Raw genomic sequence first — 57,671 nt, 5'->3', positions numbered from 1 at the left:
TGGTTTTTGTTTTTTATGCAATTATTTGCACTTAAAAAAACACATAGTGAAATTTTTATATTAATATTTTATAAGAAATTTATTGATAATTTTTGTCTATTAATACATTGTAAAATGTAATAAATATCATGTTTTATATAACCTTTGTGGTTGTAAATTTGTATTCAGAAAAACATTAATAACATTAAATAAAAACAATCATGGCATTAGTTGGAAAACAATTCCCAAACATTACAGTAGACGCCATCTCTTTTATGGGAGATAACTTAAAAATCAACGTTTTAGAAGAAGCTAAAAACAACAAGAAAAAAGTAATTTTATTCTGGTATCCAAAAGATTTTACATTCGTTTGTCCTACAGAATTACATGCTTTTCAAGCAGCGCTTCAAGAATTTGAAAAAAGAAACACAACTGTTATTGGTGCTTCATGCGATACTAACGAAGTACACTTTGCTTGGTTAAACACAGCTAAAGACAATGGTGGAATTGAAGGTGTAACCTACCCTATTTTGGCAGATACAACACGTAATCTTTCTGCGGCTTTAGATATTCTTGATGCAGAATGGGTTTACAATGAAGAAATCAACGACGAAATCTTAGAAGGTTCTAATGTAACTTTCAGAGCAACTTACTTAATTGACGAAGACGGAAAAATCTTCCACGAAAGTGTGAACGATATGCCATTAGGAAGAAACGTAAACGAGTACTTGAGATTAATCGATGCTTACACTCACGTTCAAACAAAAGGTGAAGTTTGTCCTGCAAACTGGGAAGAAGGAAAAGACGCAATGAGCGCTGATAGAAATTCTACTGCAGCTTATTTAGCAACTCACTAAATTAATAAATTCCAATATTTTAAAATTCCAAATTCCAATCATAAAAAATTGGAATTTGGGTTTTGAGATTTGAAAATTCAAAAACTTATGTTTACAGAAATAGAACAAGATAATTTAGCTGAAGTAGTTGCTTCAAATGATGTGGTGGTTGTGCAATATGCTGCTAGTTGGTGTGGTAATTGCCGTATCATGAAACCAAAATTCAAACTATTGGCTTCTCAAAACGAAAGCGTTCCATTCTTAATTGTAGATGCGGAAAAATTTCCAGAGTCAAGAAAAATGGCTAAAGTGGATAATCTTCCAACCTTTGCAACCTTTAAAAATGGAGTTTTAGTAAACCAAAGCCAAACAACTAAACTAGAAGTATTGACCGAATTGGTTAATGAAGTAGTTTAATTTTGATTGTTACATTTTTAGATATATCTATCTTTCTAACAATCTAAAAATCTAAAAATCCAAAAATCTAAAAAATGAAATTACCTGTTATAAAACACTTAACGCAATTTATAGAAGACAACGATCAAGACTATTTGGTTGAAACGATTGAAGTTTTAGAAAATCTTTGTGAAGTGCCAAGTTTGAAAGACGAAGAATTGGAAGTCATCGGCGAGTTAATTTCTAATATGTATGGTGCCATCGAAGTTCATAAAATGATCAAAGAAGGCAAAGACAAGAAAGAAGCACTAAACGACTTCATGAAACGTGTACTCGGCTCAATCGATAAATAAAAGACAAACTCTCAAGAAATTGGGAGTTTTTTTTGTTTGTGATTTGTTGGAATTTGATATATTTGATTAAAATAAGCTAAAAGTAGCGCTAATCATACCCAATTTGGGTGTATAGGCGCTATAACGTAGCGACTATATACAAGTTATGTGTAACCTTAAACAATCTCGTTAATTTAGAACATATGAGAAAAATGAAATTATTAGCTTTTTTATTGCTTATCTCCATGATTTATGCATGTGGTGGATCTGAGAGTTATCAAGGAAAGTGGAAAGCATTAGATACTAAAGGAAATAAATTTGAAATTACCTTTACCGAAAATAAATTATTAATAAAGGATAGTTTAGGAGAATTGTCAACCTATAACTATGTTCAACATTCTGCTGGACATATAGGTTCTTCAAATAATTTCACAGATTCATTTGAAATTCAATTAAATAATGGACTAGATTACCAGATTTTTTTTCCAATGGATGACCAAAATGTTGGTGTAATAAAACATAATGGAGAGAATATTTATAGCATTAGCAAGAAAGAATATCTATCTATTGATAAGATCATATTGAGTAATTAAGGCTCCACATAACACATGTTTGCCGCTATTGCTGGGCTTGCGCTTGCTATTTTGTCTTCGTGGAAAATAATCTGGTGGCTACAATTCTATCTTTCTAAGAAAAGTCGTAGTTTTGTTTTGGTCAGTGATTGCAGCAGCAACAGACGGCAAGCATGGGAACGTTAGCTGTCACTTTACTCGACCGTACCAAATAAAATAAATAGAATAATATATGGGAATATTTGATAAACTTTTTGGAAATACATCTAAAAAATCTGATCCAGATAACTCACGTCTTTTGGAATTACTAGAAATTTATGAAAAGCAAAATGGCAAAGGGGATTCTTATAAAAATGTCATTTTAGAACTAATGAATGGTAATTCATTTTTACTTTTGCCATCAGAAAATGATGAAGAATTTACAGAAAACTGGTCAACTACCAAAAATAATACAACTCTGAAACTTTCTTCCGTTTTTAATTTGGACGGTCTAAAAGTTCTTGGTGCGTTTAGCGACGAAAAATCATTATTAAGTTGGTCAAATAAACCAACCGAATATACTGCATTATCTTCAAAAGTAGTATTGGAACTTTGTGAAAAAGAACTTATCGAAAGAATTGTTATAAACTCTGATTTACCGACAATGTTTGTTTTAGAAAGAAATAGAGAAAACATAAAAACACTGACAATTGAAGAAGAAACGACTGTACAAGTAGGCACGCCAAACAAATCATTAGAAAATAGAATCATTCAAAAACTCATTCAAAATTTCCAAAGAGTTGAAGTTATCAGTGAAGTATATCAATATGGTCAAACCAAGAACAATGAATTCAGTCTAGTTTTAGGTTTTAAGCTGTCAACAGATTCTGATAATGCAAAAACAGCTACAATTAACGCTGTCCAAAATGCTTTACAAGGAGAGAAAATTAATCAACTATTAGACTTATTTTTCATAGAAGATGATAGTTGGTATCAAACGATTAAAAATGTAGAAAACTCATTTGTATATAAAAAATAAAAGCGAACAGCTAACAGCAGTTTGCAGAAATGGCGGGTTTTGTACTTAATTTAAAGTTGGTTTTGTAGTTGCAAAGTCATTGTTTAACCGAAAGTTTAGGCTTCCTTAATCCGCCACTTCCGCAAGCTGCGAAACGTTAGCGGTCAGCATAGAGCAAAATCGTAAAATATAAACTTTAAAACTTAAAAATATGAAGACAAAAATTACTTTATTTTTCTTGATCTATTTGACAGTTTGTAATTATACTTATAGTCAAACATCAGAACATTTAGTTTTCAAAGGCGTACCAATAGATGGAACACTAAAAGAGTATGTTTCAAAAATGGTTCAAGACGGCTTTACAAATTTGGGAACCGAAAATGGAACAGCAATACTAAATGGAGAATTTGCAGGTTATAAAGACTGCAACGTTGGAGTTGCTACATTGAAACAGAAAGATTTGGTTTACAAAATAGCAGTTGTATTTCCAGAAAAAGACACTTGGTCAACTCTCTCAGGAAATTACTTTGATTTAAAAGACATGTTAACCGAAAAATATGGTAATCCTACAGAAATCGTTGAAAAATTTGATGGTGATAAATATTCGCAACCAAAGGACGATGATGACAAAATGTACAAAGTTAAATTTGACAATTGCAAATATTTTTCTGTTTGGAAAACTGATAAAGGAGATATTCAATTATCTATCGAACATGAAAGTGTAAGTCGCTGTTATGTGGTTTTAGCTTATTTTGATAAAATTAATGGAGATATTATTAGAACTAAAGCAAAACGTGACTTGTAAATATAATGCCGAACCGCTAACCGCCGTTTTGCGCTATTGCTGGGCTTGCGCTTGCTATTTAGTCTTCGTGGAAAATAATCTGGTGACTACAATTCTGTCTTTCAAAGAAATTCAGTAGATTTGTTTGGTCAGTGTTCGCAGCAGCAACAGACGCAAAGCGGCATTACGTTAGCAGTAATTCCAAACACATCCTAAAATGATTCACGAAAGTTATTATTGGCGAAATGAATTAATTCAAATTTCCGAAAAAATAAATAAAAAAATTAAAATTCAAAAAAATTGGTCTGATTCAAAATTTGCAAAATTTGAGAAAAATATAATGCTTGGGTTTTATATAATTCGCAAACTTATGGAAGCCAACAAGCTTACTAATAAAATTGGTTCAACTAAATTCACATTGAAAATGTACCAAAATAATGGTACAAAAGTAACCCGAATTAATAACCATCGATTCGATGAAAATTATAATTTTGAAAACTTTAAAATCATAAAACGTGATTTAAAGTTTTTAATTAATCAGTTTGTTCATAGTTACGTTTTTGTTCCTGTGATTTCTGTCGTAGATGAAAAGACTTTGAAATTAATGGAAAATAAAGAGCTTACAGAAGATGAATTAGCAGAAATTTATGAAGATGGAGAAAGAGAAGTAACAGGTATATTGGTTAATACTGACACAAACAAAAACGAAAATCTTTTCGAAATAGACATTAATAGTATAATAGAAATATTTAAAATTGTTGGTAAGTGTAATGTGACTCGAATAGAAATGAAATACAATACCAAGAAAGAAGATTATGACATAATTCAATTTGATGGTGATAACCAAATTTCAGATGAAACAAAAGTGTTTATAGAGAAATTAGAGAAAAAATAACTACCGCTAACAGGCGTTAACAGCAAAATAATCAACATTTACTTATGAGACAAAGGAAACTTGAATCGGACTTTCAACTAAATGAAATATTTGAAATCGAAACTGAATCTCATCTTTCAGATGACGAAAGCTCTGATTTATTCGTTGAAAGATTGTATGATATTGGATGGATAATTATGCTTTTCAATAGTTTAGAAGGTTCTGTAAATTATGCAGTTGACAAAGCACTAGATCCTCATGAGAGACGGAGTGAAATTAATCATCTTCTTATTTGCGAAATGAATTATAGCTCTAAAGTATCGTTTATAATTAGACATTATGGTATGCTAATATACAATGATGAGAAATATAAAGATTTTATACCTGAACTTGAAATTTTAGAAAAAAAATTACGTGATGCTGGAACAACAAGAAATATTTATGCTCATGCCAATTATGGAATGACAGTCAATGAAAATTACATTCGAGTTAAGACAAAAGCAAAAAGGAATGGAGTCTTTTATGATTATATGCGTTTCGAAAAAGAGGATATTAAAGAAGATCAAAATCTAATATTAAATGCTAGAAATCTTTTAGAAGATTTTGATCAAAAGTTTTGGGACAAAATATTCTGCTGTTAACCAAAGTTTATGCCTATTGCTGGGCTTGCGCTTGCTATTTTGTTCTTCGTGGAAAATAATCTGGTAGCTACAACTTTATCTTTCAATTTAATTCCGTAGTTTTGTTTTGGTCGGTGTTCGCAGTAGCAACAGAGCAAAAGCCGAAAAACGTTAGCAGAAATGCCCAAAAATCGAAAAAGAAACTATACATTGTCAATTAGAAAACACTAAGAATCATATAGTAACGATAAATTTAGCAATTAAAATCTAACAACATTAAATAAATATGAAAAGAAAAGTATTTATCTTTTTTATATGGTTTATTATTAATCCAATTTACGGACAGATAAATTTTGATGAAAAAGTCAACATTTATAACCTTGATTCGTTAAGTAATAATGTTATTTATGACGATTTTGATAATGATAATGATATTGACTTAATAAAATATGTTACTTATAACGAAAGAAATGTTTTGCTTCAAAAAAATGAAAACGGCGATTTTAATGCAACATTACCAAAATTTATAACGAACGGCGTAAGTCCAATTATCTCCTTAGATATAAATAATGATAGTTATCCAGATTTAATTACTTATCATTCATTTAACACAATTGGTGTTTTACATAATTTACACAATGATACATTTGGTAATGAACAAACATTGATAAATTTTTCTGGATCGTATTCAATATCACCAATTAAATTCGATTACAACAGCGATGGATTTATTGACTTAATCGTAAGGGATAATCAGAATAACGCCTACGTGCTGTTAAACAATCAGAATGGTGGGTTTTTATCTCAACAATTTTTATTTGCATTGGGTAGTCCTTTTACCTCCATTTACAAAATTGATGATTTTGATTATGATGGGGATTTTGACCTATATACATTGGGTAATCCAAACTTGAAAATTTACATAAACAATAATGGAAACTTCGTTAATCCACCTGCACTGAATATAGATGCTGAGCCTTTTAAGGAATTTGGAATACTAGATGTAAACGGAAACGGATATAAAGATATCTTATATTGGAAAAATGATGCGCTTTGGGTTAAATATTTTGGCTTAAATACCATTACTAATCAAATAGTGGTTTTAAATGACCTGCCTGTTGTACAAAATATCCCATTTTACACTAATTCCAACAATAGTCGCTCTGTATATATAAAAGGTATAAGTCCAAGTGTCTACGATGTATATGTTGCTTTAGAATCAACACAAAATCAATCCAATATTCATAAATTCACTATTAATAATGGAGTATTTAGTTCGGCAGAAATTGTATTACCTAACTTTAACATCAATACATTTACCTTAAATAATTATATCTTTTCAGACCTTAACAATAGTGGAAACGTTGATTTCTTATTTTCTTCAAATTATAATTCCCAAAACATGCTCCTTGTAAATTATGATATTGATAATTTATCTGATAAGACAATCTGTTACCAACAAACTATTAACACAAATAATTTTACTGTAACCGATATGAATGGCGATGGTGAAGAGGATGTTTGTATCGGGCAACAAAACGGATTAGGTTATTACAAAAAGATGGTTAATAATCAACATGGTGCTATAAAAAATTTAATAGGTGTAATGTCGAACCCAAACGCAGCTACGTTCACTTTGAATTCTATCATGGATTTTGATAATGATGGATTGGGTGATGTAATTGATTATAGCGATTCTGGTATGTACGCTAAAGTTTTTAAGAATTTAGGAAACGATAATTTTTTATATGTCCAAAATGTCTCAATCCCAATTTTAACAACAGGAATTTTTTTTGTAGATATTGATAATGACGGTTTTAAGGATTTGCTTTTTCAAAAAAATCCTTATACCACTGGCAATGAACTCATGTGGTCAAAAAATTACAATGGTAGTAATTTTGGAAGCGTTCAACCAATATCTTTTAATTATCCAAATACTGTTGAAACAACTTCTCTGGCTTTTGGTGATATTAATAATAACGGTGCTTCTGATATACTAATGCTAAGTAATTATTATTCTAATAATTCCTACCATTATGAAATAATTTTAATTGAAAATCAAAATGGTATTTTTTCTGCTACAAGTATAGCAACTTTAATAGATCATTATAGTGGTGGAAATATTAAAATAAAAGATATAGATCAAGATGGTGATTTAGATTTTTTTGTTTTCGACATCAACGTAAAACCTTTCTTATTCTATCGAAATGATGGCCAAAATATTTTTTACAAAATTAGTATTGAGAATATAAACATTCATGATATAGAGTTTGACGATAATGATGGAGATGGAAAATATGAAATCTATGCAACAAATTATAACTCAAATTCCTACTCAAGTGATATTTTTTATTATATAACATCCGATTTTATAAATTTCTCAAAATTTGAAATCGACTCTTTCGAATCATATCATCAATCAAGAATAGATCTATTATTATTCGATTACAATGGGGATAATAAAAAAGATTTATTTGTTAATAATCCAAATTTTGTAAGTGGTTTGGTATCCGTTTATATTAATTCTTCAAATTCGCTTTCTATAAATGAGACTACTAATAATTTGAATCTAAAAATGTTTCCTAATCCATTTACAAATACTATTAATTGGAATGGTGAAAATAATATAGATTATAAATTGCAATTATTTACATTAAATGGCAAATTGATACACGAAGAGAAAACTACAAATAACAAGATAGATTTTTCATTTTTAGAAGGTGGAATCTATCTATTAGTTATAGAAAATATAGAATTGCACTCTAAAAATACATACCGAATAATTAAAAAATAAACTTCGTTATTTACCGATTTTACATCAATAAAGCACTAAGCGATTAATTAAAAAATAGCTAATTAAAAACATCTGCTAATCACAGCTAGCAACTATTTCTCGTCTATTGCTAATGGAAACCATAATTTTCATAACTTCGTTTTTCGGTAATAGAAAAAACAAACGTTTCAAAAGTCGCAACAGCTTGCTAGCTATATTTCGTTGACTGTAAGCTTAAATTCTGAGTAAAAAATGAAATCCATCTTTTATATAATATTTTTTATTCTTTTTGTTAGTTGCGAAAAGAAAAATGAGTTGAAAAAAACACCCAATATTGATTCAACTGATAAAAAATTTGAAGAAATTAACTTAATAGATACTTTAAAATCTGAGGGATTTAGCTCTGACTTAAATGATACATTTAAAGATTTTAAAATATACGAAATTAACGATACAATAAAAGTAGAATTCAATGGAGATAATGTAAAAGATTTTCTATATTTTTTAAATAGTGGAGATGAAAAAAATATCATTATTTTAGATGGTAAAACTAAACTGAAAACTAAAATTGGTGATGACCAATCGTTTGATAAAATTTCAAAGAATTTTAATTGGGCAGATTATTGGGGCGTAACTAACGATAAACAAACTTTTGAAGTATTAGTAAACGAAAGCGAAGTTATTGGTGATACAATTATAAAATTAGAAAATAAATCAATTTTTATAAGAAAAGAAGAAGTTGGCGGAGGAGTTATTACGTTTAAAAATGGAAAATATATTTGGATTCACCAATCTGATTAAAAGCCTACAGTTAACACATGTTTGCCAAAACTTCTGGACTTACACTTGCTATTTAATTTTCATGGAAAATAATCTGGTTACTACGATTCTATCTTTCAATTTAATTCTGTAGGTTTGTTTTGGTCGGTGTTGGCAGAAGCAACAGACGAAAAGCGATATAACGTTGGTGGCAATTTTAACACACCGCAATTGTAACAAACTATTTTTTTTTAAGACCAATTAAGAAAAAGAAAATATGGAACCAAACAGAAGACTTTGGCTGAAAAAAATTGGTATAGGAGTAGCGGGTATTGGACTTTCAAACTTCAATACATTTGCTTCTCCTCTTGTATCAGAAAATTTAATTAATAGTTTTGAGGATGATAGCAGCTTAATTTTTTTACGCTCAAACGAAAATCCTTATGGTCCATCTCCATTAGCAAGGAAAGCATTTGCTGATAATGTGAATATTAGTAACCGCTATAATTGGGATTTGGCGACTCAACTGATTGCTGACCTTGCAAAAAAAAATAGTGTTAATGACGAAAACATATTCTTGGGAGCTGGTTCAACTGAAATTTTAGACTTGGTTGCAAAATTGGTTTCACAAGACAAAGGACACGAACCGAAGGTGACTGGCAGCGCAAATTATGTAATTGCAGACCCAAGCTATGATTATTGGACAGTTACATTAGATTATTTAGGTTTAACGAAAATTAAAGTACCACTTACAACCGACAAGAAAATTAATTTGCAAGCTATGCAGGAAGCTGTAAACCAAGACACAAAATTGGTTTATATCTGTAATCCAAATAATCCAACAGGAACAATTTGTGAAAGAGAAGCATTGGTAGAATGTGTAACCAAGATTTCACAAAATACAATTGTGTTAATTGATGAGGCCTATTTAGACTTTACTAAACAGCAATCCCTTAGTAATATCGTAAATGACCACAAAAATATTATTATCGTCAAAACATTTTCCAAAATCTATGGTCTGGCTGGAGCACGAATTGGGTATGCAATTGCAAACAAAACAATAATTGATAATTTGGCAAATTCGCAATCCAATACAAATAATAACGTTAGTGTAGTATCAAAACTTGCTGCTATAGCTTCGTTGAAAGATGATAAATTTGTTTCAAATTGCTACTTGCTAAATGAAAATGCAAGACAATATACCATCAACGAACTCCAAAAATTAAATTGTGAGTGCATTTCTTCTAATACAAATTTCATCTATTTTTCACTTGAAAAATACAACAAGGACTATTTTAAGCAATTAGAAAACAATAATATTGAAGGAGGAAGAATATATGAAGAGCAAGGTAAATGGACAAGAATTACAGTGGGTAAAATGGACGAAATGAAAAAATTTATTAAAGCTTTAGAATAAATAAAAAACAGTACACAGCGAACGTTTTAGTTATTACTGAGCTTGCGCTTGCTATTTTTATCTTCAAGGAAAAATAATCTAGTGTCTACAACTCTATCTCTCTAAGAAAAGTCGTAGTTTTGTTTTGGTTCATACGTGAAGTTAAGAAACGTTGGTCGCAACTTAAAAACATCCCATAAAAATGACAAACCTTTTTAGAAAAATTGCTCTAATCCTACTTGTATTTATAAGTTGTCTAAGTTATGCTCAAAATAAGGAAGTAGATTCCTTGATTCAGAAACTTGACAACAAAGATGCTTATATTGTTTTGACGAAAACAACTTCGCCGAGGCTAAAAGGAAATACAGCAAACAGAATTATTGAAATAGGAAAAATGGCTTCACCAGAATTAATTAAAATTCTTGACAGTCAAAGCCAAGGAGTTGTTGCTCATTTCATACTTTCTAAAATTTGGCAAGAAGTATGGGAGGAAGAAATTTGCTGTAATATTAGAAGTGTTGGAGAAATTGAGATTTTGACAATTAATGGACTTGAAATTAGAGTTGAAAATAATGTTTTGTACTCGACACAAGAGAGTCTAAAAAGAAAAAAGGAAATTTGGAAGAAGTTATGTCAAGTATAAAAAACTGCTCGTAAGAACGTTTTTTTACTACTGCAACGCTTAGAACTTATTTGAACTCTTAGTCTTTTATCTTTTTACCTTTTCATCACATTCTGTTTTCAAAAGTTTTCGATATATTTGCTTTAGTCTGTGACAAAAACAGCAACAGACTCAAAGTGATACAATGTTTGCAATAAAAGTTGTAATGCTCTCAAAAAAACAATTTTGAATTTATTGATAAAATGAAACTTGAACCAATAACACTAAATATTGATAAATCGTTAAAAATTTATTCTTCAGATAATTGCCAAGTCTTAATAGATTCTTATGATGAATATTATCCTAAAATTGGTTACAATTTACCTTGGATAGGCTACTTCATAGTAAAAGATGATGAAATTGTTGGTTCATGTGGTTATACAGGAAAACCTATAGATGGAAAAGTTGAAATAGCTTATTGGACATTTAAAGAATATGAAGGTCAAGGAATTGCCTCATTTGCCTGTAATGAACTTATTTCAATTTCTCGAAAAACTGATCCAACAATTAAAATTACTGCGAAAACTGAACCAAGAAATAATGCGTCTACAAAAATTTTAGTCAACAACGGATTTACATTTTCTGAAGTTGTTCAAGACGAAGAAATTGGAGATGCTTGGCTTTGGAGCTTAAAAGAATAAAAATAAGCCAATCACTAAGGATGGTTTGCTATTTTCATCTTCGTGGAAAATAATTTGATTGTTACCACTCTATCTTTATAAGAAAAACATTAGTTTTGTTTTGGTCAGTAATAGGCCTAAAGCTAGGGAACGTTGGCGCAAATTATAGATATGAGTAGAAATTGAAAATTAATATATGGAAAAAATATTCGGCTGGTTTTTAATTGTTTTTAGTTCAGTAATGTTATTGTTTCTTTCATTCACCATAATTGCAATAACTCTTGGAGTATTATTTATGAATTACAATATTCCAATTTCTACTAAAAATATATTGTTCAATATATTGGGACTTTCTATTGGTTATTTTCTTTTAATATCCTTTTTAAGAAAAGGCCTTAAAAAAATTAAAAAAGAGAAGATTTCCGAAAAACAAACAGAATAAAATTAATAACTTGCGCTAACACGTGTTTTTCGTTATTACTTTGCTTACGCTTGCTATTTTCATCTTCGTGGAAAATAATGTGGTGACATCAACTCTTCTTTTCAAAGAAATATTGTAGTTTTGTTTAGGTAAGTAATTGCAGTAGCAACTGTTGCAAGCCGCAACGTTAGCAGTAATAATACTCAACCTGCATAAATATGAGAATATCTTTCTTCTTATTAATAATTTCATTTTCCATCAAACTTAATGGACAAGTCAATAATAAGTCTGTTGATACAATTAATATCTACACAGAAAAATATTATAAACTGAATGATTCATTATCAAAACCAATTGATGTTTCACTTGAAAAATTAATAAAAAATCCTAAAAAGTACAATAGAAAATATATAAGATTTCTGGATTTCTTCATATTGATTTACCATATAGTTTATTGTATAAATCGAAAGAAAGCTATACTAATGGTGAAAATTCTAATGCTGTTATTTTTTTGCTTCATAAAGAAGATTGTTATGTAATAAGTCAAAAACATAATGATTTAACAGTCATTGTTTCAGGAGTTTTTAATGTTTATAAAAAGCAGAAATCAATATATAGTATTCAAAAAGTTGACACTGTGGAATAAATTACTACTGCTAACAAATGTTTGTTGCTATTGTTTGTCTTACACTTACTATTTTAATCATCATGGAAAATAAACTGGCGAATACAACTCTACTTTTCTAAGAAATATTGTAGGTTTGTTTAGGTTAGTGCTTGCAATCACCAAGGAAAAAATCATGAATAAAAGAAACAATTTTTAAATTTTACCGAAAGAAATCAGAAATGAAGCTTACTAAAAATGATTTTTTATTTTATTTGGGTTTAATATTTGCAATTTGGTTTGCCTGGACAGGAATGGTTTGGACCTATAATGCTGCACTTTTTATTGCATATCCAATTGGAATAATAAGTTTGATTATTTGGACGGTAATTAGAAATGAAAACAGAAAACGAACCAAGTTTATACCAATTATTCTAACAATCGGATTGATACTTTCATTGTCAGTTTTATTATGCTTACTAATATGGGATTAAACTGCCAGCTATTATCAAAGAACTATGCTTAAAAATCAAATAAAAAACTAGAAATGAAAAACTACAAACTTATTTTTTTAACTGCATTTGCTATAGTAAGTCTAGTGAGTTGTAAAGATTCCCAAAAGAACTCTTCTAATAATAGTAAAACAGATTCCACAACCAATCCAACAGAAACAAAAAAATCAACTTCTATTAAGCAAAAAATAACGCCTTGTCTTTGGGTTGATAAAGATGCAAAAGCAGTTGTAGAGTATTACCTTTCTATTTTCAAAGAGGGTAAAATGAAAGAATACCACCAATATAAAAATCCAACGGAAGCTAAAGATCAAGGTGGTCAAGATAGCTTCGAAACAGCGGTTATGGAAATTGGTGATATAGAATTTAGCATTTTAGCTGCTGGACCTTATTTCAAATTTAATGAATCTATTTCGTTTGTTATCAATTGCAAAGACCAAGCAGAAGTAGATTATTATTGGGAAGCTTTGACTGCAAATGGTGGTCAAGAAGGTTCTTGTGGTTGGTGTAAAGACAAATATGGCTTGTCGTGGCAGGTTGTTCCTGTTGAATATTTTGACCTTATCAACAGCGAAGATTCTAAAGTTAGAGAAAAGGCAATGAAAAACACTATGAAACAGAAAAAGTTAATCCTTTCTGAACTTAAATAGACAAGTGTTATAGGTGTTTTTTATTAAAATCAAAAATACTTCTTTCTCAACCAAAACGCCACATTCACCAAAATAATTAATGCTGGAACTTCAACTAAAGGTCCAATAACGCCTGCAAAAGCCTGTCCGCTATTGATTCCGAAAACACCTATGGAAACAGCAATTGCTAACTCAAAATTATTTCCTGAAGCTGTAAACGATAATGCAACAGCATCACGATAATTGGCACCAATTTTCTTGGAAACAAAAAAAATCAAGAAAAACATAATAGCAAAGAAAATCACTAGTGGAATGGCAATTCGAATTACGTCCATCGGTAAATCGACAATCATTTCGCCTTTCAAACTGAACATTACAACAATCGTAAAAAGAAGCGCTATCAAAGTAATCGGTGAAACAAATGGAAGAAACTTTTGATTGAACCATTTTTCGCCAACATATTTTTTAATCATAAATCGGCTAATCACTGCTAATGCAAACGGAATTCCGAGATAAATTCCAACGGTTTTGGCGATTTCTGAAATAGTAATATCGAGTTCCAAACCTTTGATTCCGAATAAAGGCAACATCACTGCCAAATAAAAATAAGCATACAAACTGAAGAAAAACACTTGTAGCAAACTATTAATTCCGATTAATCCTGCTGTTAGCTCTCTGTTTCCTTCGGCTAGTTCGTTCCAAACGATTACCATTGCAATGCACGGAGCAATTCCAATGATGATTAATCCTGTCATGTATTCTGGATAGTCTTTTAGGAAAAAAGTCGCCAATAAAAACATCAAAAAAGGTCCAACAATCCAAGTGATAAAAAAGGAAGCTGTCAATAATTTGGGTTGTTCAAACATTTTAGGAACTTGAGAAAAATCGATTTTTGTTAATGGTGGATACATCATCAAAATCAATCCAATTGCCAAAGGAATATTCGTAGTTCCTGATGAAAACGAATTAATAAAATCGGCTGAATTCGGAATAAAATAACCGATGCCAACTCCAATTAGCATAGCTAGAAATATCCAAAGTGTTAGAAATCGGTCGAGGAAATTTAGTCGTTTCTTCATATCCTTAATTCTTTATTTGAGAAAAAACATAATACATTTCAGAGGCTATTTGTAAACTTCTTTCTGCGTATTTTTCGTTCATAATTTCAGTTCCGTCAAAGGCTTTTGGATCGTCATATTTTATTGGAAATCTGGCTTCTGCTCCAAAAACCATTGGACAACCTTCATCGGCATTATTACAAGTCATGATAGCTCCAAAATTATTTTTCGGATTAAAATCATCGAAATACGCTTTTGAAAAACAAATAATGGGATGTTGATTTTCATCAAATTTCACCGCATAAACAGGGTTTTGTTCTTCACTCAATTTCTGAATTTCAAAACCTTGATTTACCAAAGTCTCAACTACTTTTGGAAACATAGCTGTAGCTTCCGTTCCACCAGAATAGCAAAAAACCTTTTGAATTCCGAATTGAAATGCCATAGTTTGTGCCCAAATTTGCGACAAATGACTTCTGCGTGAATTGTGTGTGCAAATGAAGTTTAGACGAATTTCTTCGTTGGAGTTTACTTTATTTTGAATATAATCAATCAAAGGTTTCAAAACTTCTGTGCGCTCGTTTGGAACAGAAATTTTTGAAATAGTTGTTATGGTTTTGGATAGATTTTCTAGCATAAATACTTTTTTAACCACAAAGACACTAAGAAGACACTAAGCTCACAAAGTCTTTATTATTTATATTTTTCAAATTCTTTTGATTAAATTTTTAACAACAACCAGAATCTGGAGTACAACAAGAAGTTTCTTTTGGTTTCCACTCTCCTATTTTTACTTTCAATTTTTCTGGCGGAATTCCACAATTGTCTTTTGCTAAACAATCGGTTAGTTTTGATTTTAATTGGAAGTTAGTTCCGTCAAAATCTAAACCGAATTTCCCAATGGTTTCTTTCATTTGGTATTCTACTTCGATTTCTAAATCTGGAATTTGCAATTTAGCTTCCGATAATTCAATGATGTGAACCAATTTTTCAGGATGCAATCGATGATCATAATCGTTGGCTTCCCAAAGTTGAAAATTCACAACTTCTTCTGCTCGAACTACGCCACCACAATCGATGAAATGTTTAGTGATTTTTCCAACTTCAGTAACGTGAAAATGACTTGGAACCAATTCGCCATTAGGCAATTGAAAAGCAATTTGTGAAAGATTTTTTAACTGATTTTTTATTTCTGATAGTTTCATGATATGAGTATTAAGATTGAAGTATTAAGTATTAAGACTGAATTACTATGTATTAAGATTTTGGAATTTGGAATTTAAATATTGGAATTTCTCTAACAACATTTGTTCTTTAGTTTATGTCGAATCATTCCAAAATGATTTTCTATTTTATCAATAGTATCCGGATTTATGCAATAGCAAATGGCAGTTCCTTCAATCGTTCCTTTTATGATATTGGCGTTCTTCAATTCTTTAAGATGTTGTGAAATCGTAGGTTGCGCCAATGGTAATTCGTTTACAATATCACCACAAATACATGAATCTACCGACAATAAATAATCGACAATTGCAATTCTTGCTGGATGTGAAAGCGCTTTAAATAGCGTTGCCATTTCGTTGTGCTCTTCTGAAAATGATTCTGATTTTGATGCTCCCATTTTTATAAATAATTATTATATTGCAATATTACGATAAAACAATTATATAAAGCAAATTATTATGTTAAATTTATACTACAAATCAAACTTCTCAATTCCGAAATAATTTCATACTTTTGAAATCTTAAAAAAGAAATAAAAATGGCAGCAATAACATTAGGTGGAAACCCAATAAACACAAATGGTTCATTACCTCAAGTAGGTTCAAAAGCAACCGATTTTCAATTAGTAAAAAGCGATTTATCTGTAGCAACTTTAGCTGATTATGCAGGAAGCAAATTGGTTTTAAACATTTTCCCAAGTATTGATACTGGAACTTGTGCTACTTCGGTTAGAACTTTTAACGCAAAAGCTAGTGCTTTAGAAAACACAAAAGTATTATGTATTTCAAGAGATTTACCTTTTGCTCAAAAACGTTTTTGTGGCGCTGAAGGATTAGAAAATGTTGAAAATTTATCTGATTTCAAAGAAGGAAGTTTCGGGAAAAATTATGGTTTAGAAATCGTTGATGGTCCATTAGCAGGATTACATTCTAGAGTAGTTATCGTTTTAGACGAAAACGGAGTTGTAAAACACGCTGAACAAGTTGCAGAAATTGCAGACGAACCTAATTACGAAGCCGCTTTAGCATCACTATAATGGAATTCGAAAGAGATAAAACCTTCTTAACTGGACGATTTAAAAGTATGGGGTTTGCCTTTAAAGGCGCCATCAAATTAATTACAACTGAACACAGCGTTATGGTACAAAGCTGTTTGGCTGTTGTAATGATTATTGCAGGTTTCTACTTTGAAATTTCTCACGAAGAATGGTTGATTCAAACCTTAGCCATTGGTTTAGTCCTTGGAATTGAAGGTCTAAACACTGCAGTAGAAAAAGTGGCCGATTTCATTCATCCTGAATACCATGAACGCATTGGTTTTATCAAAGACATTGCAGCTGGAGCCGTATTTTTTGCTGCGATGACTGCTATTGCTATTGGATGCATTATTTATATTCCAAAATTTTAATTGATTACAACATAAAATTTCTATTTTTATACCAACTATTTAATTTCGAATGGCAAAACAAGTAAAAAAAGAAAATACAAAATCTACCGAACCAGGAGAAAAGCTTCCTTGGAAAATGAAAAGACAATACAAAGTAGTTTTTGGTTGTCTTTTAGTACTTTTATCCATAGGACTTTTGGTGGCTTTCATTTCGTTTTTCATGCATGGTCAAGAAGATCAAAGTGTAGTTACCGCATTATCTGACAGAAACAAACCTGCAGAAAATTGGTTAGGAAAAGTAGGTGCATTTCTATCGGACTTCTTTATTTACAAAGGATTTGGTGCTGCTTCGTTTCTTTTTGTAAAATTATTTTTCATTACTGGTGCTTTCATGGTTTTAGATTTACCATTAAAGAAATTAAAATCAACTTGGTTTTGGGATTTATTTGCCATTATCATTTTATCCATTCTTTTCGGATTCTTTGCCAATTCCATTCCAGAACTTGGCGGAACTATTGGTTTTGAAATGAATCAATTCTTTCAAGATTACATCGGAAAAATTGGAACTTTCTTAGTTTTACTTTTTGGATTAGTAATTTATTTGTTGTTCAAAATCAAAATCTCTCCAGACAGCATCAAAATGTTTTTTGAGAAGAAGCAAAAAGAATTCAAAGAAGATATTGATGCCATGAAATCAAAACCTTCTGAAGATGTAAGTGGAGCTTACAACCTTGAAGAATATGCCGTTGAGGAATCTAAAGACGATTTAGATGAAGCATTTGAAGAACCTTATATAAAACCAGTAACCTCTCAGTTTGAAATCAATAAAGAAACATTGAAACCAACAATTTCAAGTTATTCTGAAATTGAATTGGAACCTACATTAAAAAATGAACCAAAAGTTACTCCTTCACTTTCACTAGAAGTTGAGCAACCCATAACTCCAAAAGCAGAACCTGCAAAAGAAATAATCAAAACCAATGACGAAGCTTTTGTAATTGAAAAATCGCAAGACGAAGATACGGTTGAAGAAAATTTGGCAGCCAAATTAGTAGCCGATTTTGGTTTATTTGACCCTAAATTGGAATTGTCTAATTATAAATTTCCAACTATTGATTTACTGAAAGAATACTCAAGCGTTGGAATTACCATCAATCAAGAGGAACTTGAGGACAACAAAAACAACATTGTAGAAACGTTACGTAACTACAAAATCGATATTGCTCAAATCAAAGCGACTGTTGGTCCATCGGTAACACTTTATGAAATTGTTCCAGAAGCTGGAGTTCGTATTTCTAAAATTAAAAGTTTGGAAGACGATATTGCACTTTCACTTTCAGCATTGGGTATTCGTATCATCGCTCCTATTCCAGGAAAAGGTACAATTGGTATTGAGGTTCCGAACAAGAATCCTACTATGGTTCCAATGAAAACGGTGATTGCATCTGCAAAGTTTCAAGAAGCCGAAATGGAATTACCAATTGCCTTAGGAAAAACAATTTCTAACGAAACTTTTGTATTTGACTTAGCCAAAATGCCTCACCTTTTAATGGCTGGAGCAACTGGACAAGGAAAATCGGTTGGTTTGAATGCTGTCTTAACTTCGTTATTATACAAAAAGCATCCTGCAGAAGTGAAGTTTGTTTTGGTAGATCCAAAGAAAGTGGAGTTAACACTTTTCAACAAAATTGAAAGACATTATTTAGCAAAATTACCAGATTCTGAAGATGCCATTATCACCGATAATAGTAAAGTAATCAATACGTTGAATTCACTTTGTATCGAAATGGACAACCGTTATTCTTTATTAAAAGATGCGATGGTTAGAAACATCAAAGAATACAATGAGAAATTCAAACAGCGTAAATTAAATCCAGAACACGGACACCAATTTTTACCTTATATAGTATTAGTGGTCGATGAGTTTGCCGATTTAATTATGACCGCCGGAAAAGAAGTAGAAACACCAATTGCTCGTTTGGCACAATTAGCTCGTGCTATCGGAATTCACTTAATCATTGCCACACAAAGACCTTCGGTTAATGTAATTACGGGTATGATTAAAGCTAACTTTCCTGCAAGAATTGCTTTTAGAGTAACATCAAAAATTGACTCAAGAACTATATTAGATTCTGGTGGAGCTGACCAATTGATTGGACGTGGAGATTTATTGTTTTCAAACGGAAATGATTTAGTTCGTGTACAATGTGCCTTTGTAGACACACCTGAAGTTGAAAAAATTGTAGATTATATTGGTTCTCAAAAAGCGTATGCAAGTGCTTTCATGCTTCCTGAGTATGTTGGTGAAGAAAGCAGCGTGAAATTAGACATCGATATTTCCGAAAGAGATTCTATGTTTAGAGAAGCTGCAGAAATAATTGTGACCGCACAACAAGGTTCGGCATCATTATTGCAAAGAAAATTGAAACTAGGTTACAATCGTGCCGGAAGACTAATAGATCAACTAGAAGCAGCCGGAATTGTTGGACCTTTTGAAGGCAGCAAAGCTAGAAGTGTAAACATTCCAGACTTGGTAGCTTTAGATCAATTTTTAAACAATGAACAAAACAATAATTAAAATGAATAAATTTCTGTCAATTGCGTTACTACTTTTTGTTAGTTTAACCGCTAATGCACAAGATAAAAAAGCTAAAGAGCTTTTAGACGATGTAACTGAAAAAATCAAAAGTTATAAGAACATCGTTATTGATTTTAAATACACTTTGAATAACGCCAAAGAAAACATTAACCAAGAAAGCAAAGGAAATGTAACTTTGGAAGGAAATAAGTATGTTCTTAATTTTATGGGCGTAACTAAAATTTACGACGGAAAGAAATCCTACACTATAAATCCAGAAGATGAAGAAGTTACTATTTCAAGTGTAAATGACAAAGATGATAAAGCTATTACTCCTGCCAAAATGCTAACGTTTTTCAATAGTGGTTATAAATATTCTATGGATATTTCTCAAAACATTAAAGGACGTAAAATTCAATACATCAAATTAATTCCGAATAGCGCTAAAGACCAACGTAAAGAGGTTTTGTTGGGAATTGATGTTCAAACTAAAACCATTTATAATCTTATAGAAGTTGGTAAAAATGGTACAAAAACTACATTGACTGTTAATTCTTTCAAAACCAATCAGCCATTGTCAAAAAATCAATTTACATTTGTAGCGAGTAAATATCCTAACTACTACATCAATAAATTAGATTAGCTTTTGTGAAAATATTAGACAAGTATTTATTAAAATCATTCCTGATTACATTTACTACGGTATTTGTAATCTTGTTTTTTATATTCATACTTCAAACGGTCTGGTTATTCATTTCTGAGTTGGCTGGTAAAGATTTAGACTTCCTTTTGGTCGTAAAATTTTTACTATTCTCTATGCCAAGAATAGTTCCGCTAGTATTGCCTTTATCTGTGTTATTGGCTTCAATTATGACTTTTGGAAGCTTAGCAGAAAACTACGAATTTGCAGCAATGAAATCTTCTGGAATTTCTTTTCAGAGAACCATGAGAAGCATCACCGTATTTATAATTTTACTAAGCATTTTATCCTTTTTCTTTGCCAACAATGTAATTCCTTACGCAGAATATAAGTTCATCAACTTTAGACGAAATATCGCTCAAGTTAAGCCAGCAATGGCAATTGCAGAAGGTCAATTTAGTGAAGTTGGAAATTACACCATCAAAGTAGATAAAAAATCAGGTGAAAAAGGAAACTTTCTAACTGGAGTAACCATTCACAGGAAACTTCCAAATGGTGAAGGAAATACAACCGTAATTAAAGCTAAAAAAGGTGAACTAATAAGTAGTGAATCATCCAATACTTTAAAGTTAGTTTTAACAGATGGAAATTACTACGAAGACATTATTCCTAAGAAATATGAAGAACGTCCTAGAATTCCTTTTGCTAAAGGAACCTTCAAACGTGATGTAATTAATATTGATTTATCAAAATTGAATCAATCGAGTATGGACGAAGTAGATATTTCTAACACTAATACCATGCTTAATATAAGTGAGTTACGATTTACTATTGATTCACTTAATACCAATTACAAAAAAGACCTTCGCTCCTACACTGAGAACATTTATTTGCGCACTGGGATTAACAATACTTACTATCAACCCGATAGTACGCAAGTAAGAACCAAAGTTTCTTCCAATAATTTATTGGCTAATCTTACTGATAGTCAAAAAAGTGAGATAGTAAAAATTGCCTTCAGTAATATAGAAAATACTGTTTTTTCTATTGACAGTTCCATTTTTGAAATGCAAGCTAAACAGAAAAGTATCAACAAACATTGGATTGCATTACATGACAAATACATGATTGCTTTTTCATGCTTATTGATGTTTTTTATTGGAGCTCCACTAGGCTCCATCATCCGAAAAGGTGGTTTGGGATTACCTATTGTATTTGCAGTAGCGATTTTTATTGTATTCCATTTTATCAATACTTTTGGAAAAAGAGTAGCTCAAGAAGACGGAATGACTCCATTCATGGGCGTTTGGATGTCGTCTATTGTATTAACTCCTCTAGCAGTTTTACTTACCTATAGAGCTATTAATGACATTGGAGGTATGGTTAGTTTTGATGGTGTTCTACTTCCTCTTCAAAAGTTTTTTACAAAAAAAACACAAGAGAATGAGAATGCAACTCCAAAAACTATTGATGCCTCATTTGATACTAAATCACATATCGAAAAATATCAAAAATATGCCAATTTTGGGTTAATCGCTTATGGTATAACATTCATAACCTGCCTACTATGGTTTATGAATAATTCCATTATCACCACAATTTTGTTTGGATTAAGTCTTATAGTATTACTATATTTTATATATCAATCACAACAAATCGTTTCAAAAATAAGCAAGGCACATTGTATAGCAATCGAACCTGGTATGGGTATTTCAATATTAACTGGTTTTCCTTTTTATGGTTTGCTTTACCTTTACACCAAAAAAGCTTTGAACACATTAACTACTAATTAAGATCATGTCAAATAACATACAACTCAACACTATAGAAGAAGCTATCGAAGACATTCGTCAAGGTAAAGTCATCATTGTTGTTGATGATGAAGATAGAGAGAATGAAGGTGATTTCTTGGCTGCTGCCGAAAAAGTAACTCCCGAGATGATTAATTTTATGGCTACACATGGTCGTGGATTAATTTGCGCACCATTAACTGAAAGTCGTTGTAAAGAATTGGATTTACACGCGATGGTTAGAAACAATACAGACCATATGGAAACTGCTTTTACGGTTTCTGTAGATTTAAAAGGAAATGGAGTTACAACAGGTATTTCTGCAGCTGATAGAGCCAAAACTATTCTTTCTTTAGTAGATGAAAACACAAAACCCTATGATTTAGCGCGTCCTGGACATATCTTTCCGTTGGTTGCAAAGCAAGGTGGCGTTTTGAGAAGAACTGGTCATACAGAAGCAGCAATTGATTTTGCACGTTTAGCTGGATTCAAATCGGCAGGAGTTATTGTTGAAATCATGAATGAAGATGGAACAATGGCTCGCTTACCACAATTGGTTGAAGTGGCAAAGAAATTTGATTTAAAATTAGTTTCCATTGAAGCCTTAGTGGCTTATAGAATGCAACACGATAGCTTAATTGTAAAGAAAGAAGATTTTGAGATAGAAACACGTTTTGGACAATTTCGTTTGAGAGCTTATCTACAAACCACAAATAAACAAGTTCATGTAGCTTTAACCAAAGGAAGTTGGAGTAAAGGAGATTCTATTCTGACTCGTATCAATTCAACGCAAATCAACAACGATATTTTAGGAACCTTGACCAACAATGCCGACAAAAAATTGGATGATATGTTCCGATTGATTAACGAAGAAGGCAAAGGTGCCGTTATCTTTATTAATCAAGAAGTACAATCGTTAGATTTATTGAATCGTTTAAAAGAACTTAAAGTATTGCAAGAGCAAGGAATCATTAATGCACCACAAATTAGAATGGATGCGAAAGATTTTGGAATTGGAGCACAAATATTGCACGACATAGACATTTCTAAAATACGATTAATCACCAATACGCAACACACAAAACGCGTAGGAATGATTGGATATGGATTAGAAATCACGGATTACGTGGGTTATTAATGCAAAAAAATACAAAATTTAAGTTTCCTAAAGTATAGAAAATGAAACGATTAGTTTTTATAATAAAAATTAATCGTTTTTTTGTTTAAAATCTATTTGGAAAACAAAAAAAGGTTACTATATTTGCATCCGCAATACGGAAGTATGAGCGTCTTACTGGAGAAATGGCAGAGCGGTCGAATGCGGCAGTCTTGAAAACTGTTGACTGTAACAGGTCCGGGGGTTCGAATCCCTCTTTCTCCGCTAGCTGAAAAGCAAACGGTACTAAAACCCACTAAATTCAACAATTTAGTGGGTTTTTTCTTTTAGGGCTATATCAAATTATTCATTAAATCTCAAAGTTTAGGTGTCTTTTAAGGTGTCACTAAAAAAATAAATTTTAAGTGACACCTCGCAACGAAAGCACCGATACTACAAGGTGTTCAACAACATATTCAAAAAATGTACATCTTGTGTGTAGTTATTAAATCGAATAAATTTAATACTAACTTTAAGGTCACCAACAATGAACACATCAGTATCAATTCTCTTCTACATCAAGAGAGCAAAAGCCAACAATTTAGGGGTTTGTCCTATCTACACTAGAGTTACTGTCAATACCAAACGTTTTGAGTTTAGCACCAACAAATATATCAATCCTGATAAATGGTCCTCAGAAGGCAGCAAAGTAAAAGGTTCCACAGAAGAAGCTAGAACAATCAATAGTCATCTTGATTACTTAAAAAGTCAAGTTTTAGAAGCTGAGAAGAAACTTTTCAAAAAAGACATCAGTTTAAATTCAGAAAATCTAAAGAATGAATTGTTTGGTCTATCAGAAACCAAGCGTATGCTTGTTCCCATCTTCCAAGACCACAACAACAAAATAAAGGAATTAGTTGGAAAAGAATACGCTCCAGGAACATTAGAACGCTACACTACTTCACTCAAGCATACTATTGAGTTTATGCAATGGAAATACAACGTTTCAGATATCGATATTACAAAGATTGATCATGCCTTTATAACCGATTACGAGTTTTGGTTGAGAAGTGTTAGAAACTGTGCTAATAACACAGCAGTTAAGTACCTTAAAAACTTCAATAAAATAATTAAGCTTTGTTTGGCCAATGACTGGCTAGATAAAAACCCATTTGCAAACTATAAGTCAAAAGTCAAAGAAGTTGATCGAGTTTATTTAACAGAAAATGAAATTCAAAGCATAATTGAAAAAGATTTCAAAACAGAAAGACTATCTCTGGTTCGCGATATCTTCCTTTTCAGTTGCTTTACTGGTTTGGCATACATTGATGTCAAAAACCTAACAAAATCCCATATAAGCTTCGGTATTGATGGCGAGAAATGGATATTCACTCACAGACAAAAAACAGAAAGTGCTTCCAAAATCCCAATCCTTCCAGTTACACAAATGATAATCGATAAATATGAAAATCATCCACAATGTAACAACGAGGATAAACTACTACCTATTCTATCAAACCAAAAAATGAACGCTTATTTAAAAGAAATAGCTGGAGTTTGTGAAATTGAAAAAGAACTTACATTTCACATTGCTAGACATACTTTTGCAACAACAGTAACACTTACTAATGGAGTTCCTATCGAAAGCGTAAGTAAAATGTTAGGTCATAAAAACTTGAGAACTACTCAACATTATGCTAAAGTGCTGGACAGAAAAGTGAGTGAAGATATGAAAATATTAAAAAATAAATTTGTGGGAAATATAAAGGCACCTAAAAAAAATGTAATATAAGAATTTGTTTTAAAAATATTTTTATCTTTGTATTCGTGAAACTTTTAAATTACATATTATCAATCTATCTAATTGCACTATCATGCTTGCCTTGTGCAGATATGGAAGTAAGTAGTGCAGCACACAAAGCTGTTGAGATTTCAGATAATCATGATGAAAAATCTCATAATCACGATAAAGAAAATGATTTATGTTCGCCTTTTTGCAACTGCAACTGTTGTGGCTCACAAATAGTGAGTTATTTTAAGATTACTACTTTTAGTTTTACACCAATTACAAAGAGTATAAAAACGCAATTACCGTCCTATACCTCTATAGTTACTTCTAATTTCTACGGAAGTATTTGGCAACCACCGCAAATAGCATAATGAAGCCCGAGTAATTTCGGGTTAGAAACTTGTGAACTTTTCACAAATAATAGCAAAAGAAATTTTGCTAATCTTCTAATTCATTATACTATTTCAATGTTAGACAAAATCATACAATTCAGTATCAAGAACAAGTTTATAATACTATTATTTACTTTAGTTCTAATAGCGTTTGGTAGCTATTCTATAAAACAGTTACCACTCGATGCGTTACCCGATGTAACCAACAACCAAGTACAAATAATTACTACTGCTCCAACTTTAGCCAGTCAAGAAGTCGAGCAATTAATTACTTATCCTTTAGAACAATCTTTTAAAACAATCCCAAAAGTTATCGAGTTACGAAGTATTTCTCGTTTCGGGCTTTCAGTAGTCACAGTTGTTTTCAAAGACGATGTAGATATTTATTGGGCTAGAGAACAAATTTTTCAACGCCTTAGTCAAGCCAAAGAAAATATTCCTGCTTATGCTGGTTCTCCAGAGTTAGCACCAATATCAACTGGATTAGGCGAGATTTATCAGTATGATGTCTATGCCAAAAAAGGATATGAAGACAAATATGATGCTGTAAAATTACGAACCATTCAAGATTGGATTATTATTCCACAATTACAAGGTATTGAAGGCGTTGCCGAAGTTAGTACTTGGGGTGGAAAACTAAAACAATATGAAATCGCAGTTAATCCAAATACATTGAATAGTTTGGGAGTAACCATTACAGAAATTTTTGAAGCGTTAGAGAAAAACAATCAAAATACAGGTGGAGCTTATATCGAAAAAGACCAATACGCTTACTTTATTCGCGGTGTTGGGATGGCAACTGGCATTAAAGATTTAGAAAATGTAGTAGTCAAAAACAGAAATGGCGCACCAGTTTTAGTGCGTGATGTGGCTGCAGTCCGAGAAGGAGTTGCCTTAAGATATGGTGCGTCCACCAAAGATGGTAAAGGAGAAATTGTGTGCGGAATGGCATTAATGCTCAAAGGCGAAAATTCTAAAGCCGTGACTGAAAGAGTAAAGGAAAAAATGGTTCAAATCAATAAAACCTTACCCGAAGGAGTTGTTACCGAAGCATTTATCGATAGAGGAAAATTAGTTAATAGCGCCATAGGTACAGTTACTAAAAATTTATTGGAAGGTGCATTAATCGTAATTTTTGTGCTTATATTATTTCTAGGTAATCTTCGTGCCGGATTAATTGTAGCATCGGTAATTCCACTATCAATGCTTTTTGCAGTAATCTTAATGAACCATTTTGGAGTAAGCGGAAACCTAATGAGTTTAGGAGCGATCGATTTTGGAATTATTGTCGATGGTGCTGTTATTATTGTCGAAGCCACGATGCACCATTTGCAAAAAATCAAAAGGCAGAAAAACTTAACCCAATCCGAAATGGATAGCGAAGTATATAAATCGGCTTCAAAAATTCGTAACAGTGCAGCATTCGGAGAAATTATTATTTTAATTGTATATCTACCAATCCTAGCTTTAGTAGGAACAGAAGGTAAAATGTTCAAACCAATGGCAATGACAGTTGGCTTCGCAGTTGTCGGAGCATTTATTTTGTCGTTGACTTATGTACCTATGATGAGTGCAATGTTCTTATCAAAAAACACCGAACACAAAGCCAACTTTAGTGATAAAATGATGGCGTGGTTTGAGAAAATCTATACACCATTTTTAGATAAAGCATTACGTTTCAAAAAAGCTGTTTTAGGAATTTCATTAGCTCTATTTGTATTTGCCGTTATCGTTTTCCAAAATATGGGTGGCGAATTTATTCCAACCATCGAAGAAGGCGATTTAGCCATTAATGTAACTATAATGCCAGGCAGTTCTCTAACGCAAATGGTAAAAACAACAACTCAATATGAAAAAATATTAAAAGGAAAATTTCCTGAAATTAAAACCATTGTATCCAAAATAGGAAGCGGCGAAATTCCAACAGATCCAATGCCAATAGAAAGTGGCGATTTAATTATTGTTTTAAAAGACAAATCCGAATGGACATCTGCCGATAATTGGGAAGATTTAGCCAATTTAATGAAAGAAGAAATGGAAGCCATTCCAGGTGCAAACATCGAAATTTCGCAACCCATTCAGATGCGATTTAATGAGTTAGTTTCGGGAAGCAGAAGTGATATTGCAATCAAAATTTTTGGTGATGATTTAGAAGTTTTAGATACTAAAGCCAATGAATTAATAGGTAAAATCAATAAAATAGAAGGTATTGGAGATTTAAAAGCCGATAAAGTAACAGGACTTCCTCAAATCACAGTCAAATACGATTATAATAAAATTGCTTTATATGGTTTAAATATTGCCGACATCAATCAAATTATACGTTCTTCTTTTGCAGGCGAAAGCGCAGGTAAAATCTACGAAGAAAGCAAACGTTTTGATGTTGTCGTTAGAATGAACAAAGACAATCGTAGCGACATAACGGATGTTTCTAATCTGTTTATTCCATTACCAAACGGACAGCAAGTACCACTTTCGCAAGTAGCTTCTATCAATTACGAACAAGGTCCAGTGCAAGTTTCTCGTGAAAATGGTAAACGTAGAATTACAATAGGTTTAAATGTTCGTGGTCGTGATGTAAAAAGTGTTGTCGAAGAAATTCAACAAAAATTAGAAACCAGTTTTAAACTTCCTGCTGGGTATTATGTTACGTATGGAGGACAATTTGAAAATTTGGTGGAAGCCAACAAACGCCTTTCGGTAGCTTTACCAATCGCTTTAGGATTAATTATGGTGTTGTTATTTTTTACTTTCAATAGTATGAAACAAGCCGCATTAATTTTCACAGCCATTCCATTATCAGCAATCGGTGGCGTTTTTGCACTTTGGTTACGAGGAATGCCATTTAGTATATCAGCAGGCATTGGATTTATTGCTTTGTTTGGAATAGCTGTGTTGAACGGAATTGTGCTAATCTCCTATTTCAACCAACTCAAATCCGAAGGGATAACCGACCCATTACAACGGGTTTTAATAGGTACAAAAACCAGACTTAGACCAGTATTAATGACTGCTGCGGTTGCTTCATTAGGATTTTTGCCAATGGCATTATCAACTAGTGGTGGAGCCGAAGTACAAAAACCATTAGCAACGGTAGTTATTGGCGGATTAGTTTCGGCAACATTACTAACCTTAATCGTTTTACCAATACTTTATTTATTATTTGAAAAGGGAATTAAAAGAAGAAAAAAAATGTCAAATCCAATTGTAACAATACTCGTTTTGTTAATTAGTAGCTTTTCGTTTGCTCAAAACAGTCAAACAATAACATTAGAAAAAGCTATTGAAAAAGCAAAAGCAAATAACATCGACTTAAAAATCGCGGATAAGGAAATTGAAAAACAAACTGTTCTAAAGAAAACAGCGTTCCAAGTAGATCCTTTGCAAGTGCAATACCAAGGCGGACAATTCAATAGTGTTGATTACGACCACAATGTTTCCATTCAACAGTATTTTCCAATTGGTAAAATCACAAAAGCCAACCGTCAGTTGCAAGAAGAATTGGCAAAATTGGCTGAAAAACGAAAAGCATTAACGGAGTATGAAATTGAAAAAGCAGTGTCATTAGCCTATTATCAATATTTATATGGAGTTTCTATTCAAAAACTAAATAATGAGTTATTTGAAATTTATTCCAAATTCCTAAAAAATGCAGAACTTCGTTTTCAAACCGGAGAAAGTGGCAATATAGAAGTAATAAGTGCTAAAGCAAAATCAAAAGAAATAGAAACCCAAAAAGCACAGTTAGAATATGATTTGTTAATCTATCAAAAGCAATTGCAATACTTCATTCAAACAGATGAAAACATAGTTCCTGATGCCAATACACCATTGCAATATGCTAATCCAACAACGAGTAAAGATGACAAAATACAAGGATTAGTAAGCGATTATTACACACAGCAAATTTCAGTGTATCAAAAGGAAGCCAATACGTTCAAAGCAATGCGAACTCCTAAATTAGGTTTGGGTTATTTTGGTCAAACCATCGATACCAAATCCTATTTTCAGGGTTTTACTGCCGGATTGCAAATTCCTTTATTTGGTGGTGCAAATACAGCAAAAGCCAAAGCATCAGAAATTAGTATTTCGCAATCGCAATTAGAATTAGATAAAAGCAAATTGACTTTGAAATTACAGAAAGAAGAACTACAAAATGAGTTCGAAAAACAGAAAAAAGCACTTTTATATTACCAAAACGAAGGATTGCAATATGCCGAGCAAATCATCACTACAGCACAAAAAAGTTATGCTAATGGTGATATGAGTTACTGGTCGTATATCAGTTTTTTAAACCAAGCCATTGACATCAAAAAGCAAAATGCCGAAGCCGTTAATACTTACAATCAAAGTGCTATTCAATTGCAATTTCCATCTTTCAACAACAATTAATATTCCATTATATGAAATCGAAGATTCACGAATTCCGAAATATAAAAAATCAAATCATGAGTAAAAATATATTTTTAAAACCAAATTGTAATCGAAGTTCATTCTTCAACCTCTTTATTCTGTTTTCTATTCTCTTTACTCTAAATTCCTGCGGCGAAAAGAAAACCGAAGAAACCCACGAAGAAGAAAAGTCAGAAACTGAAGTAGCCTTAACCGAAGCACAATTCAAAACGATTGGTATCGAAACAGGTAGCATCGAAATGAAAAACCTGAATACTGTTATCAAAGCCAATGGTTATACTGCAGTTCCACCACAAAATATGGCGAATATTTCAACTTTAATTGGTGGTGTAGTAAAAGATATTTATGTGTTAGAAGGAACTTACGTTGCAAAAGGTAAAACATTGGCAACTATTCAAAACCTTGAAGTTACAGAAATGCAGGAGGATTATAATTCGGCTATTGCAAACATTGAATACTTGCAATTGGAATATAATCGTCAAAAAACATTGAGCGATGAAAATGTAAATCCTCGCAAAACATTTCAAGAAGTAAAATCAAAATTAGCAGTAGAAAGAGCTAAAGCACAAGCCGCAAAAAACAAGCTGCAAGCGTTAAATGTTAGTTTAAGCGGAAACACTTCGTTAATTCCAATTGTTTCGCCAATAAGCGGTTATGTGGGTAAAATCAGTATAACAAAAGGAGCATTTGCAGAAACAGGCGTAACACTTTTTGAAGTAGTAGATAACAGCCAAATGCACTTGGATTTAAATGTGTTTGAAAAAGATTTGGGAAAAATTTCCGTAGGTCAAGAAGTCGATTTTGTATTAACCAATCAGTCCAATAAATCCATTAAAGGAAAAATATTTGGCATCAATAAATCATTTTCAAACGAAAGCAAAACAGTTGCGGTTCATGCCAAAATCAATCCAAGCGATGCCAAAGATTTAATTTCTGGAATGTATGTAGCTGCCAATATCAATATCACCAATCAAACAGTTCAAGCACTACCAAAAGATGCAATTGTTAGAAATGGCGATAAATATTATATTTACATTCAAGAAGAACACCAAGAACAAGCTTCAAAAGTAAAAGAAGAAGAGCATCAACATAAAGAAGGAGAAGAACATTCAGACCACGCTGAAGGCGAAGAAGAAGGACACAATGAAGTGCACTTCAAAGCAATCGAAGTGGTTCCTGGAACTACTGATTTAGGTTACACCGAAATAAAATTAGTCGAAGAAATTCCTGCCGATGCGAAAATTGTTATAAAAGGTGCTTTTTACTTACTAGCAACTTCAAAAGGTGGCGGAGAACACGAACATTAAGAATAAATTATTAATCATTAAATAAATTCAAATGAAAAATTCAATTTTAAAATCAATCTTTTTTTTAACACTATTATTTTTTACAAGCAATACTGCTTCTGCTCAAAAAGCCAATCAAAAAGCTGTAATCAAAACTTTTTTACATTGTGATCATTGTAAAGAATGTGAAACTTGTGGTTTAAAATTCAAAACTGAGATGCTCAAAATTAAAGGTTTAAAAATGTATGAGCTTGACGATAAAGCAATGACATTTACAGTGTATTATAATGCAAAGAAAACAACCTTACAGACCATTAAAGAAGGTATTTCTAAATTAGGATACGATGCAGATGAAGTAAAAGCCGATCCAAAAGCGTATGAAAATTTAGATGGATGTTGTAAAGCGTAATCCAAATGGAAAACAAAAAATCACATTGGGAAAATGTTTTTGCAACCAAAAATCCTAATGAAGTAAGTTGGACACAAAAATATCCAAAAACTTCAATGGAGTATTTAGAAAATGTAAACCTATCAAAAACTGCCAATATCATTGATATTGGCGGTGGCGATAGCAATTTTGTGGATGCCTTATTAGAAAAAGGATATCAAAATATTTGGGTATTGGACATCTCTGAATTTGCTTTAGAAAGAGCCAAAAAACGTTTAGGAGATAAAGCCGATTTAATACATTGGATTGTTTCCGATATAACAGAATTTAAACCGATTGTCAAATTTGATTTTTGGCACGACAGAGCTGTTTTTCATTTTCTGACTGAAGATGAAAATATAACTAAATATATAAACATCGTTACTAATGCTATTGCTGATAATGGCAACTTTTTATTAGGTACTTTTTCTGAAAACGGACCTTTAAAATGTAGTGGATTGGAAATAAAACAATATTCAGAAAATTCGATGAAACAAACTTTTATAGAAAATTTTGAAGCAATAAAATGTTTTACAGAAAACCATACCACACCATTTGATACCATCCAGAACTTTCAATTTTGTGGATTTAAAAAAAATAGAAATGGAACATAAACACAAGTATGATGCAAAAGGCAATCAGCTTTGTTGCACTCTTGAAGAAAAAATAAATAAAAAAACCGAACATCATTCTGATGATGACGGACACGACCACGAGCATTCCAGCGAAGAAAAATCTACGTTTCAAATGTTTTTACCAGCAATCATAAGTTTTATTTTATTATTGGTTGCCATTGGTTTTGATAATTATTTTAAACAATCGTGGTTTGCAGGTTATGTTAGAATAGGATGGTATATTCTAGCATACATTCCAGTAGGATTGCCAGTAGTCAAAGAAGCATTTGAAAGTATTCGCAAAGGCGAGATATTTTCAGAATTTCTTTTAATGAGTATTGCAACTATTGGAGCGTTTGCTATAGGCGAATTTCCTGAAGGTGTTGCCGTAATGTTATTTTATGCCATTGGCGAAATATTCCAAACATTGGCGGTTCAAAGAGCAAAAGCTAACATCAAAACCTTACTCGACCAAAGACCAGACGAAGTAACTATTCTCGAAAACAATGTTGCTAAAACTATCAAAGCATCAACAGCTAAAATTGGCGATATTATCCAACTCAAAGCAGGTGAAAAACTGGGGTTAGATGGCGAATTACTTTCAGATACGGCTTCGTTTAATACTTCGGCACTCACAGGCGAAAGCAAACCCGACACCAAAGCAAAAGGCGAAACCGTTTTAGCAGGAATGATAAACCTAAATTCGGTTTGCCAAGTAAAAGTAACGGTTGCTTACACCGATAGTAAACTATCCAAAATTCTCGAAATGGTGCAAGATGCTACCGCCAAAAAAGCACCAACCGAATTGTTTATCAGAAAGTTTGCCAAGATTTATACGCCAATAGTTGTATTATTAGCCATTGTAATTTGTGTTGTTCCAATGCTTTTTGTAGATGATTATATATTTAGAGAATGGTTATACAGAGCGTTAGTTTTCTTGGTTATTTCGTGTCCTTGTGCGTTAGTAATAAGTATTCCGTTAGGTTATTTTGGAGGAATTGGAGCAGCTTCTAAAAACGGAATTCTTTTCAAAGGAAGTAATTTTCTCGATGTTATGGCGACCATTCAAAACGTAGTGATGGACAAAACAGGCACGATGACCGAAGGCGTTTTTAAGGTGCAAGAAGTTGTTTTTAATGCTGATTTCAACACAGCCGATATTCTACAAATGGTCAACGCTTTAGAAAGCCAAAGCACACATCCAGTTGCAACCGCCATTCATCAATATGTCGGAAAAATTGATAGTACAATCATTTTAAAAGATGTAGAAGAAATTTCAGGACACGGATTAAAAGCCAATGTTAACGGAAAAGAATTGTTAGTAGGTAATTTCAAACTAATGGATAAATTCTCCATTTCGTATGATATTGATCCAAAAAGTATTGTTTACACATTAATTGCTATTGCTTATGATAAAAAATTTGTGGGCTATTTAACCATTGCAGACAGCATAAAAGAAGATGCACAAATCACAATCGACAAACTAAAAGCATTAGGAATAAAAACTACAATGTTAAGTGGCGATAAAGATACAGTAGTGCAATTTGTAGCTCAAAAACTCGGAATTACAAATGCCTATGGCGATTTACTTCCCGAAGACAAAGTAAACAAAGTAAAAGAAATCATTGCCAAAAATGAAACCGTTTGTTTCGTAGGCGATGGTGTAAACGATGCACCAGTTGTTGCATTAAGCAACGTTGGTATTGCAATGGGCGGCCTAGGAAGCGATGCCACTATCGAAACTGCCGATGTAGTTATTCAAGACGATAGGCCATCAAAAATCCCAATAGCAATAAACATTGGCAAACAAACCAAAAAAATCGTTTGGCAAAATATTACTTTGGCATTTGTAGTAAAAGCAATTGTTTTAATACTCGGTGCAGGCGGTTTAGCCACCATGTGGGAAGCCGTTTTTGCCGATGTTGGTGTAGCACTTTTAGCTATTTTAAATGCGGTAAGAATTCAGAGAATGAGATTTTAACAACAATTTTAACATAAAGCAATAATTTTTAATTAATTTTGTACTGTTTTAATAGAGATATGAAAAAATACCACGTTATACTATTAGTTTTTTTAGGCATGTTTCTTATGCCTAGTAGTGCTATGGCTTGTGGTAAAGGTTCAGACAAGAGTTCTTGCAAAAAAGAAATTTCCTCTACTAAATCAGAAAAAAAGAGTTGTTGTGACAACGATAATTCGAAAGATAAAGATCACAAAGGTTGTAAAGGCAATTGCGGTCATTCTAAATGTGGATGTTCTTCAACCTGTCCAACTTCTTCAGTAAGCTTTTTATCGGAAATTAATTTTAAAAATTATATGTTTAGCTATTCTTCAATCGAGAAAGTTAAATTTTCATACACAATACCATCAATCTCTGATGGGTTTTATTCCATTTGGCTAATTCCTAAAATAAGCTAAATCCAAATTTTGACAGCCATAAGTGTGTCAAATTCATAGCGCTTTGCTATACAATTCACAACAGTTTTAGAATACCTTTTGCTTTACCATTATTTGGTTTGCTTTACTATTTCTTTCGCAACTGTTATTTATTCAAATTTATTTTATCAATCAATCAAGGTAAAACACTTTGATTACTAACATTATTTAAAAATGAAAAGCTCATTTATAAAAATAATGGTAGCAGCTGTAATGTTGCTATCAACTTCTATCAACGCACAAATAAAAAATGCAAAAACCGAAACTGTGAAAATTTATGGTAACTGTGGCATGTGCGAAACCAAAATAGAAAAAGCGGGAAATCTTAAAAATATCGCTAATGTCGATTGGAATAAAGATACCCAAATGGCAACAATAACTTATGATGCTACCAAAACCAATCAAGATGAAATTCTAAAAAGAATTGCTTTAGTTGGCTATGATAGCGATAAGTTTCTTGCACCAGATGACGTATATAACAATCTTCATGGATGTTGTCAGTATGACAGGGTAGCAAAAGTTCCTGTTAAAGAAGAAGTAAAAACAAGTGACACAACTGAAAATCATGATAATCACGCAAATCATACTGAAACGCCTAAAACAGTAGTACAAGAAGCAAGCCAACTTAAAGCTGTTTTTGACAATTATTTCTTGGTAAAAGATGCGCTGGTATCTTCTAATGAAGATAATGTTGCCGTTGCTTCAAAAGAATTGGTTGTAGCAATTAATAATGTAAAAATGGATAAATTGGATATGGATGTTCACATGGTGTGGATGAAAGTAGTAAAGCAAATCAAAGAAGATGCAGAACACATTGCAGATACTAAAGATATCAAGCACCAACGCGATCATTTTACCACATTATCAAAAGATATCTATTCATTAATAAAGGTATCAAAATATGATACTCCTGTGTATTATCAATTTTGTCCTATGTTCAATGATGGCAAGGGTGCTAATTGGTTAAGCAAAGAAAATGCGGTTAAAAACCCATACTATGGCTCAATGATGTTAAGCTGTGGCAAAACAGTAGAAACTATTAAATAACTTTTAAAGAAATTATAAAATGAAAAAATTATCAATACTAGCTTCATTCTTTGGAGCAATACTTTTCACATCTTGTAACAATAACGATGACAATATGGATATGACATTAAATGTTGATTATCCTGCGGCTTACATTGTTAATGGTGAAGACGCAACAGTTTCAGTAGTCAAATTAAGTACTAATGAAGTTACAGGCACTATAGAACTAATGGGTTCAGGTTCTGATATGATTATGTGGCCACATCATATTTCTTCACATCAAAACCATTTAGCGATTGGAGTTCCTGGCATGGATTTGAGCGCAGGTCATTCAGGATTAAATACTTCTGGAATGGATGGAAAACTATTGGTAATTGACGCAATGAATGGTTCGATTGTTAAAAATATTAATCTACCATTAATGAACCATAACTCTATTTACTCTCCAAACGGGAATGAAATTTGGGTACCTCAAATGGATATGGACGGTAAAGTTTTAGTTTATAACGCTTCTACCAATGCTTTAATGAATACTATCACTGTGGGCATGATGCCTGCTGAACTTACATTTTCATTTGACGGAACAAAAGCTTATGTAGCAAACGGTGATGATGATAATGTAACCATTATAGACACTGCAACAAAAGCAGTATTAACTACTATTTCAGTTGGAGATAACCCGGTTGGTGCATGGACAGGAAGTAATAACAAAATGTATGTAGATAACGAAGATGGTCAGTCAATTTCTGTGATTGATGTGGCAACAAACTCAATTGATGAAACAATTTCTTTGGGCTTTATGCCAGGAATTGCTTCTTACAATGGTTCAAAAAATGAATTATGGGTTTCCGATCCTATGAACGGAAAAGTTCATTACTGGACTTGGGATGCAGGCATGAATATGTGGATGCATGGAAGTTCCTTTAATACAGGAGCAGGAGCTCATGCAATTGCATTTACCAACGATGGTAATACAGCATATGTAACCAATCAAACCGCAAATACAGTTTCTGTTGTTAATACTACAAACCATACTGTAACAAAAACTATTAATGTTGGTAGAAAACCAAACGGAATAGTTATCAAAATGTAATAGGTCAAAACTAAGCCTAATGGTACAATTAGGCTTAGTTAAATAAAACTGGCACAACAATGAAAAAACAAGTAAAATTTCTTGCAATACTATTCATCTTTTTTTCAATTACTACTAATGCTCAAATTAAAATTGGAGATAAGATGCCTTCAATTACGCTAAAAAGTAATACCAATACTGAGGTTAACATAACCTCATTCAAAGGCAAATATGTACTTATCGATTTTTGGGCATCTTGGTGTGCGCCTTGTAGATTAGGCAATAAGAGGTTAGTAAAACTCCATAATGACATAGATACAGCAAAAATTGAAATAATAGGAATATCAATCGATACAGACACAAGTAAATGGCTTAAAGCTATTGAAAAAGATAAAATTAAGTTCACTCAATTGATAGACTCAAAAGGTTTTGATGCTAATACTGCAATAGTTTTTGGAGTAGATGAATTACCATCAAAATACTTGTTTAATCCTGAAGGTATACTAATTGCAAAAAATCCAACAGAAGAAGAAATAGTAAAATTAATAAAATAGTAAAATGAAGAAAATTAATAAAACATATCTAATAGTAGCATCAATTGTTTTGATGTTCTCAATAAAAGGTAATGCCCAAATCGTAAAAGCCGAAATTAGGGCCACTGGTTTAACTTGTTCTATGTGCTCAAATGCTATAAACAAACAGCTAAAAACATTACCTGAAGTAGTTAATGTTGAAACTGACTTAAATACCAATACGTTTACAGTAACGTTAACAGAAGGAAATAATTTAAGCCCAAAAGTTTTTAAGGAGAAAGTGGAAAAAGCTGGCTTTTTTATAGGCACATTAGTGATAACAGCAAAACCTGAAACCATAACTAAAAGTCCTTATATTTTGGTTAATGACATAGCAACAAACGGAACGGAAATACAATTTCAAGTAGTTGACAAAGGCTATGTAACTGAAAAGGAGTTCAAAAAATTATCCAAATCATATAAGAATGTCGAAACGTATGCTGCAATCAATGAAGATGATTTCCACATTAAAATTCTAAATTAATGAGAAAGATAATTTTATTTTTTATTGCTGTAAGTTGTCAAGATGTTTTTAGCCAAGAGTTATTTGTAGTAACGGATCCGGCCAGTAATGTTCCTGCAAATTCGTTAGCAGTCAATGTAATGCAGTCTCTTTTTAAAGAGGAAATGAAATCAGGCTACAATTACCATTTTATGCCCGAAGTGACTTATGGTCTAAACAAAAACATAATGTTTCGAGCTTCTGCTTTTATAAGTAATAGAAGCAATCAACTAGTTACCGAAGGAGGTAGTTTTTATACTAAGTATCGTTTCTATTCATCAGATGATCTGAACAGTCATTTCAGAATGGCTGCATTTGGAAGATATAGTTTTAACAACGCTGACATTCACCAAGAGCAAATAGAAATATTAGGACACAACACAGGTTTCGAAGGAGGATTTGTAGCCACTAAGTTGATTAAAAAACTGGCAATTAGTTCGTCCATAAGCTTTGAGAAAGCCTTTGACAACAAGCCTGATTATCCGTTTCCTGATAATATGGGCGACAATGCTACAAATTATACCTTATCATTCGGTAAACTAATGTATCCAAAAAAATACACTAGTTACAAGCAGACAAATATCAATCTAATGATTGAATTCGTTGGGCAAACTATTAATGAAAATGGCAAGTCGTATGTAGACGTAGTACCGGCTATACAATTTATTTTCAACAGTCAGGCACGATTGGACTTTGCTTACCGACAAGAGCTTTTGAGTTCAATGGTACGCTCTGCTCCAAATGGTTTTTACTTCAATTTATATTATACTTTTTTCAATTTAAAAAAATAAAATCAAGATGAGTGAAACAAAATTTATCCCGGCATTAGGTTATGATTTTTTAAGCGATTACTATGATTTAGCTATAAAAGTAACAATGCCTGAAAAAAAGTTCAGAAACAGATTAATTGATTTTGTAGACCCAAAAGAGAATGAAAAAATAGTAGAGTTTGGTTTTGGAACGGCCCAAAACATTATCATACTCAAACAACGTTTTCCTAATTGTAATGTACTAGGAGTTGACATCGACCCAAAGATTAAGTCAATAGCTGAATATAAATTAAATAAGGCAGGAATTGAAGCACCTCTTTTTTTATATGATGGAAATAAGTTACCATTTGAAGATAATTCAATTGACAAGGTTTATAGTTCTCTTGTTTTTCATCAGTTAGACATGATTACAAAATTGAAATGTTTATTAGAGATTAATAGAATATTAAAACCAAATGGAGAATTAATCATTGGAGATTGGGGTAAAGCAAAAACAAAATGGATGAGGTTATCCTTTTACTTAGTTCAATTATTAGACGGTTTCAAAACTACCACTGATAATGTAAATGGATTGATGATAAAATACATTACTGATGCAGGATTTAAAAATGCTCGGGAAGTAGATTATATCAACACATCAATCGGGACTTATTCTTATTATAAAGCAGAAAAAATAATTAATAACTAAAAAATAACACAGTATGAAAGCACTTATTTTAACAGCTATTTTAGCAATCACTTTAGTTTCTTGCAATCAAAAAAACAAAGAAACAGAAAACAACACTACAGAAACTTCCGCAAATTCAAGTGAACTATATGCATGCCCAATGCATCCCGAGGTTCAAGGAAAAAAAGATGAAACATGTTCCAAATGTGGTATGGAATTAACCGAACTGGTAACTCAAACGCAAGCACCTCACGAAAAAAAAGCAACAGAAGCATCCTCTGCTGCAACAACACAATCCAATGTTAACATCGAGGATATTTTAATTAGTTACATAAATTTAAAAAACAAATTGGTTAAAGATGATACAAATGGTGCTGCCGAAAAAGCAAAAATACTATTCACCTCATTTGACAGATTTGACATCAAAGTTTTAAGCGAAAAACAAAAAAAAGAATATTTGGATATTGCAGATGATGCCAAAGAACACGCAGAGCATATTGGAGATAATGGAGGAAAGATAGAACATCAAAGAGAACATTTTGTAATGTTAAGTAAGGATATGAATGACTTAATTCAATTATTTGGAACCAGTCAAAAACTATATCTGGATTTTTGCCCAATGGCAGATGACAACAAAGGTGCTGTTTGGATAAGTGAAACAAAAGAAATCAAAAATCCATATTTTGGAAAAGAAATGGCTACTTGCGGTTCTATAAAAAAAGAATACTAGAATGAAAAAAATCATCAAAAAAATACTTTTTATTGGGTTAATTATTTTTTTGTTGATACAGTTATATCAACCTGCTCGAAATATTAGTTTTGAGCAGGATATAACTGGCAATTTTACAAAAGTCTATAATGTTCCTAAAAATGTTGAAATCATTTTGCGAACTTCTTGTTATGATTGCCACAGTAACAACACCTATTATCCTTGGTATTCTTACATTCAACCCGCTCGTTTTTTTATGGAAAGACATATAAAAGAAGGTAAAGAGGAATTGAATTTTAATGAATTTGGAAATTATTCAAAACGCAGGCAAAACAGCAAATTGAAAGCTATAAGTAAAGAAATCGAATCAAACGAAATGCCTTTGAGTTCTTATACTTTAATTCATAAAAATGCAATCCTTACAGCCTCACAAAAAAAGAAAGTTTTGGATTGGATAAATAAAATAGAAGATAGTATTTCATCACAAAATTAAAAATAATGGTAGAAAAATTAATAACATTCTCACTACGAAATCGAGCCGTTGTCTTGCTGGTTTCGGCTTGCTTATTTGCTTGGGGCATTTACAGCGTACAACAAAATCCCATAGATGCCATTCCTGATTTATCCGAAAACCAAGTAATTGTTTTTACAGAATGGATGGGAAGAAGCCCTCAGGTTATAGAAGCGCAGGTTACTTATCCATTGGTTTCCAACCTGCAAGGCATTCCAAAAGTCAAAAATATCCGGGGCGCTTCGATGTTTGGGATGAGCTTTGTTTACATCATTTTTGAAGATGATGTCGATATATATTGGGCAAGAACTCGGGTGTTGGAAAGATTAAATTATGCACAACGATTGTTACCACAAAATGTAGTACCAACTTTGGGTCCTGATGGTACAGGTGTAGGTCACGTTTTTTGGTATCATTTAAATGCGAATGGTATGGACTTGGGAGAACAAAGAGCCTTGCAAGATTGGTACGTGAAATTTGCCCTGCAAACCGTTCCGGGAGTTGCCGAAGTGGCTTCCTTTGGTGGGTTTGAAAAGCAGTACCAATTGGTGTTGGATCCACTAAAAATGCAGTACTATAATGTGAGTATGATGGAAGTAATGAATGCCGTTAAAACAAATAATAATGACGTTGGTGGCAGAAAATTTGAAATGAGCAATATGTCCTACATAGTCAGGGGATTGGGATATATAAAAAACATAAAAGATGTAGAAGACATAGCTATTAAAAACTATAATTCCGTTCCTGTAAAAGTTAAAGATATTGGTTCAATACAAATGGGTGGCGATTTGAGACTAGGTATTTTTGATGAAAATGGCACTGGTGAAGTTGTTGGCGGAATTGTGGTAATGCGTTATGGTGAAAATGCTGACAAAGTAATCACGGCAGTAAAAGAGAAAATGAAAGAAGTCGAAAAAGGATTGCCCGAAGGAGTTACTTTTAAAACGTCTTATGACCGAAGTGAATTAATAGAAAAAGCAATCGCATCTGTTAAAGGCACTTTAATAGAAGAAATGATTGTCGTTTCAATTGTTGTACTACTTTTTCTTTTTCATTGGCGAAGCGCTTTAATTATACTCATTCAATTACCAATATCTGTGGCTATTGGCTTTATTTTACTCGAAGCATTTGGTATTTCTTCAAACATTATGTCACTAACGGGGATTGCTCTGGCAATTGGTGTTGTCGTTGATGATGGTATCGTAATGGTAGAGAATGCATACAGGACAATTTCGGAGAAACAGGAAGAAATGGACAATAATCAGTAATTGGAAATAAGATGAAAAATAAAATTAAAAATATATTCAAAAAAGAAAACGATCCGTTGTCTTCTGAAGATAAGTTGAAGCTTATAGAAAGCTCTTCCAAATTAGTAGGCCCAGGTGTTTTCTACTCAACAATAATTGTAATTACATCCTTTTTGCCTGTATTTCTTCTCACGGGAATGGAAGGCAAGTTATTTAGTCCACTAGCTTGGACAAAATCGTTTATACTGATAGTTGATGCTTTTTTAGCCATTACACTTACACCTGTGTTAATTAGTTTCTTACTAAAAGGAAAACTTCGCCCAGAAGATAAGAACCCAATTAATAAAAAATTGGAAAGCATTTATACACCCATTTTGATTTTTTGTTTAAAATGGAGAAAAACAGTATTGGGCATCAACATTATTGCTTTGCTGATTGGCGTATTGATGTTTACTCGTTTGGGTTCAGAATTTATGCCTCCTTTAGATGAAGGATCTGTACTGTTTATGCCAGTAACCTTACCCGATGTATCCAACTCCGAAGTAAAGAGAATTCTTCAGGTTCAGGACAAATTGATCAAATCAATTCCCGAAGTGGCTCACGTGTTGGGAAAAGCAGGCAGGGCAAATACGGCAACCGATAATAGTCCAATAAGTATGGTTGAAACCATTATTTTGTTAAAACCTCAAGCAGAATGGCGAGAAGACAAAACCAAGAATGATATTATCACGGAAATAAACAACAAACTGCAAATCCCTGGTGTGACCAATGGCTTTACGCAACCTATTATCAACCGTATCAATATGCTTTCAACAGGAATCAGAACCGATGTGGGTATCAAGATTTACGGAGCAAGTTTAGATACTATAAACGTTTTGGCTCAAAAAATTAAAAAAACACTCGAAGGAACTTCTGGAGTTAAAGATTTGTATGCGGAACCCATAACAGGCGGAAAATATATTGATATTGAAGCAAAAAGAGACGTCATTGGTAGATATGGATTGACCATAGACGACATTAATAATGTGGTTGAAGCCTCTATTGGAGGTATGAAACTAACCACGACTATCGAGGGAAGACAGCGTTTTTCTGTAAATGCAAGATATGCTCAAGAATACCGTAACAGCATTGAAGCCTTAAAAAAACTACAAGTGCAAACAATGGATTTTGGTCCAATACCATTAGAAACTGTCGCTAATGTAAAAATAAGTGATGGCCCTCCAATGATAAATAGCGAAAATGCAATGCTCCGTGGCACAGTGTTGTTCAACGTTCGGGAACGTGATTTAGGAAGTACTGTAAAAGAGGCACAGGAGAAACTCAATGCAATGATGACCAAGATGCCAAAAGGATATTATGTGGAATGGAGCGGACAATGGGAAAATCAAATTAGAGCCAACAAAACATTAAGTTTAATACTGCCTATTGTTGTGGTCATTATATTTCTTGTTTTATATTTTACGTATCATTCAATGAAAGAGGCATTAATCACGATGATTACAGTACCCTTTGCTTTAATTGGAGGAATATTTATGGTTTATTTTTATGGTATTAATTTATCCGTTGCTGTTGCCGTTGGATTTATTGCACTGTTTGGAATGGCAATCGAAACAGCGATGCTAATGACTATCTATTTGAATGAAGCAATGAATAAGATGGTAGAAAAGCACGGGAATAGTAGCGAAACCATAACCGAAGAAATATTGAAACAATATATTATTGATGGTTCAGCCAAAAGGTTAAGACCAAAATTGATGACTGTTTCAGTTTCATTATTTGGACTAATCCCCATTCTTTGGGCAACAGGAACAGGATCAGATATAATGCTTCCCATCACTGTCCCACTAATTGGAGGCACCATTACCTCCACGATTTATGTATTATTAGTAACACCGGTTGTTTTTGAGATGGTTAAACTTCGAGAATTAAGAACAAAAGGAAAAATAGATCTTATAGATGTTAAAGAATAAATTTTATATAGCCATAAGTTGTTTGATTTTGACCGCCACTAATTTGGCAGCACAAACACTTTCCTTGGATAATGTATTGAGTACAATCAAGACAAACAATCCTCAACTAAAAATGTACGATGCCGAAATTCAAAGTATGGATGCAGCGGCAAAGGGTGCTAGAAGTTGGATGGCTCCACAAGTAGAGACGGGCTTTTTTATGGCACCTTACAACGCCAAAATGTGGAAAGCAGATGGTGCATTTCCTGGAATGGGGAATTATATGTTGGGCGTTACACAAATGATACCGAATGCTTCCAAGTTAAAAGCAGATTTTAATCTAATGAGTGCGATGTCATCGGTCGAAAAGGAAAATAAAAACTATACGATTAATCAATTGAAGGCACTAGCAAAAACAAATTATTATCAATGGTTGGTTTTAAATAAAAAAATAAAAATAGCCGATGATAATTTGTTGCTTTTAGACTATATGATTAAAAGTATGGAAATACGGTACCAGTATAATATGGATAAACTACCTACCTATTACAAAGCGAAATCTCAATATAGCATCCTGCAAAATATGATTCTAATGTTGAAAAATGATATTTCTCAAAAAAGAATTATGCTGAACACCTTGATGGCAAGAGATAAAAACACCGCATTTGAAATTGAGGAAACCTACGAAATAAAAGATTTCAATTCGGTAATATCAGATACCACTTCTCTTTCGAAAAATCGAAGCGATGTACAAGCCATCGAAAAAACGATGGAAATAAATCAGCTCAAAATTGCAGCCGAAAAAACAAAACTATTACCCGAGTTTGGTATAAAATACGACCATATGTTTGCTTTTGGAACACAACCACAACAGTTCTCCTTGTTGGGAATGGTTACTATTCCTATGCCTTGGTCAACCAAAATGAATAAAGCCAATATCAATAGTTTTAAAATTAAAAATGAAAGCTTGAACTGGCAAAAACAAATGATTTTGAATGAAGCTGCAGGAATGATTTCGGGAATGAATACAGAACTAACTTCCTTAAAAAAACAGTACGAAATCGCCCAAAAAAGTATCATACCTGCTTTACGAAAAAATTATGAAACCGCAATCTTGGCTTGGCAAAATAACACTGGTGATTTATTTGTCACTCTCGATGCTTGGGAAGCATTAAATATGGCTCAAATTGATGCCTTGGACAAATTACAAAGTATTTTGGCAGCACAAGTAGAAATTGAAAAACAATTAGAAACCAAATAATTATGAACAAGTATATAAAGTATGGTTTAGCTCTTGTTGTAATTTCCATTATCGGAATTGCAATCTATTTCTTTGCCAAAAAATCAGATAATCATTCGGAAATGGGACATCAAAACGAGGTTTACACTTGTTCAATGCACCCGGAAATCATTAGAGATAAACCCGGAAATTGTCCCATTTGCGGAATGACTTTGGTAAAAAAAGTAACAGAGAATAATTCCGTTGACGACAATTCAATCGACAATCTTATAAAACCTACCGACAATTTTATAGTAGGTAATTATCAAACAACAACGGCAATAGACACTGCTTTGAGCAGTGAAATAAATTTACCGGGAATTGTGGAGTATGATCCCAATTCATCGGTAAATATTGCAGCTCGAATGAGCGGTCGAATCGAAAAAATGTATGTCAATTATAAATATCAAAAAGTAAATAAAGGACAAAAACTATTTGATTTATACAGCCCTGAATTACTGACGGAGCAACAAAACTTCATTTATATGGTCATTAATGATGTTGAAAATCCTGCGATTATTAATGCATCCAGACAAAAATTGTTGCTTTATGGAATGACGGAAAGTCAAATTAATTTTTTGGTTGCAACTAAAAAATCGAATCCTGTAATCTCAATCTTTAGTCCTGCTTCTGGTATTATTGACGGTACAGGAACGATGGATAATACAACAAATCCTGCGATGCAAAGTGCAAGTAACAACACTGCAACATTGGATGTGAAAGAAGGGAGTTATATAAAAAAAGGAGAAGTCATTTTTAAACTATTAAATACGGATAAAGTATGGGGAATATTCAATGTTATCCAAGGATATAATAGTCTAATAAAAGCCAATCAATCCATCAGAATTACTTCCGAACTTGACAAAAACGAATTTATGGATGCCAAAATAAATTTTGTCGAAACACAATTAAATGCAACTGATAAAACCAATAGAATTCGAGTTTATTTAAATAACAATAAATTAAAATTACCAATTGGGTTAAGATTGCAAGGAGTTGTGAAAACAAATCCAGTAAATGGAATTTGGATTCAAAAACAGTCAATGGTAAGCATTGGAAACAAGAAAATAGTTTTCTTAAAAATGGACAATGGCTATAGGGCAACCTCCATAAAAACAGGAATTGAAATAGTTGATTTTATCCAAATTATGGAGGGTATTTCAGTAAAAGACACCATTGCCAAAAACGCACAATATTTAATTGACAGCGAAAGCTTTATTAAAACCGAATAATAATGAAGACAATAAAAAAAATAAGTGTACTATCAATACTATTTATGGTAATGGTGGCTTGTAATACTAAAGACAAAGAAGACCATAGCAAACACAATAAGAGTGCAGCAACAACATTTTACACTTGTTCTATGGATCCACAAGTTAAGGAAGACAAACCCGGAAAATGCCCCATTTGCCATATGGAGTTAACCCCAATAAAACAAGATGACACAGAGGCTAATGAAATAAGTTTGAGTAAACAGCAAATACAATTGGGAAATATCACTACACAAACTATTTCAGAAACTCAAAGCAGTTTAGAGCAAAATTATACAGGAGTCTTGTCCATTAATCAAGAAAAAATAAAAACCATTTCTGCAAGAGCAATGGGACGAATTGAAAAGTTGTATTTCAAAACCGTTGGTGATTATGTTTCTAAAAACCAAGCCGTATATCAATTGTATAGTGAAGATATTGCCATTGCCAAACAGGATTATTTTACGGCATACAAACAACTGGCAATGCCTGGCGATTTTGGAAAAAATGCCCGAAATATGCTCAATGCAGCAAAACAAAAACTGTTGTTCTTTGGTTTAACCAATGCCCAGATTGAAAGTATAAAAACCAGCAAGGAAGTTTCTCCTTATACCATTTTTTATAGCACTGCCAGTGGAACAATATCGGAAATAAGTACCACAGAAGGCAGTTATGCAATGGAAGGTTCCCCCATCATTAAATTGGCGGATTTAAACAGTCTTTGGTTAGAAACACAGGTTAACGTAAACTATGCCAAGAATCTAAAAATAGGACAAAAAGCCCAAATTACATTTACCGATTTTCCTGATAAAACCATAAATGCGCAAGTTTCTTTTATCAATCCTGAAATAAATCCCGATACTCGTCTGCTTTTAATTCGATTGGAAATATCAAATCCAAATTTGCAACTAAAACCCGGGATGCAGGCTATGGCAAAATTAACACAATCCAATTTAAAAGGATTGTATATTCCTGTTGATGCAGTTATCAGGGAGGAAAACGCTTCCTATGTTTGGGTTGAAAAAAGACCGGGAGTATTTGAAAACGTAATGGTAGAAACTGGAATAGAAACCAATGGAATGATAGAAATCAAATCTGAAATAGATCCTGCCAAAAAAGTCGTTATTACAGGGGCTTATGCCATAAACAGCGAATATAAATTCCGAAAAGGCAGTGATCCGATGGAAGGTATGAAAATGTAATTAAAACAGTAAGTATGAACAATTTTAATCAAATAATTCAACAATATAAAAACGATAACGAGAGTGTTTATAATACTTGGTTTGTTGACAATAATCAACGTTTAAAGGCATTCAGGACTATCCGACGCGGAATTATTCAGGTTGTTGAAGATATAAAAAATAAATCATTTCCAAATGATTTTAAAAATAGCAGCTTAGAATTTGTACTTAATTGCATTGCCGAGCAAAAACAGATATTTGTTGGGGTTTCACATCCTTTTTATTGGAAACCCAAACTCCGAATTCCTGACATCTATGAAAACCAAATCAATAAGATTGCTTTTGGTCAATTCTTAGAAAATTGTATTAATGCAAAAAACGAAGAACAAGTACTCAAAGAAATTGTTAAACTTGATGAATTACGTATTAAAGGATTAGGTCCGGCCGTTGCCAGTATTTTATATTTCTTACATCCAACATGGTTTCCTCCTTTCAACACAGCAATTGTAAACGGTTTTAATTTTTTGTTCAAGGATAAAAAGAAACTGGGAAGCTGGAGTGAATACTTAAAAATTAGAGAGACACTTATGGAGACCAATAACAAATTCAAATCAGAACTGTCTAATGACTTAGGTGCAATTGCAGGATTGTGTTTTGAAATTGGGACTCAAAAAATGCTCATAGGAAATGATGATTATTTGAGTGAAGAAGAACGATGTAAATTTGAAAAAAGTATTGTAAGACGTCAATTGGAAATTATTGAAGAAAAACAGGAAGAAAATTTACATAGTGAAATGCAATACCATTTATTAAAAATTGGTGCCTCACTTGGTTTCGATGTTACACCGGCAAACAATGATAAAAGCAAGTCTTTTAATGGCCTAAATTTTTCATTTATAGCAATGAATAAATTTCCTGAATTGCCTTGCGATAAAGACACACAAAACACTATCAAGCTTATCGATGTACTTTGGTTCGAAAAAGGAACAAATAATATTATTGGAGCATTTGAAGTAGAAAAAAGCACCAGTATTTATTCTGGCATTTTGCGCCTTTCAGACCTACATTTTAGCATTTCTGATGGAGATGAGGTATTTTATATTATAATCCCCGACAGTCGCGAAAAGGATGTTATTCAGCAACTCAACAGACCTGTCATAAAAAATTCAAGAATATGTATCAAATACATATTGTTTTCAGAGTTAAGAGCCAATTGTGATGCTATTTGCAAATTTGGTACAAACCATTCTATAATGGATAAAATCTCAAAATCAGTTTAATAAAAACCAATAATTAAATAGCAAAATGAAAAAGAGAATAATATTAATAGTGTTTCTTCTAACTAATCTTTTTGGATTTACACAAAACGATGGGAATGATTTGATTGGGAATTGGCAAACAAATGATAAAATTTATCTGATCAAAATTTTTAAAGAAAATAATCAATATCAAGCTACTATCTATTCTATTAAAGGTAAAATAGTAGAGAAGAAAAAAAATAATATTTGGGATTTAAAGTTCAATCCTGACAAAAAAATATGGGAAAATGGAAAACTACAGTTACCCGATATGGAGCATAGTGTTGACTGTCAAATTAAAATGAGTAACAAGAACGAAGCCATAATTTTAGGATATCATGGAATAAAATTTCTTGGAAAAGAAAGAAAAATGAAACGAATAGATGAGTAAACATATAAAACTCTATATCAAGAATATGGTGTGCAGCCGTTGCAAGATGGTAGTGAAATCTGTATTTGAAAGAATGGAAATTAATACTATTTCAGTTGAGTTGGGTGAAGTCGAATTAAAAAATAACATTTCCGAAAATCAAAAAAACGAATTACTAAAAAATCTTCGTGCTTTTGGCTTTGATTTAATCGATGATAGGAAAAGTAAAACGATTGACAAGATTAAAACATTGATTATTGATTTAGTCCAAAATAAAAACAATGATTTAAAAACAAACCTTTCAGAATATTTATTTCAAGAGCTAAACCAAGACTATAATACCTTGAGCAATCTCTTTTCCGAAGTAGAAAACACAACAATTGAAAAATACTTCATCAATCAAAAAATTGAAAAAGTAAAAGAGTTGATTGTGTATGATGAATTATCGCTTAGTCAAATTGCCTATTCATTAAATTACAGTAGCGTTTCGCATTTAAGTAACCAATTCAAAAAAGTAACCGGTTTTTCACCAACATACTTCAAGAATTTAAAATCGATTAAAAGAAAACAAATAGAAGATTTATAAATCTTGCAAATCAAACCCAAAATTGTGCAACTCTAAAAAACAGTTAAGAAGGAAATTTGTATTAAAATAATATAAAAGATGATACATACTTACAACATTACCGGAATGACTTGCGATGGTTGTCGAACCAAAGTCGAAAAAACATTGAATGCTATTGATGGCGTTGAAGCTAAAGTTTCATTAAACCCACCCATAGCCACTATAACTATGGAAAAGCACATTCCAACAACACAATTGCAAGAAGCATTAACTGCTGTTGGAAAATACACCATAGAAATGAGCAACGCTAAAACAAAGGAGCACACTTTAACGAAAGATGTTGCTGAAAAATCATGTTGCTCCACGAATTCTCACAATCATAAAAAAGAAACTGTTGTCCAAACCAATACGCAAGGAAAGTATTATTGTCCAATGCATTGTGAAGGCGAAAAAGTTTACGACAAAGCAGGTGACTGTCCTGTTTGTGGCATGGATTTAGTCAAAGCACCTGAACTAACTGCAAACAAGACATTATATACGTGTCCTATGCACCCCGAAGTTATTCAGGAAACTCCGGGTTCATGTCCTATTTGCGGAATGGATTTAGTGCCCATGAATCCTACTGATTCCGAAGACCAAAAAACCTATAAGGACTTGGTTAAGAAAATGAAAATCGCGGTCGTATTTACGGTTCCCATTTTCGCTATTGCTATGTTAGAAATGACACACAACAATCCTTTGTTTAGAATAATGGATGCCTCAAAATGGAATTGGGTACAATTAATATTGTCACTTCCTGTGGTTTTTTATGCCTGTTGGATATTCTTTGTTCGCGCATGGAAATCAATAATTACTTGGAATTTGAATATGTTTACCCTTATCGGAATAGGCACAGGAGTGGCATTTCTATTTAGTTTAGTCGGAATGTTTTTTCCTGATATTTTCCCAAGCGAATTCAAGACAGAACACGGAACAGTTCTATTATACTTCGAAGCAACAACAGTGATATTAACGTTAGTTTTATTAGGACAACTATTAGAAGCCAGAGCACACAGTCAAACTAGCGGCGCTATAAAGGAATTATTAAAACTCGCACCAACCGAAGCCACTTTGGTAATCGATGGAGGCGATAAAGTAATCTCAATCCATGACATTAAGAAAGGTGATTTATTACGGGTAAAACCCGGAGACAAAATTCCTGTAGATGGAAAAATAACCGATGGAGAAAGCAGTATCGATGAAGCCATGATTACCGGAGAACCAATACCCGTTGACAAAAAGAAAGACGACAATGTAATTGCCGGAACAATCAATGGGAACAAGTCATTTATAATGGTTGCAGAAAAAGTGGGTTCAGAAACACTACTCTCTCAAATCGTTCAAATGGTCAACGATGCTTCCCGTTCGAGAGCGCCAATCCAAAAATTAGCCGATAGCATTTCTAAATATTTTGTTCCTATTGTAGTCATCATTTCTGTAATTACTTTTTTCATTTGGGCAAAATTTGGTCCCGAACCGGCATTAGTCTATGGTTTTATAAATGCTATTGCCGTTTTAATTATTGCTTGTCCGTGTGCGTTAGGATTGGCAACACCCATGTCAGTAATGGTAGGTGTTGGTAAAGGTGCACAATCCGGCGTTTTGATAAAAAATGCCGAAGCTCTGGAAAACATGAATAAAGTAAATGTGCTTATAACGGATAAAACAGGAACAATAACCGAAGGAAAACCATCGGTCGAAAAAATTTATGCGGCCAATAACAATGATAACGATCTATTGCAAAGCATAGCTTCATTAAACCAATACAGCGAACATCCATTGGCGCAGGCGGTTGTCAATTATGCCAAAACAAAATCCATTTCATTAATTGAAGTTAAGGATTTTGAAGCCGTTGCCGGAAAAGGCGTTACAGGAACAGTAACCAATAAAAAAGTAGCATTAGGTAATAAAAAACTAATGGAACAAGTAAAAGCTAGTATTTCTGACGATATAGAAAACAAAATCATTACCGAACAAAAACTAGGAAAAACCGTTTCATATATTGTAGTAGAAGGTATTGCTGTTGGATTTGTATCCATTACTGATGCCATAAAAACGTCAAGTGCCGCTGCAATAAAAGAACTGATGCAACAAGGAGTTGAAGTAATTATGATGACAGGCGATAATATCAATACAGCCAAAGCAGTTGCAGAAGAATTGAACCTGTCTTCCTATAAAGCAGGATGTTTACCCGAAGACAAATTAAACGAAATCAAAAAATTACAAGCAGAAGGCAAAATTGTGGCCATGGCTGGTGATGGTATCAACGATGCACCGGCATTAGCACAAGCCAATATCGGAATAGCTATGGGAACAGGAACAGATGTCGCAATTGAAAGTGCCAAAATAACTTTAGTCAAAGGCGATTTACAAGGCATTGTAAAAGCCAAGAACTTAAGCCATGCTGTTATGAAAAACATCAAGCAAAATTTATTTTTTGCCTTTTTCTATAACGTATTGGGTGTTCCAATCGCAGCTGGTGTTCTATATCCATTTTTCGGTATATTATTATCCCCAATGATTGCGGCTTTAGCCATGTCATTTAGTTCTGTATCAGTAATTGTAAATGCGTTACGATTACGCACATTAAAACTATAAACTTATAAAATGAAAAAAACAATCTTAACAGGCTTAATTATTTTGCAATCCTTATTATTATCTGCCCAAGACAAAGTCCAGATAAGAGTTACTTCAGCCAGTCCTGCGGCATCTTTTGAGCAAGAAGTCGGCAGCGGAAAAATAAAAATAACATACAGCAGACCATTAGTAAGAGGTCGTAAAATATTTGGGGAGTTAGTACCTTTTGATAAGCTTTGGCGAACTGGTGCAAGTGATTGTACCGTCATAACCACTTCCGAAGATATTTCTTTTGGTAACAATGTATTAAAAGCAGGAAGCTATTCAATATTTTCAATTCCTTCAATAAATGACTGGACTATAATTGTTAACTCAGATACTACCTTGCATGGAGAAACGGGCTATGATGAAAAAAAAGATATAATGCGTTTCAAAGTCCCTTTAGAAAAAAGCCCCAATTTTTATGAAACTTTTACTATTGAATTAAATGATATCAATAGCAAAGGCGAAGCATTCCTAAAAATACTTTGGGAAAATACTTTGGTTAAAATACCGGTAAAGAGCAAGGAGGACGATACAATAGTGGCATTGATAGATCAACATATAATTAAGGGTAAAACTCAGGATGCCAATTTATTATTTCAGGCAGCTAATTATTATTACAGTACTAATAGAGATTATAAACAAGCAATTATATGGCTTTTGGAAGCAGAAAAAATAAATCCTCAAAATTTCTATTATCCTAATCTAAGACAAAAATTAGCTTCTGAAAACAAAGATTACACTATTGCAATTGAAGCTGCAAAGCGAGCCATTTCAATTGCTGATAAGGAGAAAATGAAAAAAACTATTGATAGTTTGAACAATAAAATTTCAGATTGGGAAATCTTGTTAAAAAAATAATAGTGTAAAATTAAAATAATACAATTACTATAATGGATATACAAAACATTCTTTCAAAAAAACTGTTACCAATCGTAATCTTCGTTTTGGCAACACAAACGCTGTTTTCGCAAAACATAGTTCGTTACGATTTATATGTTCGTGATACCATCGTAAACTATTCTGGAAAAGAAAAAAGAGCAATTGCAGTAAATGGTCAAATTCCTATGCCAACATTAACATTTACAGAAGGTGATATTGCTGAAATTTATGTACATAACGAATTAAAAGAAAGCACTTCATTGCATTGGCACGGACTATTTTTACCTAATAAAGAAGATGGTGTCCCAAACCTTACACAAATGCCAATAGAACCGGGAACTACTCACAAATATTCGTTTCCAATAATTCAAAGCGGAACTCATTGGTACCACAGTCATTCAGGATTACAGGAACAAATTGGTATGTATGGTATGTTCATTATGAACAAAAAACAAAATGACAAAACATTCCGAAAAGGTATAGATGATTTACCAACTGTGCCTATTATTTTAAGTGAATGGACCGATTTAAAACCCGAGAACGTTCACAGAATGTTACACAATGCAACCGATTGGTTTGCAATTAAAAAAGGAACAACACAAAGTTATGCTGAAGCCATAAAACAAGGTCATTTCAAAACAAAAATAGCCAATGAATGGAAACGAATGAATGCTATGGATGTGAGCGATGTATATTATGATAAGTTTCTGATTAATGGTAAAAATGAAAGTCAGTTATCACAGTTTAAAAGTGGAGATAAAGTTCGTTTGCGTGTGGCAAATGGTGGAGCTTCATCATACTTTTGGTTAACTTATGCTGGAGGAAAAATAACAGTTGTAGCTAGTGATGGTAACGATGTAGAACCTGTTGAAGTAGATAGATTATTGATAGCAGTATCCGAGACTTATGACATTATAGTTACAATTCCTGCAAGTAATACTTCTTATGAATTTTTAGCAACTCCAGAAGACCGCACAAAATCTACTTCATTATACATTGGAAATGGCATCAAACAATTGATTGCTCCGTTGCCAAAATTAAAATATTTTGAGGGAATGAAAATGATGAACGGAATGATGAAAATGAATGGGGATTTAGATGATATGGGAATGAGTATGTCCTTAAATCAAATGGATATGAATGTAGTAATGTACCCAGAAATAACTGGTGCAGTAAGCGCAAAACATAAGGGTACTATGAGCGATATGGAAACGAGTACCGATCATTCCAATCACAATCAAAATCAGTACAATGCCAATGCGTTATCTACAATTACAACACTCAATTATGCCATGTTGAAAGCGACCGATAAAACAACTTTACCCAAAGATGCCCCAGTAAAAGAACTTCGTTTTGAACTAACAGGTAACATGAACCGATATGTTTGGAGTTTAGACAATAAAGTAGTTTCTGAAACAGATAAAATCCTAATAAAAAAAGGAGAAAACATTAGAATTACACTTTACAATGGTTCCATGATGCGTCATCCAATGCACTTACATGGACATGATTTCAGAATATTAAATGGTCAAGAGGAATATGCACCATTAAAAAATGTAATGGACTTAATGCCTATGGAAACCAACATAATTGAATTCAATGCCAATGTTGAAGGAGATTGGTTTTTTCATTGTCATATTTTGTATCACATGATGGCAGGAATGGGAAGAGTATTCACCTATGAAAACCAAACGCCAAATCCGCTAATTCCAAATCCAAAAGTAGCACAAAGAAAATTATTTGCCGATGATAGAGCTTTTCATTTCATGGCAGAAAATGATTTTGCTACTAATGGAAATGATGGTATGGCAATGATCCAAAATACACGTTGGAGTTTAGGTGCAGAATGGCGACTAGGATACAATGATATGCATGGTTATGAAGCCGAATTTCATTTAGGCAGATACATAGGAAAAATGCAGTGGTTGATGCCTTTTATTGGTTTCGATTGGCGTTACAGGAATATGGATGGAATGATAGAAAAAAACATTTTTGGACAAGAAAATACCAAAGATAAAAGAGCCGTTCTAAGTGCCGGGGTTAATTACACATTACCAATGTTAGTAATTGCTCAAGCAGAAGTATTTCAGGATGGAAACATAAGATTACAGTTAATGAGAGAGGATATTCCAATTTCAAAACGCTTAAGAATGGGGTTTATGGTAAACACCGATACAGAATTTATGCTAGATGCACGTTACATTTTAAAAAGAAATATAAGTTTAAGAACACATTACGATAGTGATATGGGATTTGGGTTAGGTATTAGTTTAAATTATTAAAAAAGTTTCAATCAAAAATTAATACCAAAGAAATTGAACCCAAAAATCAACCAATTATTAACAGATTTAAACGAACAGTTAAATTTTACTGATTTAGAAATAGACGACCCAATCAAGCGTTGTGAAAGTGCTATAGATATTATTTTGAAATCACTTCAAAAATTAAAAGTATTATTTGAAAAAGAGAAAAATAAATCAAGTCAACAAGAAATAGAGTTCTTTAAAAATGTAAAGCCAAAATTTACGTCAAAACTAATTTATTATAACGTTATATTCAAAATTGAAACGAAGAAACCGCATGGTGGTGAAAGAATTATCAAAAGATACCTTAATAACGAATTAGATAAACTTAAAAGATATTTTGATGGTAACTTAGACTTCTACAGATATTACAGAACAGGAAGCAGCTATTTAGATCACAAATATTTTTTACGAGGAAAAATCGATGTAAAATTAGCTTTAGATAGTTTTTATTTTGAAGCAGATCATACATTTTCAACCTCTCACGATTTTAAAGTAGCAAAGATTTTAGCGCACGATTTAATCCAAGTTTATCTCGAAGATAAATTGTTGATGATGGAAAATAAAGACACAAAGGAAAAATCACAAGTCAACCCGAAGGTAAAGCAAACTTGGACAGGTTCTAAAGTCGCATTAATAGAGCTTTTGTATGCTTTGCATACCGAAGGTGTGTTTAATAATGGAGCATCCGATTTGAAAGATATTGCGGAGTATTTTGAAAACATATTCAACATCGATTTAGGTCAGTATCACAGGGCTTTCCTTGAAATTAGAATGCGAAAATCTGACCAAACCAAATTCCTAAACGCATTAAAAGAAAAATTAGTAAAACGGATGGAAAACACAGACGACTTACTTTAAGACCAATAAATACAACACTTTGTATAAAAATCTATCACAACTTGTGATTGACTTGTGATTTAAAACTATTCAAAAACTACAAATTTGTGCCATAACAATCTAAAACATACGTTATGGCAATCGAAGTTATTACACGCGAAGACTTAAACGAATTCAGAAGTCTTCTTTTGAACGATTTAAAAGAAATCATTCAATCCAAACCGCAACAAACAAAACAGTGGCTCAAATCCAATGAAGTCCGTAAACTGTTAAACATTTCTCCAGGTACTTTGCAAAATCTCCGCATCAACGGAACACTCACCTACACCAAAATAGGTGGCATAATGTATTATGACAATTCAGATATTGATAAGTTATTAAATGGAAATAAGGTAAATGCTTTACCTACTCTGTTCAAATAATTTTAGCAATTATGAATTATATCAAACACTTAACTGGTTTCTTCGAAAAAGTAGCCATTGATAAAACGCTAAATCCAACACACGTAAGTTTATACATTGCATTGTTTCAATTTTGGAATTGCAATCGTTTCAAAAATCCAATCAGTATTAATCGCGATGAGGTAATGCGAATAAGTAAAATAAGTTCCAAAGCAACCTATCATAAATGTCTGAAGAACTTGCATAGTTTGGGTTATATCAATTACGAACCATCATACAATCCATTCAAAGGAAGTCATGTCATTTTATTCAACTTTTCAGAAGATTTAAAACCGCTGCCAAAATCCGAAAGAAAACCAAAAAATGAACCACTTATTGAACTTGTTTCTGAACAAGCTTTGAACAAGTCTTGTACTAGTAGTGAAACAGGTACTGAACAAGCAGTAGTACCTTCTATAAACTATATAAACAATACAAACATTTTAAACGATAAAAACGTTTCAAACTTGGAAAAGCACTCAAAAAATTTTGTAGAAATAAATAATTTGGATTTAAAAAACGATGATGAAGAAAAAGAAAAAAGTTCCGCAAAAAAAGAAAAAGAAGAAAAGTCACAGCCAACAATCGAAGAAGTCAAAATCTATTTCCAAGAAAATAACTTTCCGGAACAAGAAGCTCAAAAATTCTTCAACTATTTCAAAAGTGTCGGTTGGTTAGTCGGAGGT

At 32.5% G+C, this 57,671-nt stretch carries 55 protein-coding genes, 1 tRNA gene and 1 pseudogene; 53 read left to right on the top strand and 4 right to left on the bottom strand.

All coding sequences use genetic code 11. From position 1 onward, the window contains the following. The first annotated feature begins 200 nt into the window (after window positions 1-200). The 16 genes from ACYU7A_RS11265 to ACYU7A_RS11190 all read left to right on the top strand — a co-directional run bounded on the left by ACYU7A_RS11265 (window position 201) and on the right by ACYU7A_RS11190 (window position 13,786). Window positions 201-836, top strand: a complete 636-nt coding sequence (locus ACYU7A_RS11265) for a redoxin domain-containing protein (protein ID WP_460576600.1) — start codon at window positions 201-203, stop codon at window positions 834-836. Between the two features lie 87 nt (window positions 837-923). Further along, the gene (locus ACYU7A_RS11260; protein ID WP_460576599.1) at window positions 924-1,232 is read left to right on the top strand and encodes a thioredoxin family protein; all 309 of its coding nucleotides are present in this window, start codon (window positions 924-926) and stop codon (window positions 1,230-1,232) included. Window positions 1,233-1,306: 74 nt separating this feature from the next. Further along, window positions 1,307-1,564: a DUF6952 family protein gene (locus ACYU7A_RS11255; RefSeq protein ID WP_344817135.1), complete on the top strand. Its 258-nt coding sequence runs from the start codon at window positions 1,307-1,309 to the stop codon at window positions 1,562-1,564. Window positions 1,565-1,755: 191 nt separating this feature from the next. Further along, window positions 1,756-2,136 carry a hypothetical protein gene (locus ACYU7A_RS11250; protein WP_460576596.1) on the top strand — a complete coding sequence of 127 codons (381 nt, stop codon included), beginning with the start codon at window positions 1,756-1,758 and terminating at the stop codon, window positions 2,134-2,136. Between the two features lie 211 nt (window positions 2,137-2,347). Beyond that, on the top strand, window positions 2,348-3,133 hold the full coding sequence (locus ACYU7A_RS11245; protein WP_460576594.1) for an SseB family protein: 786 nt from the start codon (window positions 2,348-2,350) through the stop codon (window positions 3,131-3,133). Window positions 3,134-3,323: 190 nt separating this feature from the next. Continuing rightward, window positions 3,324-3,917: a hypothetical protein gene (locus tag ACYU7A_RS11240; protein WP_460576592.1), complete on the top strand. Its 594-nt coding sequence runs from the start codon at window positions 3,324-3,326 to the stop codon at window positions 3,915-3,917. Between the two features lie 349 nt (window positions 3,918-4,266). Further along, window positions 4,267-4,791, top strand: coding sequence for a hypothetical protein (locus tag ACYU7A_RS11235; RefSeq protein ID WP_460576590.1), 525 nt, complete (start codon window positions 4,267-4,269; stop codon window positions 4,789-4,791). Between the two features lie 44 nt (window positions 4,792-4,835). Further along, window positions 4,836-5,411 (top strand): hypothetical protein, encoded by a 576-nt coding sequence (locus tag ACYU7A_RS11230; protein ID WP_460576588.1) that lies wholly within the window; start codon window positions 4,836-4,838, stop codon window positions 5,409-5,411. A gap of 265 nt (window positions 5,412-5,676) precedes the next feature. Continuing rightward, window positions 5,677-8,184, top strand: a complete 2,508-nt coding sequence (locus tag ACYU7A_RS11225) for a T9SS type A sorting domain-containing protein (RefSeq protein WP_460576586.1) — start codon at window positions 5,677-5,679, stop codon at window positions 8,182-8,184. Between the two features lie 231 nt (window positions 8,185-8,415). Then, window positions 8,416-8,964, top strand: a complete 549-nt coding sequence (locus ACYU7A_RS11220; RefSeq protein ID WP_460576584.1) for a hypothetical protein — start codon at window positions 8,416-8,418, stop codon at window positions 8,962-8,964. 235 nt (window positions 8,965-9,199) lie between these two features. Beyond that, window positions 9,200-10,339 (top strand): pyridoxal phosphate-dependent aminotransferase, encoded by a 1,140-nt coding sequence (locus ACYU7A_RS11215; protein ID WP_460576582.1) that lies wholly within the window; start codon window positions 9,200-9,202, stop codon window positions 10,337-10,339. Window positions 10,340-10,520: 181 nt separating this feature from the next. Beyond that, window positions 10,521-10,961 (top strand): hypothetical protein, encoded by a 441-nt coding sequence (locus ACYU7A_RS11210; protein WP_460576580.1) that lies wholly within the window; start codon window positions 10,521-10,523, stop codon window positions 10,959-10,961. A 221-nt stretch (window positions 10,962-11,182) separates the two neighbouring features. Further along, a complete protein-coding gene (locus ACYU7A_RS11205) occupies window positions 11,183-11,620 on the top strand; it encodes a GNAT family N-acetyltransferase (protein WP_460576578.1) in 438 nt (145 codons plus the stop codon). A gap of 175 nt (window positions 11,621-11,795) precedes the next feature. Continuing rightward, window positions 11,796-12,041, top strand: coding sequence for a hypothetical protein (locus tag ACYU7A_RS11200; protein ID WP_460576576.1), 246 nt, complete (start codon window positions 11,796-11,798; stop codon window positions 12,039-12,041). An 825-nt stretch (window positions 12,042-12,866) separates the two neighbouring features. Beyond that, complete coding sequence (locus tag ACYU7A_RS11195) at window positions 12,867-13,118, top strand: hypothetical protein (protein WP_460576574.1); 252 nt, start codon at window positions 12,867-12,869, stop codon at window positions 13,116-13,118. Between the two features lie 53 nt (window positions 13,119-13,171). Beyond that, entirely contained in the window at window positions 13,172-13,786 is a 615-nt protein-coding gene (locus ACYU7A_RS11190) for a VOC family protein (RefSeq protein ID WP_460576572.1), read from the top strand. 29 nt (window positions 13,787-13,815) lie between these two features. Here ACYU7A_RS11190 and arsB read toward each other — a convergent pair whose 3' ends face one another. The 4 genes from arsB to ACYU7A_RS11170 all read right to left on the bottom strand — a co-directional run bounded on the left by arsB (window position 13,816) and on the right by ACYU7A_RS11170 (window position 16,444). After that, window positions 13,816-14,844, bottom strand: a complete 1,029-nt coding sequence (gene arsB, locus ACYU7A_RS11185; RefSeq protein WP_460576570.1) for an ACR3 family arsenite efflux transporter — start codon at window positions 14,842-14,844, stop codon at window positions 13,816-13,818. 4 nt (window positions 14,845-14,848) lie between these two features. After that, window positions 14,849-15,460 (bottom strand): arsenate-mycothiol transferase ArsC, encoded by a 612-nt coding sequence (locus tag ACYU7A_RS11180; RefSeq protein ID WP_460576568.1) that lies wholly within the window; start codon window positions 15,458-15,460, stop codon window positions 14,849-14,851. Window positions 15,461-15,551: 91 nt separating this feature from the next. Beyond that, complete coding sequence (locus tag ACYU7A_RS11175) at window positions 15,552-16,028, bottom strand: DUF6428 family protein (protein WP_460576566.1); 477 nt, start codon at window positions 16,026-16,028, stop codon at window positions 15,552-15,554. Between the two features lie 92 nt (window positions 16,029-16,120). After that, entirely contained in the window at window positions 16,121-16,444 is a 324-nt protein-coding gene (locus ACYU7A_RS11170; protein ID WP_298305457.1) for an ArsR/SmtB family transcription factor, read from the bottom strand. 141 nt (window positions 16,445-16,585) lie between these two features. Here ACYU7A_RS11170 and tpx point away from each other — a divergent pair, with 141 nt between their 5' ends. The 37 genes and pseudogenes from tpx to ACYU7A_RS10985 all read left to right on the top strand — a co-directional run. Continuing rightward, entirely contained in the window at window positions 16,586-17,083 is a 498-nt protein-coding gene (tpx, locus tag ACYU7A_RS11165; RefSeq protein ID WP_460576563.1) for a thiol peroxidase, read from the top strand. Further along, on the top strand, window positions 17,083-17,454 hold the full coding sequence (locus ACYU7A_RS11160) for a diacylglycerol kinase (RefSeq protein ID WP_344816505.1): 372 nt from the start codon (window positions 17,083-17,085) through the stop codon (window positions 17,452-17,454). The genes tpx and ACYU7A_RS11160 overlap by 1 nt, the downstream gene beginning before the upstream one ends. Window positions 17,455-17,503: 49 nt before the next feature. Next, window positions 17,504-20,011 (top strand): DNA translocase FtsK, encoded by a 2,508-nt coding sequence (locus ACYU7A_RS11155; RefSeq protein ID WP_460576561.1) that lies wholly within the window; start codon window positions 17,504-17,506, stop codon window positions 20,009-20,011. Between the two features lies 1 nt (window position 20,012). Beyond that, window positions 20,013-20,654 carry a LolA family protein gene (locus ACYU7A_RS11150; protein WP_298305449.1) on the top strand — a complete coding sequence of 214 codons (642 nt, stop codon included), beginning with the start codon at window positions 20,013-20,015 and terminating at the stop codon, window positions 20,652-20,654. A 5-nt stretch (window positions 20,655-20,659) separates the two neighbouring features. Continuing rightward, window positions 20,660-22,096: pseudogene (locus ACYU7A_RS11145) on the top strand (LptF/LptG family permease); the annotation flags it as partial. A 352-nt stretch (window positions 22,097-22,448) separates the two neighbouring features. Beyond that, window positions 22,449-23,579, top strand: a complete 1,131-nt coding sequence (ribB, locus tag ACYU7A_RS11140; protein WP_460576559.1) for a 3,4-dihydroxy-2-butanone-4-phosphate synthase — start codon at window positions 22,449-22,451, stop codon at window positions 23,577-23,579. Between the two features lie 158 nt (window positions 23,580-23,737). Next, window positions 23,738-23,822, top strand: a tRNA-Ser gene (locus ACYU7A_RS11135). Between the two features lie 262 nt (window positions 23,823-24,084). Further along, window positions 24,085-25,329: a site-specific integrase gene (locus ACYU7A_RS11130; RefSeq protein ID WP_229324110.1), complete on the top strand. Its 1,245-nt coding sequence runs from the start codon at window positions 24,085-24,087 to the stop codon at window positions 25,327-25,329. A 35-nt stretch (window positions 25,330-25,364) separates the two neighbouring features. Further along, the gene (locus ACYU7A_RS11125; protein ID WP_317038994.1) at window positions 25,365-25,697 is read left to right on the top strand and encodes a DUF6660 family protein; all 333 of its coding nucleotides are present in this window, start codon (window positions 25,365-25,367) and stop codon (window positions 25,695-25,697) included. Window positions 25,698-25,793: 96 nt separating this feature from the next. Beyond that, window positions 25,794-30,110, top strand: coding sequence for a CusA/CzcA family heavy metal efflux RND transporter (locus tag ACYU7A_RS11120; protein WP_460576556.1), 4,317 nt, complete (start codon window positions 25,794-25,796; stop codon window positions 30,108-30,110). Between the two features lie 56 nt (window positions 30,111-30,166). Beyond that, window positions 30,167-31,438, top strand: a complete 1,272-nt coding sequence (locus ACYU7A_RS11115; RefSeq protein ID WP_460576554.1) for an efflux RND transporter periplasmic adaptor subunit — start codon at window positions 30,167-30,169, stop codon at window positions 31,436-31,438. 31 nt (window positions 31,439-31,469) lie between these two features. After that, a complete protein-coding gene (locus tag ACYU7A_RS11110) occupies window positions 31,470-31,826 on the top strand; it encodes a hypothetical protein (RefSeq protein WP_064715035.1) in 357 nt (118 codons plus the stop codon). A 5-nt stretch (window positions 31,827-31,831) separates the two neighbouring features. Further along, window positions 31,832-32,458, top strand: a complete 627-nt coding sequence (locus ACYU7A_RS11105; protein WP_460576551.1) for a class I SAM-dependent methyltransferase — start codon at window positions 31,832-31,834, stop codon at window positions 32,456-32,458. Then, window positions 32,448-34,439: a heavy metal translocating P-type ATPase gene (locus ACYU7A_RS11100; RefSeq protein ID WP_460576549.1), complete on the top strand. Its 1,992-nt coding sequence runs from the start codon at window positions 32,448-32,450 to the stop codon at window positions 34,437-34,439. Before ACYU7A_RS11105 ends, ACYU7A_RS11100 begins: the two co-directional genes overlap by 11 nt. Window positions 34,440-34,498: 59 nt before the next feature. After that, window positions 34,499-34,876, top strand: a complete 378-nt coding sequence (locus tag ACYU7A_RS11095) for a hypothetical protein (protein ID WP_460576548.1) — start codon at window positions 34,499-34,501, stop codon at window positions 34,874-34,876. Between the two features lie 192 nt (window positions 34,877-35,068). Continuing rightward, window positions 35,069-35,941 carry a DUF3347 domain-containing protein gene (locus tag ACYU7A_RS11090; protein WP_460576546.1) on the top strand — a complete coding sequence of 291 codons (873 nt, stop codon included), beginning with the start codon at window positions 35,069-35,071 and terminating at the stop codon, window positions 35,939-35,941. Between the two features lie 19 nt (window positions 35,942-35,960). Continuing rightward, window positions 35,961-37,013 (top strand): hypothetical protein, encoded by a 1,053-nt coding sequence (locus tag ACYU7A_RS11085; RefSeq protein WP_460576544.1) that lies wholly within the window; start codon window positions 35,961-35,963, stop codon window positions 37,011-37,013. A gap of 59 nt (window positions 37,014-37,072) precedes the next feature. Continuing rightward, complete coding sequence (locus ACYU7A_RS11080; protein WP_460576542.1) at window positions 37,073-37,546, top strand: TlpA family protein disulfide reductase; 474 nt, start codon at window positions 37,073-37,075, stop codon at window positions 37,544-37,546. Between the two features lie 4 nt (window positions 37,547-37,550). Beyond that, the gene (locus ACYU7A_RS11075) at window positions 37,551-38,048 is read left to right on the top strand and encodes a heavy-metal-associated domain-containing protein (protein ID WP_121314445.1); all 498 of its coding nucleotides are present in this window, start codon (window positions 37,551-37,553) and stop codon (window positions 38,046-38,048) included. Next, window positions 38,048-38,857 (top strand): hypothetical protein, encoded by an 810-nt coding sequence (locus ACYU7A_RS11070; protein WP_291136933.1) that lies wholly within the window; start codon window positions 38,048-38,050, stop codon window positions 38,855-38,857. The genes ACYU7A_RS11075 and ACYU7A_RS11070 overlap by 1 nt, the downstream gene beginning before the upstream one ends. 7 nt (window positions 38,858-38,864) lie before the next feature. Next, window positions 38,865-39,524 carry a class I SAM-dependent methyltransferase gene (locus ACYU7A_RS11065; RefSeq protein WP_460576539.1) on the top strand — a complete coding sequence of 220 codons (660 nt, stop codon included), beginning with the start codon at window positions 38,865-38,867 and terminating at the stop codon, window positions 39,522-39,524. A 13-nt stretch (window positions 39,525-39,537) separates the two neighbouring features. Continuing rightward, complete coding sequence (locus ACYU7A_RS11060; protein WP_026712073.1) at window positions 39,538-40,233, top strand: DUF3347 domain-containing protein; 696 nt, start codon at window positions 39,538-39,540, stop codon at window positions 40,231-40,233. Between the two features lies 1 nt (window position 40,234). Beyond that, window positions 40,235-40,705 carry a heme-binding domain-containing protein gene (locus ACYU7A_RS11055; RefSeq protein ID WP_460576537.1) on the top strand — a complete coding sequence of 157 codons (471 nt, stop codon included), beginning with the start codon at window positions 40,235-40,237 and terminating at the stop codon, window positions 40,703-40,705. Between the two features lie 5 nt (window positions 40,706-40,710). Beyond that, complete coding sequence (locus tag ACYU7A_RS11050; RefSeq protein ID WP_460576535.1) at window positions 40,711-41,991, top strand: efflux RND transporter permease subunit; 1,281 nt, start codon at window positions 40,711-40,713, stop codon at window positions 41,989-41,991. A gap of 11 nt (window positions 41,992-42,002) precedes the next feature. Further along, on the top strand, window positions 42,003-43,940 hold the full coding sequence (locus ACYU7A_RS11045; RefSeq protein ID WP_460576533.1) for an efflux RND transporter permease subunit: 1,938 nt from the start codon (window positions 42,003-42,005) through the stop codon (window positions 43,938-43,940). A gap of 43 nt (window positions 43,941-43,983) precedes the next feature. Further along, a complete protein-coding gene (locus tag ACYU7A_RS11040) occupies window positions 43,984-45,180 on the top strand; it encodes a TolC family protein (RefSeq protein ID WP_460576531.1) in 1,197 nt (398 codons plus the stop codon). A 2-nt stretch (window positions 45,181-45,182) separates the two neighbouring features. Beyond that, a complete protein-coding gene (locus ACYU7A_RS11035) occupies window positions 45,183-46,430 on the top strand; it encodes an efflux RND transporter periplasmic adaptor subunit (RefSeq protein ID WP_460576529.1) in 1,248 nt (415 codons plus the stop codon). 2 nt (window positions 46,431-46,432) lie between these two features. Then, window positions 46,433-47,650 carry an efflux RND transporter periplasmic adaptor subunit gene (locus ACYU7A_RS11030; RefSeq protein ID WP_460576527.1) on the top strand — a complete coding sequence of 406 codons (1,218 nt, stop codon included), beginning with the start codon at window positions 46,433-46,435 and terminating at the stop codon, window positions 47,648-47,650. A gap of 14 nt (window positions 47,651-47,664) precedes the next feature. Then, on the top strand, window positions 47,665-48,909 hold the full coding sequence (locus ACYU7A_RS11025) for a hypothetical protein (RefSeq protein ID WP_121314456.1): 1,245 nt from the start codon (window positions 47,665-47,667) through the stop codon (window positions 48,907-48,909). A gap of 25 nt (window positions 48,910-48,934) precedes the next feature. Further along, window positions 48,935-49,318: a DUF2147 domain-containing protein gene (locus tag ACYU7A_RS11020; protein WP_460576525.1), complete on the top strand. Its 384-nt coding sequence runs from the start codon at window positions 48,935-48,937 to the stop codon at window positions 49,316-49,318. Window positions 49,319-49,364: 46 nt separating this feature from the next. Continuing rightward, on the top strand, window positions 49,365-49,883 hold the full coding sequence (locus ACYU7A_RS11015) for a helix-turn-helix domain-containing protein (RefSeq protein WP_460576701.1): 519 nt from the start codon (window positions 49,365-49,367) through the stop codon (window positions 49,881-49,883). 78 nt (window positions 49,884-49,961) lie between these two features. Next, window positions 49,962-52,499, top strand: a complete 2,538-nt coding sequence (locus ACYU7A_RS11010) for a heavy metal translocating P-type ATPase (protein WP_460576523.1) — start codon at window positions 49,962-49,964, stop codon at window positions 52,497-52,499. A gap of 9 nt (window positions 52,500-52,508) precedes the next feature. Then, window positions 52,509-53,381 carry a DUF2911 domain-containing protein gene (locus tag ACYU7A_RS11005; RefSeq protein ID WP_460576521.1) on the top strand — a complete coding sequence of 291 codons (873 nt, stop codon included), beginning with the start codon at window positions 52,509-52,511 and terminating at the stop codon, window positions 53,379-53,381. A 32-nt stretch (window positions 53,382-53,413) separates the two neighbouring features. Next, window positions 53,414-55,684 carry a multicopper oxidase domain-containing protein gene (locus ACYU7A_RS11000; protein ID WP_064715047.1) on the top strand — a complete coding sequence of 757 codons (2,271 nt, stop codon included), beginning with the start codon at window positions 53,414-53,416 and terminating at the stop codon, window positions 55,682-55,684. Window positions 55,685-55,717: 33 nt separating this feature from the next. Next, window positions 55,718-56,566, top strand: a complete 849-nt coding sequence (locus ACYU7A_RS10995; protein ID WP_291134283.1) for an RteC domain-containing protein — start codon at window positions 55,718-55,720, stop codon at window positions 56,564-56,566. 113 nt (window positions 56,567-56,679) lie between these two features. After that, window positions 56,680-56,967, top strand: coding sequence for a helix-turn-helix domain-containing protein (locus tag ACYU7A_RS10990; protein WP_064715049.1), 288 nt, complete (start codon window positions 56,680-56,682; stop codon window positions 56,965-56,967). 11 nt (window positions 56,968-56,978) lie between these two features. Then, the coding region (locus ACYU7A_RS10985) for a transcriptional regulator (protein ID WP_460576517.1) at window positions 56,979-57,671 on the top strand (693 nt) is incomplete at its 3' end.

Source organism: Flavobacterium koreense (genome assembly GCF_054776075.1).
The sequence above is the reverse complement of the archived record's forward strand: the minus strand, read 5'-3'. Positions and strand labels throughout refer to the sequence as shown.

Excerpts from the sequence above, each read along its gene's own strand:
- ACYU7A_RS11200 (WP_460576576.1), top strand. The coding sequence starts at position 11,796 with ATGGAAAAAATATTCGGCTGGTTTTTAATTGTTTTTAGTTCAGTAATG.
- ACYU7A_RS11030 (WP_460576527.1), top strand. The coding sequence starts at position 46,433 with ATGAAGACAATAAAAAAAATAAGTGTACTATCAATACTATTTATGGTA.
- ACYU7A_RS11255 (WP_344817135.1), top strand. The coding sequence starts at position 1,307 with ATGAAATTACCTGTTATAAAACACTTAACGCAATTTATAGAAGACAAC.
- ACYU7A_RS11055 (WP_460576537.1), top strand. The coding sequence starts at position 40,235 with ATGAAAAAAATCATCAAAAAAATACTTTTTATTGGGTTAATTATTTTT.
- ACYU7A_RS11230 (WP_460576588.1), top strand. The coding sequence starts at position 4,836 with ATGAGACAAAGGAAACTTGAATCGGACTTTCAACTAAATGAAATATTT.
- ACYU7A_RS11235 (WP_460576590.1), top strand. The coding sequence starts at position 4,267 with ATGGAAGCCAACAAGCTTACTAATAAAATTGGTTCAACTAAATTCACA.
- ribB (WP_460576559.1), top strand. The coding sequence starts at position 22,449 with ATGTCAAATAACATACAACTCAACACTATAGAAGAAGCTATCGAAGAC.
- ACYU7A_RS11065 (WP_460576539.1), top strand. The coding sequence starts at position 38,865 with ATGAGTGAAACAAAATTTATCCCGGCATTAGGTTATGATTTTTTAAGC.
- ACYU7A_RS11060 (WP_026712073.1), top strand. The coding sequence starts at position 39,538 with ATGAAAGCACTTATTTTAACAGCTATTTTAGCAATCACTTTAGTTTCT.
- ACYU7A_RS11080 (WP_460576542.1), top strand. The coding sequence starts at position 37,073 with ATGAAAAAACAAGTAAAATTTCTTGCAATACTATTCATCTTTTTTTCA.
- ACYU7A_RS11195 (WP_460576574.1), top strand. The coding sequence starts at position 12,867 with ATGAAGCTTACTAAAAATGATTTTTTATTTTATTTGGGTTTAATATTT.
- ACYU7A_RS11010 (WP_460576523.1), top strand. The coding sequence starts at position 49,962 with ATGATACATACTTACAACATTACCGGAATGACTTGCGATGGTTGTCGA.
- ACYU7A_RS11070 (WP_291136933.1), top strand. The coding sequence starts at position 38,048 with ATGAGAAAGATAATTTTATTTTTTATTGCTGTAAGTTGTCAAGATGTT.
- ACYU7A_RS11240 (WP_460576592.1), top strand. The coding sequence starts at position 3,324 with ATGAAGACAAAAATTACTTTATTTTTCTTGATCTATTTGACAGTTTGT.
- ACYU7A_RS11095 (WP_460576548.1), top strand. The coding sequence starts at position 34,499 with ATGAAAAAATACCACGTTATACTATTAGTTTTTTTAGGCATGTTTCTT.
- ACYU7A_RS11105 (WP_460576551.1), top strand. The coding sequence starts at position 31,832 with ATGGAAAACAAAAAATCACATTGGGAAAATGTTTTTGCAACCAAAAAT.
- ACYU7A_RS11265 (WP_460576600.1), top strand. The coding sequence starts at position 201 with ATGGCATTAGTTGGAAAACAATTCCCAAACATTACAGTAGACGCCATC.
- ACYU7A_RS11260 (WP_460576599.1), top strand. The coding sequence starts at position 924 with ATGTTTACAGAAATAGAACAAGATAATTTAGCTGAAGTAGTTGCTTCA.
- ACYU7A_RS11025 (WP_121314456.1), top strand. The coding sequence starts at position 47,665 with ATGAACAATTTTAATCAAATAATTCAACAATATAAAAACGATAACGAG.
- ACYU7A_RS11170 (WP_298305457.1), bottom strand. The coding sequence starts at position 16,444 with ATGGGAGCATCAAAATCAGAATCATTTTCAGAAGAGCACAACGAAATG.
- ACYU7A_RS11250 (WP_460576596.1), top strand. The coding sequence starts at position 1,756 with ATGAAATTATTAGCTTTTTTATTGCTTATCTCCATGATTTATGCATGT.
- ACYU7A_RS11130 (WP_229324110.1), top strand. The coding sequence starts at position 24,085 with ATGAACACATCAGTATCAATTCTCTTCTACATCAAGAGAGCAAAAGCC.
- tpx (WP_460576563.1), top strand. The coding sequence starts at position 16,586 with ATGGCAGCAATAACATTAGGTGGAAACCCAATAAACACAAATGGTTCA.
- ACYU7A_RS11115 (WP_460576554.1), top strand. The coding sequence starts at position 30,167 with ATGAGTAAAAATATATTTTTAAAACCAAATTGTAATCGAAGTTCATTC.
- arsB (WP_460576570.1), bottom strand. The coding sequence starts at position 14,844 with ATGAAGAAACGACTAAATTTCCTCGACCGATTTCTAACACTTTGGATA.
- ACYU7A_RS11045 (WP_460576533.1), top strand. The coding sequence starts at position 42,003 with ATGAAAAATAAAATTAAAAATATATTCAAAAAAGAAAACGATCCGTTG.
- ACYU7A_RS11150 (WP_298305449.1), top strand. The coding sequence starts at position 20,013 with ATGAATAAATTTCTGTCAATTGCGTTACTACTTTTTGTTAGTTTAACC.
- ACYU7A_RS11210 (WP_460576580.1), top strand. The coding sequence starts at position 10,521 with ATGACAAACCTTTTTAGAAAAATTGCTCTAATCCTACTTGTATTTATA.
- ACYU7A_RS11085 (WP_460576544.1), top strand. The coding sequence starts at position 35,961 with ATGAAAAAATTATCAATACTAGCTTCATTCTTTGGAGCAATACTTTTC.
- ACYU7A_RS11020 (WP_460576525.1), top strand. The coding sequence starts at position 48,935 with ATGAAAAAGAGAATAATATTAATAGTGTTTCTTCTAACTAATCTTTTT.
- ACYU7A_RS11175 (WP_460576566.1), bottom strand. The coding sequence starts at position 16,028 with ATGAAACTATCAGAAATAAAAAATCAGTTAAAAAATCTTTCACAAATT.
- ACYU7A_RS10990 (WP_064715049.1), top strand. The coding sequence starts at position 56,680 with ATGGCAATCGAAGTTATTACACGCGAAGACTTAAACGAATTCAGAAGT.
- ACYU7A_RS11075 (WP_121314445.1), top strand. The coding sequence starts at position 37,551 with ATGAAGAAAATTAATAAAACATATCTAATAGTAGCATCAATTGTTTTG.
- ACYU7A_RS11155 (WP_460576561.1), top strand. The coding sequence starts at position 17,504 with ATGGCAAAACAAGTAAAAAAAGAAAATACAAAATCTACCGAACCAGGA.
- ACYU7A_RS11120 (WP_460576556.1), top strand. The coding sequence starts at position 25,794 with ATGTTAGACAAAATCATACAATTCAGTATCAAGAACAAGTTTATAATA.
- ACYU7A_RS11005 (WP_460576521.1), top strand. The coding sequence starts at position 52,509 with ATGAAAAAAACAATCTTAACAGGCTTAATTATTTTGCAATCCTTATTA.
- ACYU7A_RS11050 (WP_460576535.1), top strand. The coding sequence starts at position 40,711 with ATGGTAGAAAAATTAATAACATTCTCACTACGAAATCGAGCCGTTGTC.
- ACYU7A_RS11035 (WP_460576529.1), top strand. The coding sequence starts at position 45,183 with ATGAACAAGTATATAAAGTATGGTTTAGCTCTTGTTGTAATTTCCATT.
- ACYU7A_RS11190 (WP_460576572.1), top strand. The coding sequence starts at position 13,172 with ATGAAAAACTACAAACTTATTTTTTTAACTGCATTTGCTATAGTAAGT.
- ACYU7A_RS11180 (WP_460576568.1), bottom strand. The coding sequence starts at position 15,460 with ATGCTAGAAAATCTATCCAAAACCATAACAACTATTTCAAAAATTTCT.
- ACYU7A_RS11015 (WP_460576701.1), top strand. The coding sequence starts at position 49,365 with ATGGTAGTGAAATCTGTATTTGAAAGAATGGAAATTAATACTATTTCA.
- ACYU7A_RS11245 (WP_460576594.1), top strand. The coding sequence starts at position 2,348 with ATGGGAATATTTGATAAACTTTTTGGAAATACATCTAAAAAATCTGAT.
- ACYU7A_RS11000 (WP_064715047.1), top strand. The coding sequence starts at position 53,414 with ATGGATATACAAAACATTCTTTCAAAAAAACTGTTACCAATCGTAATC.
- ACYU7A_RS11225 (WP_460576586.1), top strand. The coding sequence starts at position 5,677 with ATGAAAAGAAAAGTATTTATCTTTTTTATATGGTTTATTATTAATCCA.
- ACYU7A_RS11220 (WP_460576584.1), top strand. The coding sequence starts at position 8,416 with ATGAAATCCATCTTTTATATAATATTTTTTATTCTTTTTGTTAGTTGC.
- ACYU7A_RS11160 (WP_344816505.1), top strand. The coding sequence starts at position 17,083 with ATGGAATTCGAAAGAGATAAAACCTTCTTAACTGGACGATTTAAAAGT.
- ACYU7A_RS11215 (WP_460576582.1), top strand. The coding sequence starts at position 9,200 with ATGGAACCAAACAGAAGACTTTGGCTGAAAAAAATTGGTATAGGAGTA.
- ACYU7A_RS11100 (WP_460576549.1), top strand. The coding sequence starts at position 32,448 with ATGGAACATAAACACAAGTATGATGCAAAAGGCAATCAGCTTTGTTGC.
- ACYU7A_RS11205 (WP_460576578.1), top strand. The coding sequence starts at position 11,183 with ATGAAACTTGAACCAATAACACTAAATATTGATAAATCGTTAAAAATT.
- ACYU7A_RS11090 (WP_460576546.1), top strand. The coding sequence starts at position 35,069 with ATGAAAAGCTCATTTATAAAAATAATGGTAGCAGCTGTAATGTTGCTA.
- ACYU7A_RS11110 (WP_064715035.1), top strand. The coding sequence starts at position 31,470 with ATGAAAAATTCAATTTTAAAATCAATCTTTTTTTTAACACTATTATTT.